We start from the raw sequence: 53,696 nt of genomic DNA, 5'->3' as shown, positions 1-53,696 counted from the left end.
GTCGATCGCCGGCGCGGCCAGCATGATGCCGGTCAGGCCGCCGAAGAGGAACGTGACGATGAAGCCCATCGAGAAGATCATCGGCGTCTCGAAGGACAGCTGGCCCTTCCACATCGTGCCGATCCAGTTGAAGAACTTCACGCCGGTCGGGACCGCGATCAGGAAGGTCATGAAGGAGAAGAACGGCAGCAGCACGGCGCCGGTGGCGTACATGTGGTGCGCCCACACCGCGACCGACAGCGCCGCGATGGCCAGCGTCGCCCAGACCAGGCTCTTGTAGCCGAACATGGGCTTGCGGCTGAACACCGGGAAGATCTCCGACACGATCCCGAAGAACGGGAGCGCGACGATGTAGACCTCGGGATGGCCGAAGAACCAGAACAGGTGCTGCCAGAGGATCACGCCGCCGTTTTCGGGGTCGAACACGTGCGCCCCGAGGTGCCGGTCCGCCAGCAGGCCCATCAGGGCCGCGGTCAGGATCGGGAAGGCGAGCAGGATCAGGATCGACGTCACCAGGATGTTCCAGGTGAAGATCGGCATCCGGTACATCGTCATGCCCGGCGCGCGCAGGCAGACCACGGTGGTGACCATGTTGACCGCGCCGAGGATGGTGCCGAGACCGGAGACCACCAGACCGGAGATCCACAGGTCCGCGCCGACGCCCGGCGAGTGGATCGCGTCCGACAGCGGGGTGTAGGCGAACCAGCCGAAGTCGGCGGCGCCACCCGGCGTCAGGAAGCCCGACAGCACGATCAGGCCGCCGAACAGGTACAGCCAGTACGAGAACGCGTTCAACCGCGGGAACGCGACGTCCGGCGAGCCGATCTGCAGCGGGAGCACGAAGTTCGCGAAACCGAAGAGGATCGGGGTCGCGTACAGCAGCAGCATCACCGTGCCGTGCATGGTGAAGAGCTGGTTGTACTGCTCCTGCGAAAGGAACTGCTGCCCGGGCCGCGCCAGCTCGGTGCGGATGAGCATGGCCATCGCGCCGCCCGCCATGAAGAAGGCGAACGACGTGACCAGGTACATGATCCCGATCTGCTTGTGGTCCGTCGTGCGGAACAACCGCAGCAGGTACGAACCCTTGACCGACTCGCGCGCGGGGTACGGGCGCGTCGCGATCGGCTTGGGGGCTACGGCCGTCACTCCTGCCTCCAACACTGAAACCTTGTGGTGGTCATCGTCCGGCCGCCGGGCGCGGGCGAGGCCCGGTTCCGGCGGTCATGGGGATCGTAGCCCTCGCTACCGACAGTCGCGCGCACCGGCTGGCAAGATCGGGCCGTGGCCGACGAATACACGCGCGCCGCGGTCCGCGCGGCACGGACCGTCACCTCCCGGCTGGGTCTGCGCGAGCACGAGCCCGAGGTGCTCCACGAACGCTCGAACGTGCTGGTGAAGCTGGGTCCGCTGGTCGCGCGGGTGCCGGGGACCACCCGCCTCTCCCGGCCCGGTCCGGCATGGCAGGAACGGGACGTGGCGCTGTCCCGGTTCCTCACCGAACGTGGTGTGCTCGTCGTCTCACCGGCCACCGATCCCCCGGCCGGACCGCATTTCGCCGAGGGCCTGCCGGTCACGCTCTGGCACCACACCCCGCACGATCCGGACCACCGGTACGCACCGGACGTCGTCGCGCGTTCGCTCGCCGGGGTGCACGCCGCGTTGCGGGAGTTCCCCGGCGAGCTCCCCCGGCGCGGCCCGCTCGACGACCTGGAGCTGATCTTCGACCGGCACGATCTGGACGGCGAAACGCCCCGGCTGCGCGCGGAGGCGGCCCGCCTCGCCGCGACGCTGCCGGACGTCGCCGTGCAGCCGCTGCACGGCGACGCGCACCCCGGCAACCTGATCGCCACTCCCGCGGGCCCCTGCTGGCTCGACTTCGAGGACACCTGGCTCGGGCCGCTGGCCTGGGACCTCGGGATCCTCGCCCGGCAGGGCGGCCCGGAGTTCGTGGCCGCCTACCCGGGCTCGATCGACGAGACCGCGCTCGAGCCGTGGATCCGAGTGCGGGAGCTTTACGCGGTCGCGTGGCAGTACGTGATCTCGATCCGGTTCCCGCACCGGCTCCGCGGCGCCCGCTCGGCGCTCGCCGCCTACTTCTCGTGAGTCGCCGGGTACCAGGAAAGGATCGCCTCGACCACGCCCGCCGGGTCCTCCAGCGGGGTCAGGTGGCCGGCTTCCGGGAGCACCACGAGCGTGGCGCCGGCCATGACCTCGGCCATCGCGCTCGCCGCCGAAACCGGGGTGATCGGGTCCTCTTCGCCGACGACGACCAGCGCGGGAACGCCGCAGTCCCGCAGCAGTTCGAGGGAATCCGGCCGGGTCCGCAGCGCCAGCGCCGTCCACGAGATACCGGCCGGCGGCTGGGATTCGATGATCTCCCGGACGGTCTCGACGACGTCCGGGCGCTGCTCGCGCGTCGACGAGGCCAGCAGGTTCGGCAGGTTGGCCTCGGCGAGCCAGCCCCCGGTGCCTTCGTCCTCGACGCGCTGGGCGACGTCCAGCCGGCTCTGCGCGGCGTCGGGCGTGTCCGGCGTGGCCTTCGTGTCGATGAGCACCAGCCCGCCGACCCGCTCCGGCGCCAGCCGCAGCACGGCCATCGCGAGGTAGCCGCCCATCGAGCAGCCGCCGAGCACGACGCGCTCCAGTTCCAGGCGGTCCAGCAGGGCGACGACGTCGCGCGCGGCGTCCTCGAGACTCGGTTCGCGGTCGGTCTCCGGCAGCGGCGAGCGGCCCAGCCCGCGCTGGTCCGGGGTGATCACCCGAAGGTGTGAAGCGAGGGGCTCGCGCACCGCGTTCCACATGCGGGAATCCAGGGGGAAGGCGTGGAGGAGGACCAGCGGCAGTTCGGTCATGCGGGATATTTTGTCGGACCTCCTCGCTAGCTTCGCCGATGTGTTCACCGACATCGAAACCGACCGGCTGCTGCTGCGTCCGCTCCACGAGGCGGACCGGCAGGCGATGGTCGACATCCACACGGACCCGCGCACCAACCGCTTCAACCCCGACCCGCCCGACGTCCCGCGCGCGTCGGCGATGTTCTCGGAGTGGCTGGTGCACTGGGCCGAGCACGGCTTCGGCTACCCGGCGGTGACCGAACGCGGCGGCACCGAGGTCATCGGCATGTGCGGGGTGCGCATGCGGGAGTTCCACGGCGAGAAGGTGCTCAACCTCGGCTACCGGTTCCGGCCGTCGGCGTGGGGCAAGGGGTACGCGGTGGAGGCCGGGCTGGCGGTCCTGGAGTGGTGTGCCCGGGAACTGCCGTCGGTGCCGGTGCTGGCGAGCGTCAGCACCGCGAACAAGCCGTCGCTGCGGGTGGCGGAGCGGCTCGGCTTCACCGAGTACACGGAGGAGATGTACGACGGCGCGTTCTCGCGGCACTACCGGCGCTGAGCCGGGCGGTGTTTGACAACTCCAGAAGGAAACGCCTCACCGGCGGCGGTTCGGCCGCCGGCGCGCCCGGGCGTCCCAGCAGGGCCGGTGCCAGTGCCGCCGGTCGGCGACCGAGCCGGTCTCGTCGGCGGGCCAGACGACGAGGTGCGGCGTGCCCGGCCGGATCTCGTGGTCGCAGCCGGGGCAGCGGTAGTCCTTGGTGGCCTGCGAGCCGGGCACGGTCCGCACGAGCCAGTCGCCGTCGGTCCCGGACTCGGCACGGGCCCAGCCGGTCGCGGCGCCGAGGTCGCGTTCGGGCGGCCCGCCGTCCGCGCGGCGGCCGGGACGGTTGCGTCGAGGCACGCCCAAACGGTATCCGCCGCCCTCCCGCCCCTCGCCCGGTCCCTCCACCCGCGAACCGACCCTCCAGGCACGCGAGCCGACCCTCCAGGCACGCGAGCCGACCCCAGGCACGCGAACCGTCCGTCCAGGTACGCGAGCCGACCCTCCAATCACACGTGATGCCCCCTCAATCACGCGAGATTCCCCTCCAGACACACGTGATGCCCGTCGGGGCCTCGGCCACGCGGACGCCGGTCCGCCACCGGCGCACGTTCCCCGAACGGAAACCGTCAGCCCTGGGCGAGCGCCAGCGGCACCAGCTGTTCGGCGGTGGTGAGCGACCCGTGCTGTCCGATCAGCGACGTCTCCACGGCTTCGGCGAGCCCCCGCACCATCCCGAACCGGCCCCGGGCCGCCGCGACGACGTCGCCGATCCGCGGCACCACGCGGTCGCTGACCGTGTGCCCGAACCACCCCTCGGCGATGGCCTCCTCCCGCGACCGCACCCAGGCCCGCTCGCCCAGCACCGCCCGCCAGGCCGCGAGGACGTCCGCGGCCGCGCCCGGCTCGGTGTAGACGTGCCGGGCGCGCACCTCGCCCCCGAAGGTCCGGACCCCGGAAAGCAGCTCCGGGACGTCTTCGAGGTCGAGCTTGTCGTCGACGGCGACCATCCCGTGGTCGGCCACCACCGCGAGCAGGGCACCGGCGGGCAGACCGTCCACAAGGGACTCGACGAGCCGGTCGACCTGCCGCAGCTGCATCCGCCACGCGGTGGACCCGGGGCCGTACACGTGCCCGAGCAGGTCGAGTTCGTTGTGGTAGGCGTAGCAGAACGCGCGCCCGCCGAGCACCGAAAGCGTCCGCGCGGCGAGGTCGCCCAGCGCGTGCACCCCGGCGTAGCGCGCCCCGGCCTGGGTAGCCATGGTCAAGGCCGTGTCGCGGTACTGGGCGGACGACACCACCGCGGCGTCGACGCCCGCCGCGGCCGCCCGTTCGAACGTCGTCGGCAGCGGCTGCACCTCGCGCGGCGGGAGGGCGCCGCGCAGGTCGCTGCCGTCCTCGTGGCTGCACCAGCGCAACGCGTTGAGCACACCGGTGCCCGGCATTTCGAACGTGTAGCCGACCATGCCGTGCTCGCCGGACGCGAGCCCGGTGCCGATCGCCGCGACCCCGGCGGCCGTCGTGGACGGGAAGCCCACGCGCAGCGACTCCCGGGCGAGCTCGGTCAGCACCGGCGCGTCCGAGGCGTGCTCGGCCAGCAGCTCCCAGCCGAGCCCGTCGACCAGCAGGACCCCGGCGCTGCGGGCCTCCGGCAGCGCCAGCGTGTTGCCGAAGCCGGGCACCCCGAGCGCGGCGAGCAGGGACGGGACGACCTGGCCGAGGTGCGGAACGTCGGCGAGCATGGGCGGCTGCACGCGCCCAGCTTCCCATCCCCGTGCTCCTCCGGCGATAATCGCGGCATGCCGACCTACGCCTACCGCTGCCGCGAGTGCACCGAGACCTTCGAGCTCCTGCGCCCGATGAGCGAATCGAGCGCGCCGGCGTCCTGCCCGGAGGGCCACGCCGACACCGTCAAGCTGCTCACCACGGTCGCCCTCACCGGAGCCGCGAGCGGACCCGCGGTCCCGGCGGGTGGCGGCGGTGGCTGCTGTGGCGGCGGCTGCTGCGGCTAAAGCACCTTCAGCGCCTGCTCCAAGTCGGCCCAGAGGTCCTCGACGTCCTCGAGCCCGGCCGACAGCCGGATCAGCTGGTCCGACACGCCCGCGTCGTGCCGGTCACCGGCGTCGACGATCCGGTGGCTGATCGAACCCGGGTGCTGGATCAGCGTGTCGACGCTGCCGAGGCTGACGGCGGGCGTGATCAGCCGGACCGCGCCGATCAGGGCGTGCGGGTCGCCGTCGACCTCGAACGCCACCAGCGGCCCGCCCAGCCGCGGGTAGTGGACGGCCGTCACCGCCGGGTGGTCGCCGAGCCGTGCAGCCAGCGTCGCCGCGGTGGCCGACGCGGCGTTGACGCGCAGCGGCAGCGTGGAAAGCCCGCGCAGCAACAGGTATCCGGCGAGCGGGTGCAGCACGCCGCCGGTGGCGAAGCGGATCTGCCGCAGCCGGGCGGCTTCCGCGGCGTCGCACGCGACGATCCCGCCCATCACGTCGCCGTGGCCGCCGAGGAACTTCGTCGCGCTGTGGAGCACGATCCGCGCCCCGTGGCGGCCGGGGCGCTGGAGCACCGGGGTCGCGAAGGTGTTGTCCACCAAGAGAGGCACGTCCCCGCAAGCACGGGCCAGCTCGGCGATGTCGGCCTCGGCGAGCGTCGGGTTCGCCGGCGTCTCGACGAACACGAGCCCGGTGTCGGGCCGCAGCGCGGCGGCGACGGCGGCGGGCGCGGCCCAAGTGACCTCGGTGCCGAGTAGCCCGGACTCGAGCAGGTGGTCACTGCAGCCGTACAGCGGGCGCACGGCGACCACGTGCCGTTTCCCTTGCGCCACCGCGGAAAGCAGGCAGGCCGAGACGGCGGCCATGCCACTGGCGAACGCGACGCCGTGCTCGAAGCCTTCGAGCTCGGCGAGCGCGCGCTCGAACCGTTCGACGGTCGGGTTGCCCACCCGGCCGTAGATCGGCGGGCCGTCGAGTTCGCCGCCGGCGGCGAACTCGTCGATCCGGGCGGCTTCGGCGGCACTGTCGCGGGAGGGGTAGGTCGTCGACAGGTCGAGCGGGACGGCGTGCACGCCGAGGTCCGTGAGGTCGTCACGGCCGGCGTGGACGGCACGCGTGCGCAGCGAAGAGGTCATGCCAGCATAGTCGAGCTTTCACCGGATCCGAAGCAACAGTCTCGGATATCATTCGCCGATGTCCGATTCCGTCGAGCTGAGTCCGGTCGACCTGCGGATTCTGCGCCTGCTCCAGAACGATGCCCGGATCACGAACAAGGACCTGGCGGCCGCGGTCGGCATCGCGCCGTCGACGTGCCTGGACCGCGTGGCCCGGCTGCGGGACACCGGCGTGATCACCGGGCAGCACGCGTCGGTCGACGCGGCGAAGCTGGGCCGCCCGCTGGAGGCGTTCCTGTTCGTCCAGGTCCGCCCGCACCGGCGGCCGCTGGTGGACGCGTTCGTCGAGCACCTGCTGTCCCTGCCCGAGGTGCGCGCGGTCTACCACCTGACCGGACCGGACGACTTCCTCGCGCACGTCGCGACCAGCTCCGCGGCCGAACTGCAGCGCCTGGTCCTCGACGAGCTGACCGCCCGGGACGAGGTCGCCCGCGTGCACACGAACCTCGTGTTCCAGCACTGGAGCGGCGGGCCGCTGCTGCCACCGGGGGCCTGACTTCAGAGCGTCTCCAGCCAGCGCCGGGTCTGGCGCGGGGAGGTCAGCCGGACGATCTCCGGCCCGGGCGATTCGGCGGCCCATGCCCGGATGCGCGCCCGCTTGTTCGCGAACGAGACGAAGTGCCAGCGGATGATCGAGTCGGCGGAGAACACCTGGCGGAACGACTCGACGTTGCCGTTGCAGATCCGGACGCGGGTCACCGACCGCACCAGCGTCCGCCGCACCAGGCGGCCGAGGGAGAGCCAGCGCGGGTAGTCGAGGCCGACGACCAGCTGCGCGCGCTCCAGCACGATCCCCCGCCACTTGCCGTAGGCGGCGTCGAGGACCCAGCGCTCGCCCGCGCACACCTCGGCGATCCGTCGGCGCTGCTCCTCGTCGGGCACCGGGACCCAGCCCGGCTGCCAGGAGAGGTCGTCGGCCGAGACGTACGGCAGGCCGGTGCGCTCGGCGATCCGGGCCGCGAGCGTCGACTTGCCCGAGCCGGTCACGCCGTAGACGACGATGCGCTCAGGCGCCGAGGTCACGGGCGGGCTCCCGCGGGCCGCGGTAGGGCAGCGTCTGGCTGTAGACGACGTTCGTGGTCGTGCTGCCGAACTGGGCCAGCTCGTCCATCGTGTGCTCGAGGTGGGCCATCGAGGCCGCGGCGATCTTGAGCGTGTAGCAGTCGTCGCCGGTGGTGCGCAGGCATTCGAGGATCTCGAGGCGCTCGCCGAGCAGCTTGTGCAGTGCCTCGTGCCGGCTGCCGGGGTACTTGAGCCGGACGACGGCGAGCACCGGGTAGCCGACCTTGCCGAGGTCGACGTCGGCCCGGTAGCCGGTGATCACGCCGGCCGCCTCGAGCCGCCGGAGCCGCTCGGTCGCGGCCGACGCGCTGAGGTTCACGCGGCGGCCGAGCTCGGTGAGCGGCAGCCGGGCGTCCTGCTGGAGCTCGACCAGGATGGCCCAGTCCGTCGCGTCGAGGCTCTCGGTCATGAGCCGAATCTACCGTGAGATCCACGGCCGAAGCCGCCGAACGCCGTGATCGCTCCCTTCCGATCACGGCTGGAGCGTCGATAGCCTTTCCCGGTGAAGATCGGCGTGAACGTCCCCAACTTCGGGCCCGGCACCGACCCCGGCGTGCTGCGCGCCTGGGCGCGGACCGTGGAAGGCCTCGGCTACGACCTGCTGATGGTGTCCGACCACGTCGCGATCACCCCGGACGTCGCGGGCCAGTACCCGGCGCCGTTCTACGAGCCGTTCACGACGCTGTCGTGGCTCGCGGGCGTCACCGAGCGGGTGCGGCTCGGCACCACCGTGCTGGTCGTGCCGTACCGGCATCCCCTGCTGGTGGCCCGGATGGCGGCGAACCTCGACGCGCTCAGCGGCGGCCGGCTCGTGCTCGGGGCCGGTATCGGCTGGGCGAAGCAGGAGTTCGCCGCGCTCGGCGTGCCGTTCGAGCAGCGCGGGAAGCTCACCAGCGAGTACCTGCGGGCGATCCGCGCGGCCTGGGCCGACCACGACGACTACCGCGCCGGCCCGATCCCGCTGTGGCTGGGCGGGCACAGCGACGCGGGGCTGCGCCGCGCGATCGAGCTCGGCGACGCGTGGCACCCGCTGCGGATGACGATGTCCGGGTTCCGGGAAGGCCTGGAGCGCCTGAAGACCCTGACCGGCGACCGGCCGGTGCCGGCGTTCGCACCGCGGATCGTCTTGCGGGTGACCGGCGCACCGGTGACCGGCCCGGACCGGCGCGCCGGGGAAGGCACCCTCGAGCAGGTCCTCGACGACCTGGCCCAGCTGCGGGCGCTCGGCGCGGACACCGTCGTGCTCGACCCGTTCGATGCGGACCCCGCCGAAACCCTCCACCCGGAGATCGCGTGGCGGGACCTCGCGGCAGTCGCCGCGTCTTGGAAGGAGAACCGGTGAAGGACACCGAAGAAGCCCTGTTGCGGCGCGCGATCGAGCTCGCTCGCGAGGCGCGCGAGGAACACGGCAACCCGCCGTTCGGCTCCCTGCTGGCCGACGCGGACGGCAACGTCCTCGCCGAGGATCGCAACACATCGTTGACGGACAACGACATCACGGCGCACCCGGAGCTGAAGCTCGCCCGCTGGGCGGCGCAGAACCTGGCCCCCGAGGTCGCGGCGGCGACCACGATGTTCACCAGCACCCAGCCGTGCGGCATGTGCACGGGCGCGATCGAGCGGTCCGGGCTCGGCCGCGTCGTCTACGCGCTGTCGACGGAACAGTTCCTGACGCTGCGCCCGCCGGTCACCTGGGGCAAGCACCAGCTGGACGGCCCGGCGCTGTTCGACGAAGCCCGCGTTCCGGTCGAGGGCTACTACAAGTGACGAGCTACGAGGTGCGCCCGGTGGCGCGCGTCGAGTCGCCTCTCCAGGACCGCGGGACGGCCCCGAAGCAGGGCGACGAGGGCGCGCCCCCGGCCCGGGTGGTGTTCGCACCGGAGTTCCGCCCGGCGGCGGCCGACCTCCGCCCGGGCGACCGCCTGGTGCTGCTGACGTGGCTGCACGAAGCCGACCGCGAGGTCCAGGCGGTCCACCCGCGCGGCGACCCGGACCGCCCCGCGAAGGGGTGTTCTCGACACGGTCCCCGGATCGCCCGAACCCGATCGGCCTCCACACGGTGACGGTGACGGCGGTCGAGGACGGGACGCTGACGGTGACGGGCCTGGAAGCGATCGACGGCACGCCGGTCCTGGACGTGAAGCCGGTCCTCGGCGAGGTGGCCGCCCGCTGAGCCGGCCGATCACGATCCGAGCACCGAGGTAACGACGGCCTCCGTCCGGCCGATCTCCTGCGTACGAACGGACCAAAGCCCGGACGTGCGACGGAGGACTCGCGATGACCAGTGCGTACGAACCCGCGCCGCCCGGCCCGTGGACGCCGCCGCAGGATCCGCCGCCGGTGCGGGCGAAGACGAATCCCTGGCACCTGGTGCTCGCGGCCGCGGCCGGCGCGGCCCTGGTGGGCGCCTTGTGGGTCGGTCTGGACCTGGCCGATTCCGGCACGCCCATCGGCCCGCCCGGCACGGCCGGCGAGGCGTTCGACCTCCGCGGCACGTTCACCCTGAACAGCGGTGGATACGGCTACAGCACCTGCGGCGGCTCCGGCGGCTATTCGGACATCACCACCGGGACGACGGTCACCGTCTACAACGCCGCCGGAACCGTGCTCTCCCAAGGCGCGCTCGGGACAGGGCGGCCGAACGGCGGCGGCAGCTGCGTGTTCACGCTGTCCGCGCCGAGCGTTCCGGCGGGCGAGAAGTTCTACCTCGTCGAAGTGTCCCACCGGGGCCGGATCATGGTGCAGCCCGACGACGCGCGCAACGGGAACGTCGCCCTCAGCCTGGGAAGCTGATCAGTAGTCCTTGAAGCCCTTCCCGGTCTTCCGACCCAGCCGGCCGGCCGTCACGAGGTGCTCCAGCAGCGGCGCCGGCGCGAACCCCTCCTCGCGGAACTCGTTGTACAGGGTCCGCTGGATGGCCAGCGAAACGTCCAGCCCGACCACGTCCAGCAGCTCGAACGGGCCCATCGGCAGGCCGCAGCCCACCTTCATGGCCGTGTCGATGTCGTCCGCCCCCGCGTAGTGGGCCTCCAGCATCTTCACGGCGTCGTTCAGGTACGGGAACAGCAGCGCGTTGACGATGAAGCCCGCGCGGTCTCCACAGTGGACCGCGTGCTTGCCCACCGCGGCGCAGACCGCGCTCGCCGTCGCCACCACGTCCGGGGCGGTCGCGATCGTCGAGACCACCTCCACCAGCTTCATCACCGGGGCCGGGTTGAAGAAGTGGAGACCGAGCACGTCGGACGGCCGGGAGGTCGCCGCCGCGCACTCGATCACCGGCAGGGAAGACGTCGTCGTCGCCAGGACCGCTCCCGGGCGGACGACCTCGTCCAGCGCCGCGAACACCGCCTGCTTCACCGAAAGCTCTTCGGCCACCGCCTCGACGACCAGGTCGACGTCGGCCAGTGCTTCGAAGTCGGTGACCGAGGTGATCCGGGACAAGGCGAGAGCCGCGTCCTCTTCGGACAGCTTCCCCTTGACCACGGCCTTGTCGAGCGACTTCTTCACCTTCGCCACGGACGCGTGCGCCTTCTCCAGGCTCCGAGCGCGCAGCACGACGTCGAGACCGCGTTTCGCGAACACCTCCGCGATGCCGGTCGCCATCGTCCCGGTGCCGATCACGCCGACGCGGGCCACCGGCCGAGGCTCAACACTGTCCACAGTGGACGACACCACTGCGTCCGAGACCACGTTGGGCGAATCCGGTGCGTCGTAGGCGTAGAAGCCGCGGCCTGTCTTGCGTCCCAGCTGGCCCGCCGTGATCATCTGCTTGAGCAGCGGCGCCGGCGCGTGCAGCCGGTTGCGGGACTGGTGGTACATCGTGTCGAGGATTTCGTACGCGGTGTCCAGCCCGATCAGGTCGAGCAGCGCGAGCGGGCCCATCGGGTAGCCGCAGCCGAAGCGCATCGCGGCGTCGAGGTCCTCGCGGGTGGCGTAACGCTGCTCGTACATCCGCACCGCGTGGTTGAGGTAGCCGAACAGCAGCGCGTTCGCGATGAAGCCGGCCCGGTCGCCGATCACCACCGGCACCTTGCCGAGCCGCTCGGCGAACGCGACCACCTCGGTGACCACCTCCGGCTCGGTGACCACGGTCTTCACGATCTCGACCAGCTTCTGCACCGGCGCCGGGTTGAAGAAGTGCATGCCGACGACCTTGCCGGGGCGCGCCGTGTGCACCCCGATCTCGGTGATCGACAGCGACGAGGTGTTGGACACGAACACGACGTCCGGCCGGGTGACCTTGTCCAGCTCGGTGAAGACGTCGGCCTTCAGCGCGAGGCTTTCCGGGATCGCCTCGATCACGATGTCCACTTCGGACAGATCCGACAGCGAAGTGCTGTACCGGATCCGTTCCAGCAGTGCCTCACGGCCGGCCTCGTCGAGCTTTCCGCCGGAGAGCGCCCGTTCGGTGGAGTGCCGCAGGTGACCGCGGCCCCGCTCGACCCCCGCCTGGTCGAGCTCGACCGTGACGACGTCGAGTCCGCTGCGCGCGAGCACTTCGGCGATACCGGCCCCCATCGTTCCGAGGCCGACCACTCCGACTGTCGAGATGTCCCGCGCCATCGAGGCCTCCAGAGATGTTACTCGCCGGTAATTGGCCCCTGACTCTGCCACACGGAACCGCCGGAAGCCCAGACGGAATCGAGTCAGTACCGGGCAAGTCACCCGGTCGGCCAACCGGGTTCACTCGCCGAAGTTGCCGTCCACCAGCTCTTTCGCCTTGTCCAGCGCGGCGGGCGCCTGCGGGCCGCGGGCCCGCACGCGGATCCGGTCACCCTGGCGGGCACCGAGCGACATCAGGGCCAGCACGCTGTGGCCGTCGGCCTCCTGGTCACCGAGCCGGACGGTGACTTCGGCGTCGAACGCGCTCAGCGCGCGCACCAGCACCGCGGCCGGGCGGGCGTGCAGCCCGACCTCGTTCCGCAGGACCAGCTCGACCTCGTCCGCACCGCCGGCGGCGGGTTCGGCCGGCGAAAGGTCTTCGGGCATCCCGGCGGCCGCGGCGGCCTCCGCCACCGCCTGGCGGTCCTTGCCCGACTGAGCCGCGACCGCCGCGGCGATCGCGCCTTCTACCAGCGGGCCGTCCGCGACGACGGCGGCCGAGGGGTCGGCCAGCGATTCGATGGCCAGTTCGGCGGTCATCTGGGCGCTGCCGAGGTCGTAGAGCAGCACGATCCCATCGCCGGAGTCGGCGCGCTGGGTGGCCGCGACGACCTCGTCGTAGTCGGTGCCGATCGAGCCGTCGGACAGACCTCCAGCGGCCATGATGGTGACGTCCGGCGCCATCTGGGCGGCCAGCTCCGCCAGGCCTTCCGCGAGCTTCGCGCTGTGCGAAACGAGCACGATGCCGACGCTCACCGGGCGGCCTCCGCGAACGCGCGCAGCAGCAGCGCCGACGACCGCGCACCCGGGTCCAGGTGCCCGACCGCGCGCTCGCCCAGGTAGGACGCGCGGCCCTTGCGCGGCACCAAGTCCACTGTGGACTCCGCGCCGCGGTCGGCCGCGTCGGCCGCCGCGGTCAGCACCGCGGCGACGTCCCCGCCGTCCTCGGCCGCCTTCTCCGCGGCCGAGACCGCCGGGATCAGGGCGTCGACCATGGTCGCGTCGCCGCCCACCGCCTTCCCGCGGGCCTGGACGCCTTCGAGCCCGGCGCGCAGCGCGTCCAGCAGCCCCGGGACGTCGAGGTCCCCGGCGGTGCCGAGCTTGGCCGAAGCACGCAGGAAAGCCGTGCCGTACAACGGACCCGCCGCGCCGCCGACCTTGGAGATCAGCGTCGTCGCGACGAGCTTCAGGACCGCACCCGGTGTCTCCGGCGCGCCCGCGTCGAGGGCCGCCACGACGGCGGCGAACCCGCGGTTCAGGTTCTCGCCGTGGTCGCCGTCGCCGATCGCGCGGTCGAGGTCGATCAGCTCGGCGCGGTGCTCGGCGACCACCGCCGCCGCGGCGCGCACGGCCGCCGCGACCCCGTGGGCCTTGCAGGTCATCAGACCCCCCACCGCAGCGCCGCGGTGTTCACCGGGGCGTCCCAGAGCTCGGTCAGCTCGTCGTCCAGTTTGAGCAACGTCAGACTCATCCCCTGCATCTCGAGGCTGGTGATGTACGGGCCGACCAGCCGGCGTTCGACCACGATCCCACGCTCGGTCAGCAGCCGCTCGGCGATGCCGTGCGCCAGGTAGAGCTCGACGAGCGGGGTCGCCCCCATCGAGTTGGTGAACAGCAGCACGCGGTCACCGGAGGAGAACGGCAGGTCCTCCCGAACGGCATCAACCATCCGCGCGACCAGCGCGTCGGCCGGTTCGAGCGGGATCCGTTCGCGGCCGGGCTCGCCGTGGATGCCGATGCCGAACTCGATCTCGCCGTCGCCGAGGTCGAAGCTGGGCGTGCCGGCGTGCGGCACGGTCGGCGCGGTCAGCGCGACGCCGATCGACCGCACCTGGCCGATCACCTTCTGCGCCAGCGCGGTCACGGCGTCGAGCGAGTCGCCGCGCTCGGCGGCCGCGCCGGTGATCTTCTCCAGCAGCACCGTGCCGCCGACCCCGCGGCGGCCCGCGGTGTAGGTCGAGTCCTTGACCGCGACGTCGTCGTCGATCACGACGCTGCGCACCTCGAGGCCCTCGGCGGCGGCCAGCTCGGCGGCCGTCTCGAAGTTCAGCACGTCGCCGGTGTAGTTCTTGACGATGAGCAGGGCGCCCGCCTCGCCGGTGGTCGCGGTGACGGCGGCCTGCACGGCGTCCGGCGTCGGCGACGTGAACACCGCGCCCGGCACGGCGGCCGCGAGCATGCCCCGGCCGACGAACCCGCCGTGCAGCGGCTCGTGCCCGGACCCGCCGCCGGAGATGACGGCGACCTTCCCGGCGACCGGCGCGTCGGCGCGGACCACCACGTCCGGATCCTCCTGGACGCGCAGGATGTCCGCGTGCGCGGCGGCGAGGCCCCGCAGCGACTCCACGACCACGTTCGCCGGATCGTTGATGATCTTCTTCACGGCAACCTCCGGCACATCGGCGGGTGGGGTGTCCCCTTCCTACCTCTCCGCGCGGCGCGCCGCCAGGTCAGGGTTTGGGGAGCTTCGTGACCACGTTCTTCGCGACGGTGACCGCCTTGCCGCACGGGTCGTCGGCGTCCGGCTTGGCGTTGTAGTTCTCGTAGTCCACCTGGGCCAGTTCGAAGTCGTCGCCCTGCCACGGCCGGTGCTGCCACTCCACCGTGCACCGCGACGCGCTCGTGCCGCCCTGCTTCTGGAACGCCGTGACGCCGTTGCCGAGGTCCACGGTGGAGTAACCGTCCCCGGCGATCGGCGGCAGTCCCGGCAGGAACTTGACGGTCACGGTCGGGTTGGCGCCGTTGCTCTGCCACTGGCAGGAGTGCAGGCCCGACGGCGCGGACTTCGCCGACGGCACGGTGGGGGCGACCGCCGCGGTGTCGGCCATGGCGCACGGGTCGGCGGTCAGCAGGGTGCCCGCCGACGTCGAGTACTTCTCCGGCGAGCTGTGCAGCTTCTGCACGATGGCGTCCATGAGCGTCCGGCCGGGACGGCACGGGTCGCCGGGGTAGGTGACCGACACCGTCAGCGCCATGTCCGGGTTCAGCGCCGTCATCGTCGCGACCGTGCAGCTCGTCTCGTCGGTCTTGTTCACGCGCAGTGGCAGCCCACCGGTCTGCCCGGTGGTCTTGTCCGCGTGCGGCAGCAGGGTGTTGCCGATCTCGAACCCGAGCCGGATCTCCTTGCCGCCGGGGTCCTTCACCCTGTTGGTGCACCGGTCGAAGGCGATCGACGACGGCGACGGGTCCTCCTCGACCGTGCCGAGGCCGAGCGCGCCGAGGGCCTCTTTGGTCAGGAACTGGCACGGCTTGACCGTGCGCAGCACGTTCGCGGCCACGGCGGCATCGGTGATCGGCCCGTCGGAGACCGGGCCGGTGCCGGCCGCCGCGGGCACCGTCGTCCGCACGAAGTTGGACTTGCCGAGGTCCTGCCCGCACGCGGTCAGCGGCAGCGCGAGGGCGGTGACCAGCAGGAACAGCTTCGGGAGACGGGGGCGCCGAACGTCGGGGAGCACGCGATGCACGGTAGCCGGAACCTCGCGTCCCTGTCCGGGCAACCCGGCTATTCGGCCTTGGCGGCGGGTGTGTCTTCGCTCTCGGGCTCGGCCGGCACGATCAGCGGCCGGACCTTGGCCCAGATGATGAACAACGCGGCGACCACCAGCATGCCGATGCCGGCCCACAGGTTGATGTTCACCCCGGCGGCCTTCGCGATGTCCTCTTCGGAGGTGAAGCCGAGGCCCATGATCGTCAGGATGACGCCGTAGACGCCGATCAGCAGGGCGATGATCAGCCGGATGTCGAAGGCGCCCGCCTTCCGCGGTCGCGCGCCGGACTCGGTAGCCATGACGGACCTCCTAGAAGATGGCGTTGAGGGCGATGGTCAGGATGAGCACGATGCCCGCGAGCAGGCCCGGCTTGCGGTACCAGCCCGCGTTCTCGCCGGTGTCGTCGTGCTTGCGGGTTTCCTTCGGGGTCAGCGAGTAGACCAGCCCCACCAGCTCTTCGTCCGGCTTCGGCTTGGTCGCCAGCGACACCACGACGCTCACCACGATGTCGACGACGAACGCCGTGCCGGCGGCGACGAAGCTGGTGCCCTGGCCCTCGAGCCCGATCACCCCGGCCTGCGACAGGCCCCAGACCGTGATCGCGGACGCGGTGCCGAGCACCAGGCCGCTCCAGCCGGCGTGCGGGGTCATCCGCTTCCAGAACATGCCCAGGATGAAGGTCGCGAACAGCGGCGCGTTGAAGAACGAGAACAGGTCCTGCAGGTAGTTCAGGATGTTGCCGGAGTTCGACGCGATGAACGCGGTGCCGATGGCGAGGATCGTGCCGACCGACGTCACCACGCGCCCGAGGCGCAGGTAGTAGCCGTCCGGCTTGTCCTTCTTGATGTAGGTCTGCCAGATGTCGTACGTGAAGACCGTGTTGAACGAGCTGAGGTTCGCGGCCATGCCGGCCATGAACGAGGCCAGCAAGCCGGCGATCGCGATGCCGAGCATGCCGTTCGGGAGCAGGTCGCGCATCAGCAGCAGGAGCGCGTTGTTGAACGTGACGCCGCTTTCCGCGGTGCCGCCGTCCAGCAGGACCTGCTTGTCCTTGACGTACTCGGACACGGTGACCGCGGCGATCATGCCCGGGATGATCACGATGAACGGGACGAACATCTTCGGGAACGCGCCGATGATCGGCGTGCGCCGCGCGGCGGACATGCTCTTCGACGCCATCGCGCGCTGGACCTCGACGAAGTTCGTCGTCCAGTAGCCGAACGACAGCACGAAGCCCAGACCGAACACGATGCCGAGGATCGACAGGATGTTGTTGCCGAAGCCGGTCAGGTTGTCACCGGGCCACGAGTGCAGCTGCGCGGTGCCGCCCGGGCTGGTGGTGACCTTGTCGACCAGGCCCTGCCAGCCGCCGACCTTGACCAGGCCGATGATCGTCAGCGGCACCAGCGCGATGACGATCACGAAGAACTGCAGGACCTCGTTGTAGATCGCGGCCGACAGGCCGCCGAGCGCGGTGTAGGAGAGCACGATCGCGGCGGCGACAATGATCGACACCCACAGCGGCCAGCCGAGCAGCAGGTTCACCACGCTGGCCAGCAGGAACAGGTTCGCGCCCGCGATCAGGATCTGGGCGGCGGCGAAGCTGATGCCGTTGACGAGGTGCGCCGGCTTGCCGAAGCGCCGTCGCATGAACTCGGGAACGCTGCGGACCTTGGAGCCGTAGTAGAACGGCATCATCACGATGCCGAGGAACAGCATCGCCGGGATCGCGCCGATCCAGAAGTAGTGGACGGTCGGCAAGCCGTACTGGGCGCCGTTGGCCGACATGCCCATGACCTCGACCGCGCCGAGGTTCGCCGAGATGAACGCCAGGCCGGTGACCCAGGCGGGCAGTGAGCGGCCCGACAGGAAGAAGTCGAGACTGCTCGACACTTGACGCCGTGCCAGGTACCCGATGCCGAGCACGAGCACGAAGTAGAACGCCAACTCGATGTAGTCGATCGCGCTCGCGTCGAGTCGCAGGTTCGCATCGGCTAGGACGAGCACCCGACCCACCTCTTTTCAAACTGGACAACAACCCACAGGAATCACCACTGCTCTGTCGGATCCGGACAGTACTGCATGGATTCAGGGTCGGCACGTTGACGCGTCCAAAGTGGCCAGAGGGCGCGTTCCCCCGGCCTTGACCTGGGGAAACGCGCCCTCTGTCACGCACCGCGGGAGCGGTTGTGGATCACCGGTCGGTCGGGACCGCGATCTCGCCGTCTTCTTCGATCAGCTTGGCGAGCACTTCGTCGGGCAGGTAGGTGCGGTGCGGGTAGCCCGGGCCCCACGAGTTGAGCAGCGGCACGGCGCCGAGTTCGTCGGCCCGCGGGTTGGCGAGCACCGAGTGCACGTCGTCGACCGACTTGGCCCAGCGGAACGCCTTGATGCCCTGCTTGGCCTCGGGCGCGTACTTCTCGCGCGCCGCCCAGTCGTCGGTGGCGTAGGAGTCATCCCACAGGACGTGCCCGGCTTCCTTGAGCACTTCGGCCGCGGCGCGGACCGACGTGCCGTTGTCGTCGCCGGGGTTGGTTTCGGGCCACTCGTCGCGCTTCTTGGCCGAGTCCCAGAGCCAGCGGGCGGCGTACTCGCTGCCGTTGAAGATCGACATGCAGCGCGACCAGCCGAAGCCGACGCAGGCGCCTTCCTTGCCCTGGTCGTAGAACGCGTACCAGGCATCGGTGTCCGGGGTGCCGCCCGGCTCGAGGCAGACGCAGTGGCCGCCGCGGATCCGGCCCAGCTTCTTGACGCCGGCCTTGGCGATGAAGAACTCGCCGGAGGCCTCGTCCTGTTCCGGGGTGTCGAAAGCGGAGTACCAGTTGACCCCGATCACGACGGGCGCCCGCGTGGGCCGGTCGTCGTCGGACAGCGCGGCGAGCGGATACCTTTCGACGTGCCGCCAGTCGTCCGGAATGAACCGGCCCAGCCGCGGGTCGGCCGGATCGGAACCGAGTGGGCGATAACGCATGACTTCCTCCTCCGTGCAGGCGAAAAGCGCGCACACCGGCCGGACAGGCACGCGCACACGAGCTCGAAGGCGGACTGAAAACGTAGGCACGACAAAGAAAGACGGCCGAGCGCACCACCCTCCGGCCACACCGGACGCACCGGCGGAACCCCTCGAAATCGAGTGTCGCACAACTGCCCGCAAGAGGATCCCGAACTCACCCGAACAGCGCATAAAGGCAGGTCAGAAAGGATCTGGTCACTGTTCTGACGCGTATCGGGTTAATGATTTCCTGGCGGAGGAATCATGCGTGAATCAGATACCGCAATTCGGCATCGGTTCGGTATCGGTGTTTCAGGCCGGCCGGACGATGGTCTCGACATGGCGCGCGTCTGAAACAACGGGCACGCTTCGCGCGATCTTCATCTGAAGATCACGGAGGTTACCCATGAAACGATCGATCATCGCGACGATGGCCGCAACCGGCCTGCTGACCGGCTGCTCCGGTGGGACAGTGCCGCCCGCGACCACCACGACCCGAACCGTCACGGTCACCCAGCAGCCCAGCGAGCCGTCCGCTGCCGGTGTCACGGCGCCCGCCACACCGGGCCGGATCACCAAGCAGGTCGGGCAGGAGATGGGGATCTACCCCGAGGCGCAGGGCTCGCCGTCCGGTCCCGCCACCGCGACGGGCACGGTCACCGAGATCAAGAAGTCGCGCAGCAAGTTCACCGGGGAGTTCGCGCTGCGCGTCTCCGCGACCGTGCGGACGGGCAGCGACGACGGGACCAACGCGGACGCCATGCGGCTTTGGTGGTGCGGCTCCGGGTCGTGGTCCACGCTCGACCCGGACACCGGGGAGCAGCTGTCCGGGCACGGCGGCATGATGATCAAGGGCGACAACCACATCGCGAGTTTCGCCCGCGGCAAGACCTACTCGTGCACCTTCGACGCCGACGGCCTGGCCGACCACGGCCTGCTCATCCTCGGCGACCTGTCGACGCCCGGCACTTACGCGATCCCCTTCGACGTGCGGTGAGCCTCAGTCCGGGACGTGCCGGAAGCGGGGCACCGGGCCGTCCGCCGTCTCCACCGTCTCGCCGAACATCGCCTCCGGCCGCACCCACAACCCGCGCGCGCCGTACAGCGCCCGGTACACCACCAGCCGCTCCTCGGTCTCGCTGTGGGACGCCACCCCGAGCACCTCGTACTCGCCGCCCTTGTAGTGGACGTACCGGCCCGGCTCCACGTCAGAACAGCCGGAACTCGTCGGACTCGATGCCGCGCAGCTCGTCGTAGTCCAACGTCAAGCACCTGATCCCGCGGTCCTCCGCCAGCGTCCGGGCCTGGGGCTTGATGATCTGCGCCGCGAACACGCCCTGGACCGGGGCCAGCAGCGGGTCGCGGTTCAGCAGCTCCAGGTACCTCGTCAGCTGCTCCACCCCGTCGATCTCGCCGCGGCGCTTGATCTCCACCGCCACCGACTTGCCGTCGGCGTCGCGGGCCATGATGTCGACCGGGCCGATCGCCGTCGGGAACTCGCGGCGGACCAGCGTGTAGCCGTCGCCGAGGGTCTTGATGTGCTCGGCCAGCAGCTCCTGCAGGTGCGCCTCGACGCCGTCCTTCTGCAGGCCCGGCTCGGGACCCAGGTCGCGGGCGTGGTTGTGGTAGATCTCGTCGATCGTGATCACCAGCTTCTCGCCCTGCTTGTTCTCGACGATCCAGAGCTTGCCGTCCTCGATCAGCCAGCAGGGTGGGCTCATCCAGTTCAACGGCTTGTACGCGCGGTCGTCGGAGTGGACGGACACCGACCCGTCGGACTTCACGAGCAACAGGCGGGTGGCCATCGGCAGGTGGGCGGTGAGCCGGCCGGCGTAGTCGACCTGGCACCGCGCGATCACGAGACGCACCCGAGGAGGGTAGGACAGGGTCGGTGATACTGGGCGCGTGGACCCCATTCAGCGTGTCGCGTCCCGCGAGGTGTACCGGAACAACTGGATGACCGTGCGCGAAGACGACATCCGCCGCCCGGACGGCTCGGCGGGCATCTACGGCGTGATCGACAAGCCGGACTACGCCCTCGTCATCGCCCAGGACGGCGACCGGTTCCGGCTGGTCGAGCAGTTCCGCTACCCGCTGGGCGAGCGACGCTGGGAGTTCCCGCAGGGCACCGCGCCCGGCCTCGCCGACGTGCCGCCCGCGGAGCTCGCCGCGCGCGAACTGCGCGAAGAGACGGGCCTGCGCGCCGGCTCGATGGTGCCGCTCGGCAAGCTCGACGTCGCCGCCGGCATGAGCAGCCAGCGCGGCTGGGTGTTCCTCGCCACCGACATCACCGAGGGCGAGCCCGAACGCGAGGTCGAGGAGCAGGACATGCGCAGCGCGTGGTTCTCGCGCGCGGACCTCGAGAAGATGATCCTGGCCGGGGAGATCACCGACGCGCAGTCGATCGCCGCGTGGGGTCAGCTCATGCTGGCCGAGCGGCACCGGCCTTGAGCATCCCGCGGATCACCAGGTGGTGGAACGGCTTGATGAGCGCGAAGTAAGCCGGGCCGACGCGGTTGTGGAAGTGCACGATCGTGCCGAGCCGGAAGCCACGGGCCACCGATTCGACCGTCAGGTAGCCACTCAGGTGACTGTCGTCCACGCCCGCGACCAGGTAGCGCTCCGGGTCGCCGGCCCGGACGGTGAAGAACGCGACCCGGTCGCCGGGCGCGAACCCGACGTCCTCGGGCCGCAGCCGACCACTACGCGGCACCGAGGCGGTGTCCAGCCGCAGCGCCTTGGCGAGGACGTACCGGGCGCCGAACAGCGCCTTCACCCAGACGGGCGACCAGCTGAACACCCCCGCGACGAACTCCCGCAGGCTGTTCTCGCTCTCGACCTCCTTGAACTCGACGTAGTCGGCGCCATCGGCGAACGGTTCGGTCATTTCCTTCTCCCCAGAACGAGTTCCAACGCACTCTTGAGCTCCCGGCCGGACAGCGGCGGCACGACCTGCCCGGCGCCGACGACGATCAGGTACAGCGCCCGCGCCAGGCCGGCGTCGCCGCTGACCTCGGTCAGGTAGGCCACGCGGGTCCGGTCGACGCGCTCCTGGACCGCCCGCGCTTCGGCGTCCTGCAGGGCCCACGCCCGGATGGCGATCTCGAGCCCGAGGCCGGGTCCGGGCGCGAGGACGAGCTTCAGCAACGTGCTCAGGCGGTCACCCTCGGCCGCTTCGGCCTGCTCCACGAATCGGATCGTGCGTTCGGTCTCGAAGTGCTCCAGCAGGGCGGTCCGGTAGCCGGTCATGCCCTTGAAGTGGTGGTAGAAGGAGCCCTTCGACAGGCCGAGCCGCTCGGACAGTCGCTCGATGGTCACCGACGGCGCGCCCTGCTCCGCCACCAGCACCAACCCCGCGTCCAGCCAGTCCCGCTTGCTCGCCATGTCCATACCATACCGTATGGTACGGCCGACGGCCACGACGAAACGCGGCCGGAGCCTCGGCCGCTCAGTCGGGCCAGGAGGGCTTGCGCTTCTCGAGGAACGCCGCCATGCCTTCGCGCGCACCGGGCAGCTGGGACGCCGAGGCCATGACCTCCAGCGCGATCGCGTAGGCGTCGGCCTCGGGCCGGTCGAGCTGGGCGTAGAGCGTGACCTTGCCCATCGTCTTGCTGGCCCGGCTGCCGCGGGTCGCCCGCGCCAGCAGCTCGGCGACGGCGTCGTCCAGCTCATCGTCGGGGACTACGCGGTTGACCAGTCCCCAGTCCAGCGCGGTGGGCGCGTCGATGACGTCGCCGGTCAGCGCCAGCTCCATCAGGCGCTTGCGGCCGATCGAGCGCGCCACCGGGACCGCCGGCGTGTGGCAGAACCAGCCGCCCTTGCCGCCCGGCAGCGCGAAGCCCGCCGATTCGGCCGCGATGGCGAGGTCGCACGACGCCACGAGCTGGCACCCCGCCGCCGTCGCCAGGCCGTGCACCCGCGCGATGACGATCTGCGGCACGGACTGCATCGTCTTCATCAGATCCGTGCACAGCGTCAGCAGCTCGCGCACGCCCATCAGGTCGCGCGCGGCGACGTCGCCGAAGTCGTGCCCGGCGGAGAACACCGGGCCCGCGCCGGCCAGCACGATGCCGGTCGCGTCGGACGTCCCCGCCTCGTGGAACGCGGCCAGCAGTTCGGCCAGGTGCTCCGCGGACAGCGAATTGCGCCGCGCCGCGCGATTCATGGTGATCGTGACAGTGTCGGCGTCGCGCTTGACCAGGATGTGTTCGTACTCGGTCATGCCCCGACGGTAGCCCGCCGGAAGGTGCGCCGATAGCTGTCCGGGCCGACACCGACTTCGGCGTGCATCCGCCTTCGCAGATTCGCCGCGGTACCCAGCCCGGACCGCTCGGCGACCCGCTCGACCGGCAGCGACGTTGTCTCCAGCAGCCGCTGCGCGAGCCGGACGCGCTGCACCCGCAGCCAGCGTCCCGGCGTCACGCCGGTGGCCGCGGCGAACTCGCGGTGGAACGTCCGCTCGCTCATCCGCGCGTGCCCGACGAGGTCCTCGACCCCGATGCCGGACCCGAGCCGCGCCAACGCCCAGTCCATTGTGGACGACAATCCCGGTCGGGAAGCGTTGGCCGGCAACGGGGTGTCGACGTACTGGCGCTGTCCGCCCTCGCGCACCGGGGGCATCACCAGGCGGCGGGCCAGCGACGCGGCGACCTCCGCGCCGTGGTCGCGGCGGACCAGGTGGAGACACAGGTCGAGGCCGCCCACGACGCCCGCGGACGTCAGGACACCGCCGTCATCGGTGTAGAGGACGTCGCGCTGGAGGTCGGCCCGCGGTGCGGCGAGGGTCAGGGCGTCGAAGTCGCGCCAGTGCGTGGTCGCCGGGCGGCCGTCGAGCAGGCCGGCGGCGGCCAGCGTGAACGCGCCCGAGCACAGCGCGGCGACGGTCGTCCCCGCCCGGTGCGCCCGGCGCAGCGCCGCGACGGCGGCCGGCGAAACCGGCGCGAGCGGATCGTCGCGGCCCGGCGCCAAAACGAGGTCGCAGCCGTCGAGGCCGGCCAGCCCGTGCGTCGCCGCGACGTCCCCGAACGGCGAGACGGCGGTGCGGACACGGCCCGGACTGCACAACCGCAGCGTGAACGGGCCGATCCCGCTGTCGGTCCGGTCCTGGCCCCAGACCTCGCCGATCACCGCGAGGTCGAACATCCGGGTGCCCGGCAGCAGCAGAACGCCGATCGTGCGCATGGCAGGAAAGTACCGCATCGCGCGTCTTCTGCCACTCCCCCGCGCGGCGGGAGCCCGCGAGACTCGACGTCATGACCGAAACGGCACTCATCCTGATCGACGTCCAGCGCGGGTTCGACGAGCCCGTCTGGGGACCGCGCAACAACCCCGGCGCGGAAGCGAACATGAAGGCACTGCTCGACGCGTGGCAGGAGCGGCGGCTGCCGGTCGTGCTGGTGCACCACGATTCGACGGGGCCGGAGTCGTCGCTGCGGCCCGGCCAGCCCGGCAACGACTTCAAGCCCGAGCTCGACGGCGCGCGCCCGGACCTGGTGTTCGGCAAGAAGGTCAACTCGGCCTTCATCGGCGACATCGACCTCGACGCGTGGCTGCGCAAGCGCGGCATCACGAGCTTCGTCCTGGCCGGGATCCAGACGAACTTCTGCTGCGAGACCACCGCGCGGATGGGCGGAAACCTCGGCTACGACGTGACTTTCGCGCTCGACGCGACATTCACGTTCGACCTCCCGGGCGTGACCGCCGACGAGCTGTACCGCGTCACGGCGGCGAACCTGGCGAACCAGTTCGCCACCGTGAAGTCCACCAAGGAGATCCTGGCCGGCCTCAGCTGAGGCCGTGGCGCTCACGGATGAGCGAGACGATCCCGTCCATGATCCCGGTCAGCTCGTAGTCCTTCGGCGTGAACACGCGGGCGATGCCGCGCTCGGTCAGCAGCGCGGCGTCGTCCGGCGGGATGATGCCGCCGACGATCACCGGCACGTCACCGGCGCCCGCGGCGCGCAGGCCGTCGACCACAGTCGGGACGACCTCCAGGTGCGAACCGGAGAGCACCGACAGCCCGACGACGTGCACGCCCTCCTGCACGGCGGCCGCGACGATCTGCTCGGGCGTCAGCCGGATGCCCTGGTAGACGACCTCGAAGCCGACGTCGCGGGCCCGGACGGCGACCTGCTCGGCGCCGTTGGAGTGCCCGTCGAGGCCCGGCTTGCCGACCAGGATCCGCAGCCGCTCGCCGAGTTCCGCTTCGGTTTCCCGCACCCGGGAGCGGACGCGCTCGATCTCCGGGTCGCCCCCGCCGCCCGCGGTCGCGGAAACCCCGGTGGGCGCCCGGTATTCGCCGAACACCTCGCGCAGCGCCCCGGACCACTCGCCGGTGGTCACGCCCGCGCGGGCACAGTCCACAGTGGCCTCGAAGAGGTTTTCCGCGGTCTGCGCGCGTTCCTTCAGCACAGCCAGGGACCGCTCGACGGCCGCGTTGTCGCGCTGGGTGCGCCATTCCTCGATCGCGGTGACGGCGGCCTTTTCGACGGCGGGATCGATCGTCTCGATCGCCTTGGCGCCCTCGGCCTGCAGCGGCGACGGCTCGGTCGTCTCGAACTTGTTGACGCCGACCAGGACGCGCTCGCCGTTTTCCATCCCGCGGCGGTACTCGGCGAGCGACCCGACCAGCTGCGACTTCATGTAGCCGCTCTCGACCGCGGCGACCGCGCCGCCGAGGTCCTGCACACGCGCGATCTCCTCGCGCGCGCCGGCCATGATCTCGTCCACTTTGGCCTGGATGACGTGCGAGCCGTCGAAGATGTCCTCGTACTCCAGCAGGTCCGTCTCGAACGCGAGCACCTGCTGCATCCGCAGGGCCCATTGCTGGTCCCACGGCCGGGGCAGGCCGAGCGCCTCGTTCCAGGCGGGCAGCTGGATGGCGCGGGCGCGGGCGCCGCGCGAAAGCGACACCGCGAGCATCTCCAGCACGATCCGCTGGACGTTGTTCTCCGGCTGGGCTTCGGTGAGCCCGAGCGAGTTGACCTGGACGCCGTAGCGAAGCCGGCGCGCCTTCGGATCCGTTACGCCGTAACGATCCCGCGTGAGCTCGTCCCAGAGCGCGGTGAACGCGCGCATCTTGGACATCTCCTCGACGAACCGGACGCCGGCGTTGACGAAGAACGAGATCCGCGCGACGACCTTGGCCATGTCGGCCGCGTCGACCTGCCCGGAGTCGCGGACGGCGTCGAGCACGGCGATGGCGGTGCACAGCGCGTAGGCGACCTCCTGCGTCGGCGTCGCGCCGGCTTCCTGCAGGTGGTAGCTGCAGATGTTGATCGGGTTCCACTTCGGCACGTGGTGCACGGTCCACGCGATCATGTCGGTGATCAGCCGCAGGCTCGGCCCCGGCGGGAAGATGTAGGTCCCGCGGGACAGGTACTCCTTGATGATGTCGTTCTGCGTGGTGCCGGTGAGCTTCGCGAGGACTTCGTCGACGTCCCGGCCCTCGGCCTCGGCCTGCTCGCGCGCCACGGAGACGTACAGCGCGAGCAGCCACATGGCGGGCGCGTTGATCGTCATCGACGTGTTGGCCTCGGCGAGCGGGATGCCGTCGAAGAGCCTCCGCATGTCGCCGATGTGCGACACGGGCACGCCGACCTTGCCGACCTCACCGCGGGAAAGCTGGTGGTCCGGGTCGTAGCCGGTCTGCGTCGGCAGGTCGAACGCCACCGAAAGGCCGGTCTGCCCCTTGGCGAGGTTGCGCCGGTAGAGCTCGTTCGACGCGGCCGCGGAGGAGTGCCCCGCGTAGGTCCGCATCACCCACGGTCGGTCTCGCTCGCGGTCCGTTGGGTACGGCACAGGACACCTCCGGCGGTGGACGTTTCGTCGAGTGTACCGACCGGTAACTTAAGGTGGCAGTGCAATCGGACACGTCCGGGTGGTTCAGCGCGGGTCCTGTGCTCGCACGACCAGGTCCCTGACCTGCCCGGCGTCCCCGATCCCGCGGAACCGCAGTGTCGTGAGGAAGTAGGAGGTCGAGCGCACCATCCGCTGCCGGAAGAAGATCAGCACGGCGGGCGGGAGGAGGCCGAACACCATCATCGGCAGGACGAAGTAGGCCATCGGGTTGTTCCGGATGAGCGACGCGGTGAAGATCAGGGACGTCAGCGCGGCCCAGGCCAGGGCCATGCCCAGCCTGAGCTACTCCTCGACGTGCGGAGGGTGCCGGCGGGGCCGTCCAGACCACAGCACCTGCTCCCCTGGGAAGAGCACCGGGTGGACGGCCGGGTTCGCGCCTGCCGGTTCAGGATCCGGATCCGGGGCGGTCCTCGGCGACGTCGTCACGCTGGTCGGGCATCGGGGCTCCCCTTTGTCTTGCCCGGCTCACGCACGGCGAGCCCGGAGGATTGCCCCGATCCGGGTCAGAAGAGCGAATCGTCCGGTTCGCCGGTGGCTCGCCGCCGGCGGGCGGCGCCGATCGCCTCGGCGAGCAGCGCCCGCACCCGCTCCGGCTCGGGGATGCCCGCCAGAACGACCGGGAGCGGGCCGGACTTGTTCTGGTGCGCCCCGTACCTCGCGGCCGCCACGAGGTGCGGTTCGACCGTGCCGAAGGTGACGGTCCCGGTGCCGCCGCGTTCCGGCACCACGACCGGCGCGGCCAGGCCACCGAGGCGCGCGGACGTCGTCCGCCGCCACACCAGGCCCGCGTCGACGAGCACCCGCCGGTCGGTCACGACGTAGGTCAGCCGGCGGAGTTGCAGCCACCGCACGCCGGCTTGGACGAGCAGCAGAGCGCCGCCCCCGGCCGTGGCCTGGAGCGCCGGCCGGCTGTCCACGGCGGACGCCATGCCGAGCAGACCGGCCACCACGGCCAAGACCAGCCCGGCCGCGAAGTAGTCGTAGCGGTGGAACAACCGCCGGATCGCCGGCTTGCCCGTCCACAGCACTGCTTCCCGCATGCACGGAGCACGTTCGAACGGACGGCGAGGTTGTCCTCAGGCGGCCGATGTGTCCGTTTCCGGCGGCGCCTGGCGGGCCTTGGCCTCGTCGATGGCCTTGGTGAGCAGGTCGCGGACGCGCTTGGGTTCGCCGACGCCGATCAGCGTCACTTCGCCCGCTCCGACGGTGATGGTGCCGGTGCGGGAGGGGCCCGGCTTGAGGACGGGCGCGGACAGCCCGGCCAGCTCGCTGGCGCGTTCCTTCTGCCGGAACAGGCCCGAACGCGCGATGATCCGGCTGTCGGTCACGGCGTAGGTCGTGCGCCCGAGCGCGAGGTACCGGACGGCGGATCGGCCGACGGCGCCGTACAGGCCGATCACGAGCACGACGACGGCTCCGGCCATGGCACCCCCGCTGGGCTGCTTCGCGAGCAGGAACCAGAGCGCGGCGACGGCGAGGATGAGTCCGGCAGGGGCGATCACCCCGTCCGCGGCGACGTACAACGGGCGCTGGACCGGCTCTCCCGCCCAGAGCACGCGCTCACCGGGTAGAAGCTCGATTTCCCCTGCTGACATGGCCGAACACTACTCTGCGGAGGTCCCTCCCGCCGATTTCCGTGCGCGCCGCGCACGCTCGTGCACCCTCCGTGCCCAACGCACCCCAGCTACGCGGCGGACGGTGTGACCGAAATCCGCGAGACCGGACCGGTCCGCGTCGTTTAGCGTGGGCAGCCGTGACGTGGAGTGCTTACGGGAGTTACCTGCTCATCGTGGTCCTCATCGTGCTCGCGCCGGGCCCGGACACGATGGTGATGCTGAAGAACGCGCTGTCCGGCGGGTTCCGCGGCGGGCTGCTCGCGTCGCTCGGCATCTTCACCGGCAACGCCGTCCAGGGCAGTGCCGCCGCGCTCGGGCTCGGCGTCCTCATCGCGCGGTCGCAGCCGGTGTTCCTCGCGCTCAAGTGGGTCGGCGCGGCCTACCTCGTCTTCCTCGGCTTCCAGGCGCTGCGCGGGGCGTTCCGCGGGAACTACGACGTCGTCGAGCAGGTCCAGCGCCGCCGTGGCGGTGGGTTCCGGCGGTTCCGCGAAGGGTTCCTCTCCAACATCACGAACCCGAAGGTGCTGGTGCTGTACCTCTCGGTGCTGCCGCAGTTCCTGACGGCCGAGTCGAGCATCGGCGACTCGCTGCTGCTGGCCTACACCGTCGCGGTGCTCGGCGCGCTGTGGCTGCTGGTGCTGCTGGTGTTCGTGCACCGCGTCCGCGCGTGGCTGGGCCGCCGCCGGGTGCGCCGTACGCTGGACGGCGTCACCGGCACCGCGCTGCTCGGGTTCGGCGCGGCGCTGGCCCTGGAGTCCTGATGACGTGGAGCACCTACCTCGGGTTCGCCGGGATGATGGCGTTCCTGGCGATGATGCCGGGCCCGGACACGATGGTCGTGCTGAAGAACGCGCTGACGGGCGGCGCCCGGGGCGGCGGCTGGGCGTGCACGGGCATCAGCGTCGCGAACTTCCTGCAGGGCACGGCGGCGGCGCTCGGGCTGGGCGCGGTGATCACGCGCTACCGGCCGGTGTTCGAGACGGTGAAGTGGCTGGGCGCGGCCTACCTGGTGTTCCTGGGCGTCCAGGCGCTGCGCGGCGCTTGGCGCGGGGACTACGAAGCCCTCGACGACGTCCGCCGCGCTCGCGCCTCCCGGAGCCGCCGGTTCCGCGAGGGCTTCCTGTCGAACATCACCAACCCCAAGGTGATCGTGCTGTACCTGTCGGTGCTGCCGCAGTTCCTGACGCCGGCGTCGACGCTGGGTGACTCGCTGCTGCTGGCGTACACCGTCGCGGCGCTCGGGGTGGTGTGGCAGGTGCTGCTTCTGCTGTTCGTGCACCGGGTGCGCGCGTGGCTGCGGCGGCGCCGGGTCCGCCGTTCCCTCGACGGCGTCACCGGCACCGCGCTCATCGGCTTCGGAGCCGCCCTCGCGTTGGAAGGCTGACTCAGGAGCCGCAGCGCCAGAGGACAGGACCGGTGTCGCCGTCGCCCCGGCCGAAGACCGTCCCGTCGTCGCCGATCAGGTCGGCCGACGCCGAGGTCGCCCCCTCGGGCAGCGGCAGCTTCGTCACCAGGCTGGTGCCCTGCCAGACCGCGGGCGGCCCGTCCCAGGCACCGACCCGGCCGGCGATCGTGCCGTGGCGGTTGACGCTTTCGGCGGCGCCACCGCCTTCGAGCAGGTGCGGCGTGTCCTGCGACCACAGCACGGCCTTCGGGCCGGCCGCGCCGAGCACCGTGCCCACGGCGTTGCCGCCGCTGATCTCGCGGGTCAGCACCGGCGTCCCGGGGGACGGCGGCTGCGGCGTGAGGGTGCCCGAGCGCCAGAGGTAGGCCGAATACCCGTCGCCGAGCAGGATCGTGCCGTCCTCGTCGATGTCCACCGCGTACGCGTAGGGCAGTTCGGGCGGGGCGATGACGCGCGGGCCCGACGCGAGCACGGACCACAGGATCACGACGCTGCCGCCGGGAACGCTCGCGGTGGCCACGACGTCGCCGCGGTCGTTGATCGCGTCCGCGCGCGCGTCCCGGTAGCCCGCGGGCAGCCGGAGCGGCTCGTACGTTCCGTCGCGGTACAAGAAGATCTGGGAGGTCGCCGGGGTGGTGTCGAACGACCAGGCGTTCACGAGCACCGTTCCGGAGCGGGTCTGGCCGGCGGGCACCGCCGAGTCGAAGCCGGCGGGCAGGTCGAGCTGCCGCGGTTCGCCGTGCTCCCACAGCACCACGCCGAACGCGCTCTGGCTGACGAACGTGCGGCCCGAGAAGTTCCCCTCGCCGTCCGTCGCGTCGACGTAGTAGGAGCTGGGTTCGGCGAAGGGCGGCACCGGGACCGGCTCGGCCCGCCAGGTGCACGCGGCCGGTGCCGGGTCCGCGCCCGCCGGCGCCGCCGTGACGACGGCCAGGGCCAGCACGGCCAGCCCCGCCGCCGTGATTCGCTTGACCAGGTTCATGGAGTTCCCCCTCGGTTGACTCGGTCGCCGTCACCACGCGCCGGCGCCGGTGACCGTTGAGCATCGGGGACCCGATTCACCTGTTCGGCCGCCTCGGTCAGAGCGTGCGATCAAGCCAGTCGTAGATCCGGCCGGCCGCGAGCCGCTGGGCGCCGACGTGGCAGTGCGCGTCCGCGCCCTCCTCCGCCGTGAACGTCATCAGCGTCTTCGGGGCGTTCAGGTGGTCGTACAGCCGGCGCGGCTCGGTTTCCGTTTCCCCGCCGAAGAACAGGTCGTCCGCCGCTTCGCACACCAGCGCCGGGCACGTGATCTTCTCCGCGATGCCGCCCTCCAGCGTGTATTCGAGGTACTTCGCGATGAACTCGCGGTCGGTCGCCGCGCCCAGGACGTACCGGCCGTGGTCGAACGCCCAGCGCATGGTCGAGCTCGTCTCGCGGCCGGCCGCCAGCAGCGCGTCGAACTCCGGGTCCTCCGCGGCCCGCGCCCGGCGGGCGATTTCCGCGCGGTCCCACGGCAGCAGGCCGGTCACCGCCGCGCCCGCGTCGTAGACGCCGTCGACCGCGACGACCGCCGCCAGGCGGGGCTCGAACGCCGCCGCGCGCGGGGCGAGCATGCCGCCGAGGCTGATGCCGAGCAGCGCCACGCGGGACGGGTCCACGCCGTCGAGCCCCAGTGCGAAGTCCACCACCGGCGTGACGACGTGCTCCCAGTCCGGCCGGAACACGAGCTTCTCGGGCCGGAGCGCGCTCGGCTGGCCCGGGCCGTCGAACGTCAGCACGTGGTAGCCGCGCTCGGCACCGGCCGCCGCGCCCAGGTAGTGGCATTCCTCGGCGCTGCCGTCGAAACCGTTGTGCATGATCAGCAGCGGCTTCGGCCCGGCACCCGCCGCTCGGTAGAAGTACCCCTGCAGAACCGTTCCCTCGTAAGGGATTTCGACCGGTTCCGCGACGCCCGCGCGCCGGAAGCACTCGACGCTGCGGTCGTACGCCGCCGCGATCCGCGGGTCCGCCGGGTCGCCGTGGAGGAAGAACTCGGACGAGAAGTAGTACGTCGACGCGCGCAGCAGCAGGTCCCGCGCGGTGATGGGCCCGGCGTCGGCCGCCTCGGCGTAGAGGCGGTCGGCCAGGGCGCGGTAGGCGTCGTGCCAGCTGTCGTAGTCGCCGGCCGTCACGGTCGACGCGGCCGCGAGCACCTCGCCGAAGTCCGAGCCGCCGTAGGACGCGTGGCCGAACAGGCGCAGCGTCTCGAACCAGAACTGCGGGTCTTCGGTGAACATGAGCTGCTTCATCGGATTTCCTCTTCCACGAAGGTTTCGAACGCGCGCGCGGGCCGGCCGGTGACCTCTTCGACGGCCGGGGTGACGCGGTCTTCGGTGCCGCGCCGGATGTCCTCGTCGAGCGCGGCGAGCACCCGCGCGAAGTCCGCCGGAATTCCCGAAGCCGTCAGCCGCGCCGCGAATTCAGCGGTGCTCACGGCGCGGTGCCGCACCGGCCGGCCGGTGCGCGCGGCGATGATCGATGCGGCCTCGGAATAGCTCACCGCGCCAGGGCCGGTGAGCACGTGTTCGGTGTTGTGCGGTTCGGGATCGGTGAGCGCGCGGACGGCGACTGCGGCGATGTCGCCGGCGTCGACGAACGCGACCCGCGCGTCCCCGGTGGCGGTTACGATCTCGCCGTCCCGGACGCCCTGGGCCACGAGGTGCTCGCCGGTGAAGTTCTGCATGAACCAGGACGGCCGCAGCACGGCCCATTCCGGCGCCGCGCGCACCAGCCGTTGCAGGTCGCCGAGCCCGGGCGCGTCCGCCGTGACGGCCGACGAGCTGAGCAGGACGACCCGGCGGACGCCCGCGGCCAGAGCGTCGTCGAGGAAGGGCTCGACCAGGCCCGCCGGTGCGGCTTCGCCGATCGGCGCGATGAGGTAGACGGCGGTGGCGCCGCGCAGGGCGTCGGCGTGGGTCGCCCGGTCGGTCCAGTCGAACCGGACCTGCCCGGGCTCACCCGGCTTGCGCGAGGCCGCCCGCGCCGTGACACCGCGGTCGCGCAGGCCCGCGACGACCCGGCGCCCGGTGGTGCCGGTGCCGCCGAGGACCAGGACGTCAGCCACGGGTGCCGCCGGTGAAGGCCGCGGTCAGCTCGTCGAGGCCGCCGAGGGCCTCGGCCGCGGCGAGCGGGCTCCAGTAGTCGCGGTAGCAGCGGATCTCGCCGTCCTCGACGGTGATCACGGCGATGTACGACAGCTCGTACGGCTTCTGCGAAGCGACGACGATCCCGCCGACCGTCAGTTCGACGACGACCACGCTGGGGTCCGCCGTTTCGTGCACGGTCTTCGCGACGATCTCGCGGATGTCGAGCAGGTTCGGGTAGTCGCGCAGGTACTCGCGGATCGCGTCGCGCCCTTCGACGCGCTTCGGGTAGCCGGGGCCGGCGAACGGGAACTCGAGGACGCCGTCCTCGGCCCACAGCCCGGCGAACCCGCTCATGTCGTGCTTGAGCAGCAGGTCGATCCCCTGGTCGACGAGGTCGAGTGACCGCATCGCGCCTCCTTTTTCGTTTGGACGGAACGGTACCGTCCCGACGTAACTGTAGACGGGACGGTACCGTCCCGTCCACCCGCTACACTGCGGCCCATGGCACGTACTCCGACCGGCGCCGCGGTCCTCCAGCCCGAGGTCACGCAGGCCATCACCGACGCCGTCCTGCACGAGCTCGCCGAGCAGGGCTACGGCCGGCTGTCGATGGAGGCGGTCGCGAAACGCGCCGGGGTCGGCAAGAGCGCGCTCTACCGGCGCTGGGGGTCGAAGGACGAGATGATCGCCGCGGTGATCACGGAGTTCAGCGTGACCCGCGCGGCCGACGTGGACACCGGGTCACTGCGCGGCGACCTGCGGGAGACGATGCAAGCCCTGATCGGCTGGCTGACGCACCCGCTGTTCTCGCGGATCCTGCCGGACCTGATCGCGGAGGACATGCGGAACCCGGAGCGCAGCCGCAGCACGCGCGAGAGCATCGGCAGATCGCGGCGCGAGGTCGGCGAAGTGATGCTGCGCCGGGCCATCGCCCGCGGCGAGCTGCCCGAAGACCTCGACCTGGAGATGGCGCTGGACGTGCTGGCCGCGCCGATCTACTGGCGTCTGGTGGTCCGGCAGGCCGAGGCGGAGCCGGACTACGTGGACCGGCTCGTGGACTACGCCCTGCGCGCACTGGGCGCGCAGGGCTGCTGAGTCAGTTCCGCTCGGGGTCGCCGCTGACGCGCTTGATGTTCGCGCCCAGGCGGTTCAGGTTCTCCACGAAGTGCGGGTAGCCGCGGTCGATGTGGAAGACGTCCCAGACCTCGGTGACGCCGTCCGCGCACAGGCCCGCGAGCACGAGACCCGCGCCCGCGCGGATGTCGGACGCCCAGACCGGCGCGCTCGACAGCCTTTCCACCCCGCGAACCACGGCGTGGTGACCGTCCGTGCGCGCGTCTCCGGAGAGGCGGACCATCTCCTCGATGAACCGGAAACGGGCCTCGTAGACGTTCTCCGTGATCATCGACGTGCCCTCGGACACGGCCGAGAGCGCCACCGCGAACGGCTGCAGGTCGGTCGCGAAGCCGGGGTACGGCAGCGTCACCCAGTCGACCGCCTTCGGGCGCTCCGGCTGGACCACGCGGAAACCCTTGTCGCCGAACGTCTCGACGTCCGCGCCGGCCAGCTGCAGCTTGTTCAGGATCAGGTCGAGGTGGTGCGGGTTCACGCCGCGGACCGTGATGTCGCCGCGGGTCATCGACGCCGCGAAAGCCCAGGTCGCGCCGACGATCCGGTCGCCGATCACGCTGTGCTGGGTCGGGTGCAGCTGCTCCACGCCGTGCACGGTCAGCGTCGACGTCCCGGCGCCCTCGATCTTCGCGCCCATCTCGGTGAGCATCGTGCAGATGTCGACGATCTCGGGCTCGCGCGCGCAGTTGTCGATGACCGTGGTGCCCTCGGCCAGGACGGCCGCCATCAGGATGTTCTCGGTCGCGCCGACGCTCGGGAAGTCGAGCCAGATCTGCGCGCCGACCAGCGTCTCGGCCTTCGCGACGACGCAGCCGTGCTCGATGGTGCTCGTCGCGCCCAGCTTGCGCAGGCCGTTCTGGTGCATGTCCAGCGGGCGCGAGCCGATCGCGTCGCCGCCCGGCAGCGCGACGACGGCCTGCTTCAGCCGCCCGACCAGCGGGCCCAGCACGCAGACGGACGCGCGCAGCTTGCCCATCGCGGCCGAGTCCGCGCGGTGCGACAGCTCGGCCGGCGTCGTGATGGTGGCGGTGTCGCCCTCGATCACGACCTCGCAGCCGACGCTCCGCAGCACGTCGCCCATCAGCGGGACGTCGAGGATCTGCGGGCAGTTCGTGATGGTCGTGGTGCCCTCGGCCAGCAGGGCCGCGGCCATCAGCTTCAGCACGCTGTTCTTGGCGCCGACCACGTCGACCTCGCCGACCAGCCGGGCTCCGCCATGCACGTCGAAGTGCTCGCTCATGGCCGCCAATCATGCCCTCTCGCCCGGATTCGGCCCGGGCGGGGGCCGCTATGGTGGGTTCATGGTCGTTCGCATCAACCGCGTCTACACGAAGGTCGGCGACAGCGGCACGACCGCGCTCGGCGACGGGTCCCGCGTGCCCAAGACGTCCCCGCGCCTGGGCGCGTACGCGGACACCGACGAGACGAACTCGGTGCTGGGCCTGGCGATCGCGGTCGGCGGCCTCCCGGCCGAAGTCACGGACGTGCTGCGTGCGGTGCAGAACGATCTCTTCGACGTCGGCGCGGACCTCTGCCTGCCGATTTCCGACGACCCGCCCTACCCGCCGTTGCGGATCACCGAGAAGTACGTCGAGCGGCTCGAGGGCTGGTGCGACGAGTTCAACGAGCGCCTGCCGAAGCTGACGTCGTTCATCCTGCCGGGCGGCACGCCGGGGGCGGCCTTCCTGCACCAGGCGCGGACGGTGTCCCGGCGCGCGGAGCGAAGCGCCTGGACCCTGTACGAAGCCGAGCCGGAGACGACGAACCCGATCGCCCTCAAGTACCTGAACCGGCTGTCGGACCTGCTGTTCATCCTCGCCCGGCTGGCGAACCCCGACGGTGACGTGCTGTGGCAGCCGGGCGGGCAGCCCTCCTAGATCCCCCAGCTCTCCCGCAGCGACCCGAGCGCCTGGTGGAAGCCGGGGAACGTCTTCTTCACGCACTCCGGGTCGTCCAGGGTGATGCCGGGCGTCCGCAGGCCCGTGATGCTGAACGCCATCGCGATCCGGTGGTCGCGGCGGCACTTGACCAAGGCGCCGGTGGGCATGCCCGGCCGGATCTCGATCCAGTCGCGGCCCGTCTCGACCTGGATGCCCAGCGCGCGCAGGTTCTCCTCGCACGCGTCCAGGCGGTCGCACTCCTTGATGCGCGTGTTGTAGACGTCCTCGATGCGCACCGGGCCGGACGCGAACGGCGCGATCGCCGCCAGCGTCGGGACCGTGTCGGAGATGTCGCGCATGTTGACCGTGACCCCGCGCAAGCCGTCCGAGGGCCCCGCGACCGTCACCGAATCCTCGGTCAGCTCGACGTGCGCGCCCATCTGCTCCAGCACGTCGGCAAAGCGGACGTCGCCCTGAAGCGCGGCCGAACCCAGCCCGGGGATGGTCACCGTGCGGCCCGTGACCGCTGCCGCGGCCAGGAAGTAGCTGGCCGTCGACGCGTCGGGCTCCACCGGGTACTCGCACGCCTGGTACGGCTGCGGCGGCACGACGAACGTCTTGCCCTCGCGCCGGACGTCGACGCCGAAGCGCCGCATCATCTCCAGCGTGATCTCGACGTACGGCACCGACACGAGGTCCGTCACCGTGATCCGCAGCCCCTCCGCGGTCAGCGGCCCGAGCAGCAGCAACGCCGTCAGGAACTGGGACGACAGCCCCGCGTCGAGGGTCAGCGAACCGCCTTTGACGCCGTTCGCGCGGACCGTCAGCGGGTGGTGCCCCGGCTCGCCCTCGAAGGTCAGGTCGACGCCGAGCTCCCGCAGCGCGTCGGTCAGGGGGCCGAGCGGACGCCGGCGCATCTGGTCGGACGCGTCGAAGCGGAACGTGCCGGTGCCGGCGGCGGCCAGCGCGGGCAGGAACCGGGCCGTCGTGGCGCCGTCGCGGCAGAAGACGTCCGCTTCGGCGACCCCGGGGCCGGAAGGACGGCCCTCGATGGTCCACGCGCCCGGCCGGCGGTCGACGCCGTAACCCAGCTTGACGAGCCCCTCGGCGAAGCCCTCGGTGTCGTCCGAGTGCAGCGGACGGCCGAGGGTCGTGGTGCCGTGCGCGGCGGCGGCCAGAAACAGGCCGCGGGCGGTGACGGACTTGGAGCCGGGGATCTCGACGAGAGTCACGAACCCAAGTCTACGGAGAGCGGCACTTTCACGTGAAAGTGCCGCCGGGGGTCACTTCGGGGAGATCTCGGCCATCGGGCCCCAGTCGGAGGCGTCCTGGACGTTGATGATCTGCGGGTGGTCGCTGAGGTAGGCGCCCAGGTTCGCGGTCGCCCACTTGAAGTGGTCGGAGCCGACGTGCGCGACGGCGGCGTCCTGGCCCTCGAAGCCCTCGACCAGCACGTACGTGTTCTTGTCTTCGAGGCTGCGGGACCACTCGAAGAACCGGTTGCCGGCCTCGCCCCGGGTGTTCTTGGTGTAGTCCGCGACGATGTCCGGCCAGGCTTCCGCGTGCTCCGGCTTGACCGGGAACTTGACCACGATGAAGATCATGCGCTCAACCCTAAGCCCTCGGAACGGACTCCGGCTGTCTCGATCTGAGACAGCGTCAGGAGGCGCGCGGGAGACGGCGCCCGGGCGGGGCAGATTCGAGCCAGGAGAGGAAGCCCGTGAGCGCGCCCGGCCCCATGGCGATCTCGATCGCTTCCTGCGTCTCCGACTCGCAGCGCAGCACGGTCGAGCCTTCGGGAACGGCGTAGGCCTCGCTCCCGGACGGGTCACGCCGGTCGGCGATCTGCATGCTTTCGCGCTGGAAGACGCGGTCCGGGCCGGTCCGCAGGCTCCACACGCGGTACCAGACGAACTCGTCGCCCTCGTAGCGGCCGAGCCCCAGGTGCCAGCTGGACCGGGCGGCGTCCGGACGCCACCGCAGCGCGACGCTCACGCCCCCGCCGCGGCGCATCCGGATCCACCGCTGGCCGTACCAGGCGACCAGCACGGCGAGCACGATCAGGAGCCCGACTACGACCACGGTGATCTTCACGGCCCGGCTCCTGCCCGCATCCCGCTCAGGCCGTCTGACCTGCCGCGCGGAGCTGGGCCGTGGCCCTCGTCCGCTCGGTCTCGTCGTCGGCGCTCAGTGCCGCCTTCGCCGCGTTGACGTCGATTTCGTCGGACAGCTCGGCGCTCTCGGCGAGAATGCTCACCCCGGTGCCGGTCACGGAGAGGAATCCGCCGTGCACGGCCGCGCAGACCGTCTCGCCGTCGGTGGTCGAAACCTTGACCACGCCGCCCTCCACGAGCTGCCCGAGCACGGGTTCGTGGCCGGCCATGATGCCGATCTCGCCCTCGGTGGTCTGGGCCACCACGAAAGTGGCAGTACCCGACCAGAGACGGCGCTCGACGGCCACCAGCTCCACGGACATCTCAGCCACGTAGCACTCCTTAACTCGGGGTGTTGCCACCGAGTGTAATAGGTCGGACTCGCTCTATGAGAACGGCGGGGGCCCGAGTCCACAATGGACACAGCCCCCGCCGTCGTCAGGACATCACTTCTTGGTGATTTCCTTGTACTTCTTCTCGAGGTCCTCGAGGCCACCGATACCCAGGAACGCCTGCTCCGGGTAGTGGTCGAAGTCACCCTTCGAGATGCGGTCGAACGACTCGATGGTCTCCGAGAGCGGCACCGTCGAGCCCGGGATCTGCGTGAACGCCTCGGCGACCAGCATGTTCTGCGACAGGAACCGCTCGATGCGGCGCGCGCGCTGAACGGTCAGCTTGTCCTCTTCCGAGAGCTCGTCCATCCCGAGGATCGCGATGATGTCCTGCAGCTCCTTGTACTTCTGCAGGATCCGGATGACCTCGGAAGCCACGCGGTAGTGGTCCTCACCGACGATGGCCGGGTCGAGGATCGTCGACGTCGACGCCAGCGGGTCCACCGCCGGGAAGATGCCCTTCTGGAAGACACCACGCGAGAGCTCGGTGGTGGCGTCCAAGTGGGCGAACGTCGCGGCCGGGGCCGGGTCGGTGTAGTCGTCCGCGGGGACGTAGATCGCCTGCATCGAGGTGATCGAGCGACCCCGGGTCGAGGTGATCCGCTCCTGCAGCTGCCCCATCTCGTCGGCCAGCGTCGGCTGGTAACCCACGGCCGAAGGCATGCGGCCCAGCAGGGTCGACACCTCGGAACCGGCCTGGGTGAACCGGAAGATGTTGTCGATGAACAGCAGCACGTCCTGGTTCTGCACATCGCGGAAGTACTCCGCCATGGTCAGCGCGGACAGGGCGACGCGCATGCGCGTGCCCGGCGGCTCGTCCATCTGGCCGAACACGAGAGCGGTGTCGTTGATGACGCCGTCTTCGCTCATCTCCAGGAAGAGGTCGTTGCCCTCACGGGTGCGCTCGCCGACCCCGGCGAACACCGACGTACCACCGAAGTTCCGGGCGACACGGGTGATCATCTCCTTGATGAGCACCGTCTTGCCGACGCCGGCACCGCCGAACAGGCCGATCTTGCCACCCTGGACGTACGGGGTGAGCAGGTCGACGACCTTCAGGCCGGTCTCCAGCATCTCCGTCTTGCCCTCGAGCTGGTCGAAGGACGGCGGGTTGCGGTGGATGCCCCAGCGCTCGAGGTCGTCGCCGTAGCCGGGCTCGTCGAGGCACTCGCCGAGCGCGTTGTAGACGTGGCCCTTGACCTTGTCGCCCACCGGCACGGTGATCGGCTTGCCGGTGTCGGTGACCTCGGCGCCCCGGACCAGGCCGTCCTGCGGCTGGAGCGAGATGGTGCGGACGAGGTTGTCACCCAGGTGGCTGGCGACCTCGAGGGTCACCGTCTTCCGGAGCTGCTCGAACTCGATCTCGACCTTGAGGGCGTTGAACTGGTCGGGCACGGAACCGCGCGGGAACTCGACGTCGACGACCGGACCGGTCACCGACACGATGCGCCCCTTGGCGCGCGGGGCTTCAGTACTGGTCATCAATCATCACTTCCTGCTGCGGTGAGCGCGTTCGCGCCACCGACGATTTCGGAGATCTCCTGGGTGATCTGCGCCTGGCGGGCCTGGTTCATCTCCCGCGTCAGGTTGCCGACCAGCTCGTTCGCGTTGTCCGACGCGGCCTTCATCGCCGTCCGGCGGGCGGCCAGCTCGGACGCCGCCGACTCGAGCAGCGCCGAGTAGAGACGCGTGTTGATGTACTTCGGCAGGAGCGCGTCCAGGAGCTTGTCGGCGCTCGGCTCGAACTCGTAGCTGGGGAGCAGCCCGGCGGGCTTCTCCTCTTCGCCTTCGGAGTACTCGACCTCGAGCGGCGCGACGCGCTTGGCGGTCGGGCGCTGCGTCAGCATCGACACGAACTCGGTGTAGACGATGTGGATCTCGTCGACACCCTCGATACCGTCGGCGTTGCCGTGCTCGTCGTCCACGCCGCGCATGAACGACTCCACCAGGGCGTCCCCGGCCGCGACCGCGTCGGCGTAGCCCGGCTGGTCGGAGAAGCCCGTCCAGCCGTCCACGACGTCGCGGTTGCGGAACCGGTAGTAGTTCAGCCCCTTGTTGCCGGTGACGTAGACCTTCGGCTCCTTGCCCTCGTCACGAAGCAGGGCGAGCAGCTCTTCGGTCGCGCGCAGCACGTTGGAGTTGTACCCACCGCACTGGCCCTTGTCGCTGGTCACGACCAGGACGGCGGCCCGCTTCGGGTTCGGGCGCTCCACCAGCATCGGGTGGTCGAGCGTGGTGGCCGCGCCGGCCAGCGCCGAGAGCACCTTGGTGATCTCGTCGGCGTACGGCCGGGAAGCGGCGACCCGCGCCCGCGCCTTCGTGATGCGCGCGGTGGCGATGAGCTCCATCGCCTTGGTGATCTTGCCGATCGACTTGGTCGCCTTGATGCGCGACCGGAGTTCCCGGAGTTGTGCGGCCATGAGCTACCAGCTCACTTCTTCGGGGCGGGCTTGTTGACCTTGACGGTCTCCTGCCCGACCTTGTCGGATTCCATGGCGTCCGCGTTCGCCTCGAGCGGCTTGCCCTCGGAGGTCGTGAACTCCTTCTTGAACTCGTTCACCGCGTCGACCGCCTTCTCGCGGGTCTCCTGGGGGAACTTGCCCGATTCGCGGATGCCGTCGAGCAGGTCGGCGTGCTTGCGGCGGGCCGAGTCGAGGAACTCGTGGTTGAAGCGCCGGACGTCCTCGGTCGGGACCGAGTCGTAGTGGCCGTTCGTGCCCAGGTACACCGTGAGGACCTGCTCCTCGACCGGGATCGGCGAGTACTGCGGCTGCTTGAGCACCTCGTACAGCCGGGCACCGCGCTCGAGCTGCGCCTTCGAGGCGTCGTCGAGGTCCGAGGCGAAGGCGGCGAACGCCTCCAGCTCGCGGTACTGCGAAAGGTCGATCCGGAGCGAGCCCGCGACGTCCTTCATCGCCTTGACCTGCGCGGCACCACCCACGCGGGACACCGAGATGCCCACGTCGATGGCCGGGCGCTGGCCGGCGTTGAACAGGTCCGACTGGAAGAAGCACTGGCCGTCGGTGATCGAGATGACGTTCGTCGGGATGTAGGCCGACACGTCGTTGGCCTTGGTCTCGATGATCGGCAGCCCGGTCAGCGAGCCGGCACCCAGCTCGTCCGACAGCTTCGCGCACCGCTCCAGCAGGCGGGAGTGCAAGTAGAAGACGTCGCCGGGGAACGCCTCGCGGCCCGGCGGGCGGCGCAGCAGCAGCGAGATCGCGCGGTACGCGTCGGCCTGCTTGGTCAGGTCGTCGAACACGATGAGGACGTGCTTGCCCTCGTACATCCAGTGCTGGCCGATGGCCGAGCCGGTGTACGGCGCGATCCACTTGAAGCCGGCGGAGTCCGACGCGGGGGCCGCGACGATGGTGGTGTACTCCATCGCGCCCGAGTCCTCGAGGGACTTCTTGACCGCCGCGATCGTCGAACCCTTCTGGCCGATGGCGACGTAGATGCAGCGAACCTGCTTCTTCGGGTCGCCGGTCTCCCAGTTGGCCTTCTGGTTGATGATCGTGTCCACCGCGACGGCCGTCTTACCCGTCTTGCGGTCACCGATGATCAGCTGGCGCTGGCCGCGGCCGATCGGGGTCATCGCGTCGATGGCGGTGATGCCGGTCTGCAGCGGCTCCGACACCGGCTGGCGCTCGACCACCGAAGCGGCCTTGACCTCCAGCGGACGGCGGTCGGTGGTCTCGATCTCGCCGAGGCCGTCGATGGGGGCGCCCAGCGGGTTGACGACGCGGCCGAGGTAGCCGTCGCCGACCGGCACCGACAGGACCTGCCCGGTGCGCTTGACCTGCTGGCCCTCTTCGATGCTTTCGAAGTCACCGAGGATCGCGGCACCGATGGAGCGCGCGTCCAGGTTCAGTGCGACGCCCAGGACGCCGCCGGGGAACTCGAGCAGCTCGTTGGCCATGGCCGAGGGCAGGCCCTCGATGTGGGCGATGCCGTCACCGGCGTCGATCACGGTGCCAACTTCTTCCCGGCTCACGTCCGGGGCGTAACTCGAGACGTAGTTCTCGATCGCGCTACGGATCTCATCCGAGGAGATCGTCAGCTCGGCCATGTCTTTCCCGCTCTCGCTTCGTTCTTGCCAGTATGCAAAGTCTTGTGTGACCTGGGGCTATGCCCGGGCCAGCCGCCTGCGCAGCGCCGCCAGCTGCCCCGACGCGCTCCCGTCGATGACCTCGTCGCCGACGCGGACGACGAGCCCGCCGCCGAGCCGGGGGTCGACCTCGACGTGCAGCGCGATCTGCCGCCCGTAGATGTCGTTCAGCTTCGCGCCCAGCTGGGCGGTCTGCTCGTCGGTCAGGGCGCTCGCGCTGGTCACGTACGCGACCGAGCGCCGGCGGCGTTCCGCGGCCAGCTTGACCAGCTCGTCGAGCCCGACGCCGACGCCGCGGCCCTTGGCCCGGCGGACGACCTGCTCGACGAGGGTCTCGGTGACCACGTCCACCTTGTCGGCGAACAACCCGCGCACCAGCGTCCGCTTGGCTTCCGCGGGGCCGGTCAGGTCCGAGAGCGCCGTCTCGAGCTCCGGGTGGTTGGCCACGACCCGCGAGACCTGGAACAGCTGGGTCTCGACGGCGTCGATGTTGCCGGTCTTCTCGGCCGCGGTGAGCAGCGCGGAGCGACCGAGCGACTCGAGTCCGTCGACCAGCTGACGCGGGCTGGACCAGCGGCTGCCCGCCACGGCGTCGAGTACCTTCAGGGCCGGTTCGGACAGCTTGCCGTCGAACAGCCGGCGCACCAGCGCGGTGCGCGCTTCCGGCGTCGCCGAGGCGTCGCTCACCGCCCGGCGCAGGCCGATCTCCCGGTCCAGCAGGTCGACGACCGAGAGCAGCTCGTCGCCGACCGTGGCCGCGTCGGCTCCCGCGTCGGCCAGAACCTCGCCGAGGCGTTCCTCGGCGAGGCCGAGCGCTTCACGGCTCGCAGCATGCAGCGTCATCTCTGGTCTACTTCCCCGCTCCACCCGCGGCACCGGCGGTGTCCAGCTCCGCGAGGAACCGGTCGACGGTGCCACGACGGCGCGCCTCGTCTTCGAGCGACTCGCCGACGATGCGGCTGGCCAGCTCCACGGCGTTGCGGCCCATGTCGGCCCGCAGCTCGGCGATGATCTGCGCCTTCTGGGCCTGCAGCTGAGCGTGCCCCTGGGCGACGATGCGCTGGGACTCGGACTCGGCCTCGGCCCTCAGCTCCGCCTTGATCTGCTCGGCTTCGAGCCGGGCGTCGTCGCGGATCTTCGCGGCCTCGCTCCGGGCCTCCTGCAGCTGCGCCTTGTACTTCGCCAGCGCGTCTTCGGCTTCGGCCTGGGCCTTCTCGGCCTTCTCGATGCCGCCCTCGATCATCTGGGCGCGCTCTTCGTACGCGGCCTCGAAGCGAGGGACGACGTACTTCTTAAGAACGAGCAGCAGGATCACGAAGGCGACGATCCCGAGAATGACCTCGGGAATGTGCGGGATGATCGGGTTGGGCGCCTCTTCGGCGGCCAACACCAAGTCAGTCTTCAGCACGTCGTCTCCTTAAGCGATGAGCTGGCGAACTCAGGCGGCGGAGGCGATGAAGTAGATGACGATACCGATCAGGGCCAGCACCTCGGTAAGCACGAAGGTCGAGAAGCCGATGCCCTGCAGCTTGCCCTGCGCCTCCGGCTGACGCGCGGTGCCGTTGATGACGGCGGCGAAGATCAGACCCACACCGATACCCGGGCCGATCGCGCCCAGGCCGTACCCGATGGCGGCGAGGCCGGGGTTGATGTTGACGGCCTGCTCGGCGGCCTGGGCCAGAACGATGTTGCTCACGTGCATTTCCCTTCACTTCGGTCCGCGCGCTCGCGCGGATCGGGGGCTTGTGTTCTCAGTGCTCCGACGCCAGCGCGGCGCCGATGTACCCGGCCGACAGCAGGGCGAAGATGTAGGCCTGCAGCACCTGGATGAAGGCTTCGAGGAAGGTCATCAGAATCGCGAAGACGAACGCCACCGGCGAGACGAGCTTGAGCCCGAAACCGTCGGTCTCGGTCAGCAGGAAGCTGCCGCCGAGGGTGAACACCATGATGATGAGGTGACCGGCGAACATCGCGGCGAACACTCGGATGGCGAGCGTGGCCGGCGCGATGAAGAACTTCTGCGCGAACTCGATCGTCGAGAACAGCGGCAGCACGAAGCCCGGGACTCCGGCCGGTGCAAGCTCCTTCTTCAGGTATCCCCTGAAGCCGTAGCGCTTGAAACCGACGTAGTGGTAGACCGGGTAGACGACCAGCACCGAAAGCGCGAGCGGGAAACCGATCCGCGCCATGGTCGGGAACTGGAAGAACGGGATGATCCCGAACAGGTTGTTCACCAGTACGAAGGTGAACAGGCCGAGGATCAGCGGGATGAACGGCTTGAAGTCCTTCGAGCCGATCTGTTCCCGCGCGATGTTGTTGCGGCCGAAGTTGTAGACCGACTCGGCGATGAACTGCGACTTGCCGGGGACGACCTTCAGCTTCCGGGACGCCAGCACGAAGTAGGCGATGATGATGACCAGCGAGATCACCACGAGCAGCATCGGCTTGGTGAAGCTGCCCCAGTACCCGGAGCCGAAGATAGGCGGCAGGTTGAAGTCCGCCACACCGGGGGGCGTGAATGTGCCACCCTCGGTCAGTACCAGCGCGCCCACTGGGCTCCTTCCGGTTCTCCCGGCCGGCGTTCACTCCGCCGGGGGAATCGTCACGATCTGGACTTAACGTACCCGATACGTATCGGGACGTCGGAGGCGGCTACCCCACGGTTCGCAGAACACACCTTCACGTTCTGCACACGGGGTTGTCTCGCGTGAACACTGCCCTGCGGTCTACTTCGGACCAGCGGCGAAGAGGCGGAACTACACGGTCGCCACACTGCTGATCGCGGTTCGTCTTAGGGAGCGTGCGGCCGAGGCCGCCACCCTTGACGCGGACCATACCAGCAGGTCAATCAGTGCCGTACAGGCGTACTCCATACCAACCGATCAGCGCAGGACCTAAGTCCCGGGTCGATCCGGGACCCAGGTCCGGGGCCGGGCGGGACCGGCTCCGGAACGTCGCAGGCGGCGGGTCCCGATGACTTTTCAAGGAGCGCACGAAAGCGCACTTTTGTGGTCCCGGTCACACTCGGGCGGCCGCAGTGCGGTGCACGGTGAGTAACGGAAGAACCGGGCGTTCCGGACCGGCGTCAGGAGGGGATGATCGTCGGGATCTTGGTCTTGCGGAAGGCCGCGAACTCGGCCGCGGCGGCCAGCAGGATGGCGACGATCATCGTGATGCCCAAGGACATCGGGTGCAGCGCGGTGACGCCCTTGAGCAAGGTGAGCGCGCCGAACAGCAGCACGACCTTCACGACGTACCCGCCGAGCGCGATGACCATGACGAACATCGGGTCCTGGCCGGCACTGAACTTCATCAAGCCCAGCGTGGACAGCGACGCCAGCATGGCGAGCACCCCGCCGACGAGCGAGCCCAGGAAACCGGGCAGGCCGTTGAGGATGCTGAAGAGCGCGATGCAGACGATCACCGCGGGCGGGGTGATCAGCAGCGAAGCCTTCGTCATCGCGCGGGCGGCCTGCAGCACCACCTTGGCGTGCGGGTTCTCCTGCGCTTCGGTTCCGGTCTCGCTCACGGCATGGCTCCCTGCTCGGTTCAGCCACCGAGTGTAGAGAACGCGCCTGGTCAGGTTCCGGCCTGGTTGCGCGAACGCAGGCGCGGGACGATCGAGACGACCACCGCGAACACCAGCCCGACCCCGATGATCCACAGCGCCGCCGCGTCGTCGAACAGGGTCACCGAGACCGCGCCGAACGCCAGGATCCCGGCCCACAAGTAGATGAGCAGCACCGCGCGGCGCTGGGAGTGCCCGATCTCCAGCAGCCGGTGGTGCAGGTGCATCTTGTCGGCCGCGAACGGGCTCTCGCCGCGGCGCGTGCGCCGGACGACCGCCATGATCAGGTCCAGCAGCGGCACGAACAGCACCGCCGCCACGACCACCAGCGGCGACAGCAGCGCGATCGCGTCCTTGCCGCTGAACTGCGGGTACGGCACGCGCCCGGACGCGGACGTCGTCGCACCCGCGAGCATCAGGCCGATCATCATCGACCCGGAGTCGCCCATGAAGATCTTGGCGGGCTGGAAGTTGTACGGCAGGAACCCCAGACACGCGCCGGCGAGCGTGGCCGCGATCAGCGCGGGCGGGTAGGTGCCGACGTCGCCGCCGGAGCTGTCGAGCAGGCCGAGGGAGAACGCGCACGTCGCCGCCGCCGCGATGAAGCCGAGGCCGCCGGCCAGCCCGTCCAGGCCGTCGACGAAGTTCATCGCGTTGACCATCACCACGACCATCACGACGGTGAGCAGCGCGCCCTGGTTCTTGTCGAGCACCAGCACCGAGCCGAACGAGTCGCCCTGCCCGCCCCACGGCACCCAGAACGACACCCACTGCACGCCGAAGATGACCAGGATCCCGGCGCACATGACCTGGCCGGCCAGCTTCGTCCAGGCGTCCAGCTCGAACCGGTCGTCGAGCGCGCCGATCAGCGAGATGACCCCCGCCGCGAGCAGCACCCCGACCGAGTCGAACGAAGCGTCGAAACCGTGCGACAGCGCGGGCAGCTGGTGGGCGAGGCCCATCGCGCCGGCGACGCCGAGGAAGATGCCGATCCCGCCCATCCGCGGGATCGGGGCGACGTGGACGTCGCGCGCCCGCGGGTTGGCGATCGCGCCGACGCGGATCGCGAGGCGCCGGACGACGCCGGTGAGCAGGTACGTCACCGCCGTCGCGGTCAGCGCGACGAGGATGTATTCCCGGATGGGGAGAAGACCGGATGTGGGCGGCACGGGTGCGTCACGCTCGCGGGGTCGGGGTCACCCGCGACACGCTATCGTGCCGCGGACAACGCCTTGATCCGGCTTCACGCCAAGGATTCCGCGGGCACACCGAGCACCTCCGCGATGGCGTCCTTGCTCACGGCGCCCTCGCGCAGCACCACCGGTTCGGTGCCGGTGAGGTCCACGATGCTCGACGCGACGGGCTCGCCGCTCGACCCGCCGTCGAGGTACACCGCGACCGAGTCGCCGAGCTGTTCCTGCGCCTCCTGCGCGGTGCTGGCCGGCGGCCGGCCCGAGACGTTCGCGCTCGACACGGCCATCGGGCCGACGTCGCGCAGCAGCTCCAGGGCCACCGGGTGCAGCGGCATCCGGAGCATCACGGTGCCGCGGGCGTCGCCGAGGTTCCACTGCAGACTCGGCGCGTGCGGGAGCACGATGGACAGATCGCCCGGCCAGAACGCTTCGACGAGCGCGCGCGCCTGCGGGGGCACGCCGAGCACCAGGCCGTCCACAGTGGACCACGATCCGACGAGCACGCCGACCGGCATGTCCGGGCCGCGGTTCTTCGCGCGCAGCAGCGCCTGGACGGCGCCCGCGTCGAACGCGTCGGCACCGATGCCGTAGACCGTGTCGGTCGGCAGGACGACCAGCCTGCTCGACCGCACCGCGCCCGCGGCCGCCGCCAGTCCGTCGGCCCGGGACTCCCGCTTGCTGCAGTCGTAGACCACGCTCATGAGCGCCAAGCGTAGTCCCGCCGCCGGAGCGGGCGTCCGCCGCGTCACACCGGCCGGGCCCGCGGCGGGCACGGCGACACCGGCGGGGATCGGCGCGCGGCCCGCGGGGGCGCCCCCGTCTTCCACGCTACCGGCGAGCACCGACGGTTTCCGGCGCTCGCGGCGCGCGCGGCCGGACTTGTCCACAGCACCGGACTGCAGTGAATGACCCATTCACCTCGTCCGGCGCCAGGAATGAGTCATTCACTGCGGTCCGGCGAGGTGCTCGTTGCCGGCCAGACTTTCGTCGTGGGGCAAGCGGGTGGACCTCGCCGCGAGGCGGAACCGGGACAGCGAGGCTCAATACGGTCGATCTTCGGGAACCACCACCCCCGTGGGTTCCCAGTGAAGGAGCCGCAGATGCGTTCCAGAACCCCGAAGGCGCTCGTCCTGCTCGCCGCGGTCACCGTCCTCACCGGGCTCGGCGCCGGCACCGCCGCCGCCGAGCCGCTGACCCGCGGCTGGCCGGCGCCGATCGACGCCGCGCACTGGGAGAACCAGGACCACATGACCTGGTCGGACTACAAGAAGGTGCCCGGCACGAACTGGGCCGACCCTTCCCTGAAGCCGACGCAGCGCACGTTCAAGGGCGCGGTCGTCCTCGCCGACTACCCGGACCAGGACTTCGTCGTCACGAAGCCGGCGAACTCGACGATCTTCGGCAACCCCGGCCCCGCCGCCGCGAACATCCCGCGGGCCGGCGTCGCGCAGTACTACCAGGACTTCCTCAACAAGCCCGAAGCGCTCAACAACGGGCACACGATCAACGAGTACTGGATGGAGGACTCCGGCGGCCGCTTCGGTGTGCAGCTGACCGCGTTCGGGCCGTACCGGATGCCGGGGAAGTCCTACGAGTACGGCATGGAGTTCCAGCCGAGCGCCTGCCCGCCCGGCGCGAACTGCGCTCGTGACATCCGCAAGGACGCCGGCGACGCCTGGCGCGCCGACGTCGGCGACACCGCGAACCAGTTCGACTTCGTCTTCTACCTGTCGGCCGGCCAGGACGAGAGCTCGACCTGGCAGGAGTTCGGCGAGATGAAGTTCGGCACCAAGGAGAGCGTGCCGGACGCGTTCGGCCCGCCGGACCACGACCTGCCCAACTACGCGGCGACGCGGTACGTGCCGTGGACGTCGTGGGCGTCGGCCGCCAGCATCTGGCCGAACGCCCAGAACGGCAGCTCGGTGCAGGCCGAGAGTTCGGGTCAGTCGACCTACGCGCACGAGTTCAGCCACATCCTGGGCATCGGCGACAACTACAACAACCCGTTCGGGAACCCGCCGTCCCGCGCCTACAGCGGACCGTGGGACATGCTGTCGCGCGGCACGTTCAACGGGCCCGGCGGCCCGCACACGCGCTGGCAGATCCCGGCGACGCAGGGCAGTTCGATGGGTGCCCAGCACCAGCTGCGCAACAAGCTGAAGCTCGGCATCGTCGACCCGGCGGACGTCCTGCAGCTGGACCGGAACGCGCTGGCGTCCTCGGGTCCGGTGTCGGCCCGCCTGACCGCGCGGGAGACGGAGGCGCAGCCCGGCGCGTTCACCGGGCTGAACATCAAGCTCACCGGCGGCGACAAGGCGCCGAAGTGCGACCGGGCGAAGGACCCGTTCTGCGACGGCGGCGGCTACGACAACTACACCGTCGAGGTCGTCGACCGGATGGGCGCGGACTCGTTCGCCCCGGACTCCGGCGTCATGATCACCAAGACGAAGAACAAGGACGACGCGCCCTTCGACTGGGTGATCGACGCGAACCCGCAGGACATCGGCATCACCGACTACACGAAGCCGGACGGCACGCCGGTGAAGATCACCGTCGGCGACTACCGGCAGCTCAACGACGCCCTGTTCAAGGCGGGCACCGAGGCGTCGGCCCCGTACGAGTACACCGACCAGGCGAACCGCCTGCGGTTCCTGATCACCGACCTGGCCCGCGACCGCCGCGGCGTCCTGTCGTACACGGTGACGGTGGCGTCCCTGGACGGGTCGGGCAGCCAGGCACGCGGAGCGGCGGTGACCCCGGCCCCGCCGGCGTTCGCCCGCGGCGGCCTCGCGACGTGCGACTTCGGCCTGCTCAACACGGGTTCGGCCCGGGGCGCGCAGGCACCGTACGACACGGACACGTACCGGCTGAGCGTGTCGACGGACGCCCGAGGCTGGCAGGTCCGGCTGCCGAACGAGCTGGCGACGGCGAAGTTCGGCGGGCACGTGAAGGTGCCGGCGTACGCGAAGCGAGGCTCGGGCGGTGACCTGGCGGCCCGGGTGAAGCTGACGGCGACCTCGGTGAGCGACCCGTCGAAGACCGCGACGGCGAGCTGCACGGCGTTCGGCTTCTAGCGCCCGGCCGAGGTCCGGCGCCCCGCGGCGGCCCTCCCCAAGCGCCCCAATGTGGCGTTGGTTGCGTCTCACGCACCCAATAGTGGCGTTCGGTGCGTCAGACGCACCGAACGCCACATTGGGTGCGTCCCACGCACCGAACGCCACATTGGGGCGCTGCGTGGCTCGCGGTTCAGCCGGGTGGGTCGTCGTCTGTGGGGTGGCGGGTCTGGACCCAGTGCAGGGTGTCGGCCTCGGGCCACCAGCCGGCCGGCTCCGGCCGGGGCCGCGCGCCCTCCTCGGCCCACCAGCGCGGGGGCGCCTCCTCACCCATGCCCTGACGGTATGAGCGCAGCGTCCCCGGCACACCGGTCGAGGGCGGCCAACGTCCGGTTCCGGCCGGATCCGAGCGGGCTCCGACCGCGCGGCCCGTGCCGGTCGGTGCGGACTCCGGGCCGCGCCCGGCCTCGGAACCGGGGCGCGGAACCCGGCCTCGGAATCCGAGCGCGGAATCCGGCCTCGAAACCCGGCTCGGAACTCGTGCCCGGCCGGGCACGGAACCCGCCTCGGAACCTGTGCCGGCCGTGCCCGGCCGGCCTCGGAACCTGTGCCCGGCCGAGCGCGGAACCCGCCTCGGAACCCGGCCTCCCACCCACCGCTGGCCGGAAGCGGACAGTGGCCGAACCCGCCCCTGCCGGTGCACCGGGCCCCGGCCTTACGTTGGCGGTGGAAGATCACCGCACGGGGAGGACCACCATGATCAAGCGAGCGCTGGCCGGGTTGGCCGTGGCGGCGGTCATCGGGACGCTGGGCGCGCCGGTGGCGGCCGCGGCGTCGGGCAGCGGTGATCCCGCGGTCCGGCCTCCGGGGCAGTGCGTCTGGATCTGGACCGAGGGCCCGCCTCAGTGCAAGAAGCTGGAGTAGCCCAGCCCGGGGCACAGGCCGAGCTGCGTCGGCCGGGGCAGGGGCCGACTCGCGTCGGCCTGAGCCCAGCACGCCCAGCCGGGCACGAGACGCGGGCGTCAGCCCAGCCAGCCCAGCCGGGTCGCGGCGAAGACCGCCGCCACCCGGTTGTCCGCCTGCAGGGCCTCCAGCAGCCCCTGCACGTGCCTGCGGACCGTCCGCTCGCTCACGTCGAGGTGCCGCGCGATCGCTCCGTCCGTCATGCCCGTCGCCAGCAGGTCGAGCACCTTCGCCTGGGTCGGGGTCAACCCGTGGCGCGGCTGGGAATCCGGCCCCTGCACCGCGACCGCCTGGCTCCAGACCAGCTCGAACAGCATCCGCAACGACGCCACGATCGTCGGGCTGCGGACGAACAGCGCGCCGTCCATGCCGCTCGGGTCGAGCGGGACCAGCGCCGAATGGCGGTCCGCGATCACCATCTTCATCGGCAGCTCCGGCGCCACCCGCATGGTCCAGCCGGCGGCCACGCTCGCGTCGACGACCTCCTTCGCGCCCTCGAACTCCAGCGCCGCGCGCTCGTACACGTTGCGCAGGACGACCCCGCGCTCGGTCACCGCCTCCGGCAGCCGCATCACCGTGCCCGCGTCCGGCTTGCGCTTGAAGTGGCGCGTCGTGAACGTCAGGAACTCCTCGCGCGCGGACAGGCACAGCTCCAGCGACAGCGAGCCGATGCGCCGCGGGTCGGTCAGCACTTCGACGGCCGCGGTGCCGCCCGCGCCGTTCGCCGCCCGGTACACCGCCTGCAGCACGTCGAGCTGCTGGCGCGCCGCGACGATCTGGCGCTGCTGCTCCAGCAGCTGCTGCTGCGCGCCCAGGATGGCGTGGTCGACCGCGCGCACCGGCTCCATCGGCGCGATCACCGGGTCGTCGCGGTAGTCGCGGCGCGCGAACCCGCGGTCGAGCAGCTCCCGCATCTCCGGGCTCTCGGCCCGCGGGTCGTCCAGCGGTAACGGCCCGGTGCGCACCATCGCGTCGTACAGCGCGCCCGCGCCGGGTGTCAGCAGCCCCTCGAGCATCCCGTGTCCCCTTCCGGCAGGGCGGGCGGGTCCGGCCGGATCCGGACATGACCGCTCTGCCGCCTACCCCACGCGCCGGACGGGGGAAAGGATTAGGCCGGTCGCGAAATCGGGGCCGGACCCGTCGAGGGGGCGGGTCCGGCTCGTCACCAGCGCCGGGACGGGTCGATCACGTGGACGGCCGCTTCCTCCGCCGACGCCGCGCCGCCGTCGATGCCCGCGTCGGACGCGTACAGCTCTTCGTCGGTGTCCGCGCCGAAGCCCTCGTCCGTCGCCACCAGGCGGCCCGCGCGGACGTCGCCGACCTCGTCGTCGATCAGCTCGCCGTCGGTGTCTTCGCTGTCACCGAGACCGTCACCCTCGTCGGACGCGAGGTCCGGGACCTCGCGGGCCAGCCGGCCTTCCCAGCTCTCGCCCTCGGCGGTCTCGCGCGCGGTCGTGCCCCAGTCCTCGGTTTCCCGCGGGCGTTCCGGCGGTGAGTACCCCTCCGCCAGCTCGTCGCGGTCGTCCAAGGTGTCCTCGGGGTCGAGGATGCCTTCGTCGGCGTGGTCTTCGATGTCGTCGTTCATGCGCCCATCCTCGCTCAGCTCCTTGGCCCCGCGTGGCTCGGGTGATATCACCGTGCAGGCACACCGCACGGGCGGTGTTCCGGTGAAAGGGGTCCCCATGCCGATGAGACGCAGGGTGCTGGCCGCCGGGCTGGCCGGGGTGTTCGGCGCCGCGCTGTCCGGGCGGACCGCCCAGGCCGCCCCCGCCGCGACAGCACCGCCGGTCCGGCTCGACCAGCTGAACCTGGTCAACCTCTCGCACGTCAACGATCCCGCCACGACGAACGTCTTCCCCGGCGACCCGGCCTTCGAGCTGGAAACCATCGCCACCATCCCGGACGACGGCTACTACCTGCAGTTCGTCCGCGAAGGCGAGCACACCGGCACGCACTGGGGTGCGCCCGGCCACTTCAACACCGGCGAGCCCTTGGCCGACGACATGGATCCCGCGGATCTATTCCGGCCCGCCGTGAAGATCGACATAAGAGCGAAGGCCGCGGGCAACCCCGACTACGGCGTCACGGTCGACGACCTCAAGGCGTGGGAGAAGCGCCACGGCCGGATCCCCGACGAGTCCGTCGTCGTGCTCTGGACCGGCTGGGACGCGAAGTGGGGGACCCCGGCCTACCCGAACACCGACGCCGACGGCGTGCTGCACCAGCCCGGGTTCTCGATCCCGGCGGTCGAGTGGCTGATCGACACCGGACGGCTCGGCCGCCGGGGTGGCACCGGCACCGACACGTTCAGCCCGGACGTCGGCACCGACGAGACGTACACGGTGTCGAAGCTGGTCTACCGGCGGCACCGGATCAGCCTGGAGATCCTGGCGAACCTGAAGGCCCTGCCGACGACGGGGGCGTGGGTGCTGGCGGGCGGCCCGATCAACCGCAACGGCGCGGGTTCGACGGCGACGATCTTCGGCGTCCTCCCACCCGGAGTCCGCGCAGACTGAGCGCCCCAATGTGGCCTTCGGTGCGTCAGACGCACCGAAGGCCACATTGGGTGCGTCAGACGCAACCAA

General features: G+C 70.8%; 66 protein-coding genes (1 of these 66 running past the window's edge). 19 read left to right on the top strand and 47 right to left on the bottom strand.

What is annotated here, in order from left to right; genetic code table 11:
• Positions 1-1,146: the 5' portion of a cytochrome c oxidase subunit I gene (gene ctaD, locus AB0M83_RS24215; protein WP_364520592.1), read on the bottom strand. It extends 645 nt beyond the left edge of the window; the window shows 1,146 of its 1,791 coding nt (coding positions 1-1,146); the start codon lies at positions 1,144-1,146; its stop codon lies off the left edge, out of view.
• A 135-nt stretch (positions 1,147-1,281) separates the two neighbouring features.
• Between ctaD and AB0M83_RS24210 the strand changes: the two genes are divergently transcribed.
• A complete protein-coding gene (locus AB0M83_RS24210; protein WP_364520590.1) occupies positions 1,282-2,103 on the top strand; it encodes a phosphotransferase in 822 nt (273 codons plus the stop codon).
• On the opposite strand, the gene AB0M83_RS24205 is transcribed toward AB0M83_RS24210, so the two are convergent.
• On the bottom strand, positions 2,091-2,852 hold the full coding sequence (locus AB0M83_RS24205) for an alpha/beta hydrolase (RefSeq protein ID WP_364520588.1): 762 nt from the start codon (positions 2,850-2,852) through the stop codon (positions 2,091-2,093). The genes AB0M83_RS24210 and AB0M83_RS24205 overlap by 13 nt on opposite strands.
• Between AB0M83_RS24205 and AB0M83_RS24200 the strand changes: the two genes are divergently transcribed.
• Positions 2,851-3,390, top strand: a complete 540-nt coding sequence (locus AB0M83_RS24200) for a GNAT family N-acetyltransferase (RefSeq protein WP_364520586.1) — start codon at positions 2,851-2,853, stop codon at positions 3,388-3,390. The genes AB0M83_RS24205 and AB0M83_RS24200 overlap by 2 nt on opposite strands.
• 36 nt (positions 3,391-3,426) lie before the next feature.
• Here AB0M83_RS24200 and AB0M83_RS24195 read toward each other — a convergent pair whose 3' ends face one another.
• On the bottom strand, positions 3,427-3,732 hold the full coding sequence (locus AB0M83_RS24195; protein WP_364520584.1) for a hypothetical protein: 306 nt from the start codon (positions 3,730-3,732) through the stop codon (positions 3,427-3,429).
• Positions 3,733-4,001: 269 nt separating this feature from the next.
• Positions 4,002-5,126 carry a nucleotide pyrophosphatase/phosphodiesterase family protein gene (locus tag AB0M83_RS24190; protein ID WP_364520582.1) on the bottom strand — a complete coding sequence of 375 codons (1,125 nt, stop codon included), beginning with the start codon at positions 5,124-5,126 and terminating at the stop codon, positions 4,002-4,004.
• A 45-nt stretch (positions 5,127-5,171) separates the two neighbouring features.
• Between AB0M83_RS24190 and AB0M83_RS24185 the strand changes: the two genes are divergently transcribed.
• On the top strand, positions 5,172-5,384 hold the full coding sequence (locus AB0M83_RS24185) for a zinc ribbon domain-containing protein (RefSeq protein ID WP_364520580.1): 213 nt from the start codon (positions 5,172-5,174) through the stop codon (positions 5,382-5,384).
• On the opposite strand, the gene AB0M83_RS24180 is transcribed toward AB0M83_RS24185, so the two are convergent.
• Positions 5,381-6,499, bottom strand: a complete 1,119-nt coding sequence (locus AB0M83_RS24180; protein WP_364520578.1) for a PLP-dependent transferase — start codon at positions 6,497-6,499, stop codon at positions 5,381-5,383. The two genes, AB0M83_RS24185 and AB0M83_RS24180, sit on opposite strands and share 4 nt — an antisense overlap.
• Before the next feature lie 58 nt (positions 6,500-6,557).
• On the opposite strand from AB0M83_RS24180, the gene AB0M83_RS24175 reads away from it, so the two are divergent.
• The gene (locus AB0M83_RS24175) at positions 6,558-7,034 is read left to right on the top strand and encodes an Lrp/AsnC family transcriptional regulator (protein WP_364520576.1); all 477 of its coding nucleotides are present in this window, start codon (positions 6,558-6,560) and stop codon (positions 7,032-7,034) included.
• A 2-nt stretch (positions 7,035-7,036) separates the two neighbouring features.
• Here the strand turns inward: AB0M83_RS24175 and AB0M83_RS24170 are convergent, their stop codons facing one another.
• Both AB0M83_RS24170 and AB0M83_RS24165 read right to left on the bottom strand, forming a co-directional pair.
• The gene (locus tag AB0M83_RS24170) at positions 7,037-7,561 is read right to left on the bottom strand and encodes an adenylate kinase (RefSeq protein ID WP_364520574.1); all 525 of its coding nucleotides are present in this window, start codon (positions 7,559-7,561) and stop codon (positions 7,037-7,039) included.
• Positions 7,545-8,009, bottom strand: coding sequence for an Lrp/AsnC family transcriptional regulator (locus tag AB0M83_RS24165; protein ID WP_364520572.1), 465 nt, complete (start codon positions 8,007-8,009; stop codon positions 7,545-7,547). The genes AB0M83_RS24170 and AB0M83_RS24165 overlap by 17 nt, the downstream gene beginning before the upstream one ends.
• Positions 8,010-8,102: 93 nt before the next feature.
• Here AB0M83_RS24165 and AB0M83_RS24160 point away from each other — a divergent pair, with 93 nt between their 5' ends.
• The 5 genes from AB0M83_RS24160 (at position 8,103) to AB0M83_RS24140 (ending at position 10,393) form a co-directional block, all read left to right on the top strand.
• Positions 8,103-8,942 carry an LLM class flavin-dependent oxidoreductase gene (locus tag AB0M83_RS24160; protein ID WP_364520570.1) on the top strand — a complete coding sequence of 280 codons (840 nt, stop codon included), beginning with the start codon at positions 8,103-8,105 and terminating at the stop codon, positions 8,940-8,942.
• Positions 8,939-9,367, top strand: coding sequence for a nucleoside deaminase (locus tag AB0M83_RS24155; RefSeq protein ID WP_364520568.1), 429 nt, complete (start codon positions 8,939-8,941; stop codon positions 9,365-9,367). Before AB0M83_RS24160 ends, AB0M83_RS24155 begins: the two co-directional genes overlap by 4 nt.
• Positions 9,364-9,663, top strand: a complete 300-nt coding sequence (locus tag AB0M83_RS24150; protein ID WP_364520646.1) for a hypothetical protein — start codon at positions 9,364-9,366, stop codon at positions 9,661-9,663. The genes AB0M83_RS24155 and AB0M83_RS24150 overlap by 4 nt, the downstream gene beginning before the upstream one ends.
• Positions 9,609-9,773 (top strand): TrmO family methyltransferase, encoded by a 165-nt coding sequence (locus tag AB0M83_RS24145; RefSeq protein WP_364520566.1) that lies wholly within the window; start codon positions 9,609-9,611, stop codon positions 9,771-9,773. The genes AB0M83_RS24150 and AB0M83_RS24145 overlap by 55 nt, the downstream gene beginning before the upstream one ends.
• 104 nt (positions 9,774-9,877) lie before the next feature.
• A complete protein-coding gene (locus AB0M83_RS24140; RefSeq protein ID WP_364520564.1) occupies positions 9,878-10,393 on the top strand; it encodes a hypothetical protein in 516 nt (171 codons plus the stop codon).
• Here AB0M83_RS24140 and AB0M83_RS24135 read toward each other — a convergent pair whose 3' ends face one another.
• The 8 genes from AB0M83_RS24135 to AB0M83_RS24100 all read right to left on the bottom strand — a co-directional run bounded on the left by AB0M83_RS24135 (position 10,394) and on the right by AB0M83_RS24100 (position 18,661).
• Positions 10,394-12,163 (bottom strand): 3-hydroxybutyryl-CoA dehydrogenase, encoded by a 1,770-nt coding sequence (locus tag AB0M83_RS24135; protein ID WP_364520562.1) that lies wholly within the window; start codon positions 12,161-12,163, stop codon positions 10,394-10,396. It abuts the gene before it with no gap.
• Between the two features lie 120 nt (positions 12,164-12,283).
• A complete protein-coding gene (dhaM, locus tag AB0M83_RS24130; protein ID WP_364520559.1) occupies positions 12,284-12,958 on the bottom strand; it encodes a dihydroxyacetone kinase phosphoryl donor subunit DhaM in 675 nt (224 codons plus the stop codon).
• Positions 12,955-13,584, bottom strand: a complete 630-nt coding sequence (gene dhaL, locus AB0M83_RS24125; protein WP_364520557.1) for a dihydroxyacetone kinase subunit DhaL — start codon at positions 13,582-13,584, stop codon at positions 12,955-12,957. The genes dhaM and dhaL overlap by 4 nt, the downstream gene beginning before the upstream one ends.
• Positions 13,584-14,585 carry a dihydroxyacetone kinase subunit DhaK gene (gene dhaK / locus AB0M83_RS24120; protein WP_364520555.1) on the bottom strand — a complete coding sequence of 334 codons (1,002 nt, stop codon included), beginning with the start codon at positions 14,583-14,585 and terminating at the stop codon, positions 13,584-13,586. The genes dhaL and dhaK overlap by 1 nt, the downstream gene beginning before the upstream one ends.
• Before the next feature lie 67 nt (positions 14,586-14,652).
• Positions 14,653-15,657, bottom strand: coding sequence for a DUF3558 domain-containing protein (locus tag AB0M83_RS24115; RefSeq protein WP_364520553.1), 1,005 nt, complete (start codon positions 15,655-15,657; stop codon positions 14,653-14,655).
• Positions 15,658-15,704: 47 nt separating this feature from the next.
• Complete coding sequence (locus AB0M83_RS24110; RefSeq protein WP_364520551.1) at positions 15,705-15,989, bottom strand: hypothetical protein; 285 nt, start codon at positions 15,987-15,989, stop codon at positions 15,705-15,707.
• A gap of 10 nt (positions 15,990-15,999) precedes the next feature.
• Positions 16,000-17,697, bottom strand: coding sequence for a sodium:solute symporter family protein (locus AB0M83_RS24105; RefSeq protein WP_364520549.1), 1,698 nt, complete (start codon positions 17,695-17,697; stop codon positions 16,000-16,002).
• A 187-nt stretch (positions 17,698-17,884) separates the two neighbouring features.
• Positions 17,885-18,661, bottom strand: coding sequence for a hypothetical protein (locus AB0M83_RS24100; protein ID WP_364520547.1), 777 nt, complete (start codon positions 18,659-18,661; stop codon positions 17,885-17,887).
• 427 nt (positions 18,662-19,088) lie between these two features.
• On the opposite strand from AB0M83_RS24100, the gene AB0M83_RS24095 reads away from it, so the two are divergent.
• On the top strand, positions 19,089-19,679 hold the full coding sequence (locus AB0M83_RS24095) for a hypothetical protein (protein ID WP_364520545.1): 591 nt from the start codon (positions 19,089-19,091) through the stop codon (positions 19,677-19,679).
• 3 nt (positions 19,680-19,682) lie between these two features.
• Here the strand turns inward: AB0M83_RS24095 and AB0M83_RS24090 are convergent, their stop codons facing one another.
• Complete coding sequence (locus AB0M83_RS24090; protein WP_364520543.1) at positions 19,683-19,889, bottom strand: DUF1653 domain-containing protein; 207 nt, start codon at positions 19,887-19,889, stop codon at positions 19,683-19,685.
• Between the two features lies 1 nt (position 19,890).
• Entirely contained in the window at positions 19,891-20,550 is a 660-nt protein-coding gene (nucS, locus tag AB0M83_RS24085; RefSeq protein WP_364520541.1) for an endonuclease NucS, read from the bottom strand.
• 37 nt (positions 20,551-20,587) lie between these two features.
• On the opposite strand from nucS, the gene AB0M83_RS24080 reads away from it, so the two are divergent.
• Entirely contained in the window at positions 20,588-21,133 is a 546-nt protein-coding gene (locus AB0M83_RS24080; RefSeq protein WP_364520539.1) for an NUDIX hydrolase, read from the top strand.
• Here the strand turns inward: AB0M83_RS24080 and AB0M83_RS24075 are convergent.
• The 4 genes from AB0M83_RS24075 to AB0M83_RS24060 form a co-directional block, all read right to left on the bottom strand.
• Entirely contained in the window at positions 21,105-21,569 is a 465-nt protein-coding gene (locus AB0M83_RS24075) for a DUF2867 domain-containing protein (RefSeq protein WP_364520537.1), read from the bottom strand. The two genes, AB0M83_RS24080 and AB0M83_RS24075, sit on opposite strands and share 29 nt — an antisense overlap.
• Complete coding sequence (locus AB0M83_RS24070; protein ID WP_364520535.1) at positions 21,566-22,066, bottom strand: helix-turn-helix domain-containing protein; 501 nt, start codon at positions 22,064-22,066, stop codon at positions 21,566-21,568. The genes AB0M83_RS24075 and AB0M83_RS24070 overlap by 4 nt, the downstream gene beginning before the upstream one ends.
• Positions 22,067-22,130: 64 nt before the next feature.
• Positions 22,131-22,904: an enoyl-CoA hydratase-related protein gene (locus tag AB0M83_RS24065; protein WP_364520533.1), complete on the bottom strand. Its 774-nt coding sequence runs from the start codon at positions 22,902-22,904 to the stop codon at positions 22,131-22,133.
• On the bottom strand, positions 22,901-23,863 hold the full coding sequence (locus tag AB0M83_RS24060; RefSeq protein ID WP_364520531.1) for a helix-turn-helix domain-containing protein: 963 nt from the start codon (positions 23,861-23,863) through the stop codon (positions 22,901-22,903). Before AB0M83_RS24060 ends, AB0M83_RS24065 begins: the two co-directional genes overlap by 4 nt.
• Positions 23,864-23,934: 71 nt before the next feature.
• Between AB0M83_RS24060 and AB0M83_RS24055 the strand changes: the two genes are divergently transcribed.
• Positions 23,935-24,474 carry a cysteine hydrolase family protein gene (locus AB0M83_RS24055; protein WP_364520529.1) on the top strand — a complete coding sequence of 180 codons (540 nt, stop codon included), beginning with the start codon at positions 23,935-23,937 and terminating at the stop codon, positions 24,472-24,474.
• Here AB0M83_RS24055 and AB0M83_RS24050 read toward each other — a convergent pair.
• The 4 genes from AB0M83_RS24050 to AB0M83_RS24035 form a co-directional block, all read right to left on the bottom strand.
• Positions 24,467-26,482, bottom strand: coding sequence for a protein meaA (locus AB0M83_RS24050; protein WP_364520527.1), 2,016 nt, complete (start codon positions 26,480-26,482; stop codon positions 24,467-24,469). The genes AB0M83_RS24055 and AB0M83_RS24050 overlap by 8 nt on opposite strands.
• A gap of 84 nt (positions 26,483-26,566) precedes the next feature.
• Entirely contained in the window at positions 26,567-26,812 is a 246-nt protein-coding gene (locus tag AB0M83_RS24045) for a hypothetical protein (protein ID WP_364520525.1), read from the bottom strand.
• Positions 26,813-27,045: 233 nt separating this feature from the next.
• Positions 27,046-27,582 (bottom strand): hypothetical protein, encoded by a 537-nt coding sequence (locus AB0M83_RS24040; protein WP_364520523.1) that lies wholly within the window; start codon positions 27,580-27,582, stop codon positions 27,046-27,048.
• Positions 27,583-27,618: 36 nt separating this feature from the next.
• Positions 27,619-28,137: a PH domain-containing protein gene (locus tag AB0M83_RS24035; RefSeq protein ID WP_364520521.1), complete on the bottom strand. Its 519-nt coding sequence runs from the start codon at positions 28,135-28,137 to the stop codon at positions 27,619-27,621.
• Between the two features lie 158 nt (positions 28,138-28,295).
• On the opposite strand from AB0M83_RS24035, the gene AB0M83_RS24030 reads away from it, so the two are divergent.
• Together AB0M83_RS24030 and AB0M83_RS24025 are read left to right on the top strand one after the other, a co-directional pair.
• Complete coding sequence (locus tag AB0M83_RS24030; protein ID WP_364520519.1) at positions 28,296-28,919, top strand: LysE family translocator; 624 nt, start codon at positions 28,296-28,298, stop codon at positions 28,917-28,919.
• The gene (locus tag AB0M83_RS24025; RefSeq protein WP_364520517.1) at positions 28,919-29,542 is read left to right on the top strand and encodes a LysE family translocator; all 624 of its coding nucleotides are present in this window, start codon (positions 28,919-28,921) and stop codon (positions 29,540-29,542) included. Before AB0M83_RS24030 ends, AB0M83_RS24025 begins: the two co-directional genes overlap by 1 nt.
• 1 nt (position 29,543) lies before the next feature.
• Here AB0M83_RS24025 and AB0M83_RS24020 read toward each other — a convergent pair whose 3' ends face one another.
• From AB0M83_RS24020 to AB0M83_RS24005, 4 genes are all read right to left on the bottom strand, one after another.
• Positions 29,544-30,545, bottom strand: a complete 1,002-nt coding sequence (locus AB0M83_RS24020; RefSeq protein WP_364520515.1) for a hypothetical protein — start codon at positions 30,543-30,545, stop codon at positions 29,544-29,546.
• 97 nt (positions 30,546-30,642) lie between these two features.
• Positions 30,643-31,833: an alpha/beta fold hydrolase gene (locus tag AB0M83_RS24015; protein WP_364520513.1), complete on the bottom strand. Its 1,191-nt coding sequence runs from the start codon at positions 31,831-31,833 to the stop codon at positions 30,643-30,645.
• Positions 31,830-32,648 carry an NAD(P)H-binding protein gene (locus AB0M83_RS24010; protein ID WP_364520511.1) on the bottom strand — a complete coding sequence of 273 codons (819 nt, stop codon included), beginning with the start codon at positions 32,646-32,648 and terminating at the stop codon, positions 31,830-31,832. Before AB0M83_RS24010 ends, AB0M83_RS24015 begins: the two co-directional genes overlap by 4 nt.
• Positions 32,641-33,078 (bottom strand): nuclear transport factor 2 family protein, encoded by a 438-nt coding sequence (locus AB0M83_RS24005; protein WP_364520509.1) that lies wholly within the window; start codon positions 33,076-33,078, stop codon positions 32,641-32,643. Before AB0M83_RS24005 ends, AB0M83_RS24010 begins: the two co-directional genes overlap by 8 nt.
• A gap of 93 nt (positions 33,079-33,171) precedes the next feature.
• On the opposite strand from AB0M83_RS24005, the gene AB0M83_RS24000 reads away from it, so the two are divergent.
• The gene (locus AB0M83_RS24000) at positions 33,172-33,765 is read left to right on the top strand and encodes a TetR/AcrR family transcriptional regulator (RefSeq protein WP_364520507.1); all 594 of its coding nucleotides are present in this window, start codon (positions 33,172-33,174) and stop codon (positions 33,763-33,765) included.
• Between the two features lies 1 nt (position 33,766).
• Here AB0M83_RS24000 and murA read toward each other — a convergent pair whose 3' ends face one another.
• Positions 33,767-35,041 (bottom strand): UDP-N-acetylglucosamine 1-carboxyvinyltransferase, encoded by a 1,275-nt coding sequence (gene murA, locus AB0M83_RS23995; protein ID WP_364520505.1) that lies wholly within the window; start codon positions 35,039-35,041, stop codon positions 33,767-33,769.
• Positions 35,042-35,102: 61 nt separating this feature from the next.
• On the opposite strand from murA, the gene AB0M83_RS23990 reads away from it, so the two are divergent.
• On the top strand, positions 35,103-35,678 hold the full coding sequence (locus AB0M83_RS23990) for a cob(I)yrinic acid a,c-diamide adenosyltransferase (protein ID WP_364520503.1): 576 nt from the start codon (positions 35,103-35,105) through the stop codon (positions 35,676-35,678).
• Here AB0M83_RS23990 and aroA read toward each other — a convergent pair.
• The 14 genes from aroA to AB0M83_RS23920 all read right to left on the bottom strand — a co-directional run bounded on the left by aroA (position 35,675) and on the right by AB0M83_RS23920 (position 47,796).
• The gene (aroA, locus tag AB0M83_RS23985) at positions 35,675-36,913 is read right to left on the bottom strand and encodes a 3-phosphoshikimate 1-carboxyvinyltransferase (RefSeq protein ID WP_364520501.1); all 1,239 of its coding nucleotides are present in this window, start codon (positions 36,911-36,913) and stop codon (positions 35,675-35,677) included. The genes AB0M83_RS23990 and aroA overlap by 4 nt on opposite strands.
• 51 nt (positions 36,914-36,964) lie before the next feature.
• A complete protein-coding gene (locus AB0M83_RS23980) occupies positions 36,965-37,285 on the bottom strand; it encodes a putative quinol monooxygenase (RefSeq protein ID WP_364520499.1) in 321 nt (106 codons plus the stop codon).
• Between the two features lie 55 nt (positions 37,286-37,340).
• A complete protein-coding gene (locus AB0M83_RS23975) occupies positions 37,341-37,775 on the bottom strand; it encodes a DUF2550 domain-containing protein (protein ID WP_257918441.1) in 435 nt (144 codons plus the stop codon).
• A gap of 25 nt (positions 37,776-37,800) precedes the next feature.
• Positions 37,801-38,166 (bottom strand): F0F1 ATP synthase subunit epsilon, encoded by a 366-nt coding sequence (locus AB0M83_RS23970; protein WP_364520497.1) that lies wholly within the window; start codon positions 38,164-38,166, stop codon positions 37,801-37,803.
• Between the two features lie 114 nt (positions 38,167-38,280).
• Positions 38,281-39,708, bottom strand: a complete 1,428-nt coding sequence (atpD, locus tag AB0M83_RS23965) for a F0F1 ATP synthase subunit beta (RefSeq protein ID WP_285476233.1) — start codon at positions 39,706-39,708, stop codon at positions 38,281-38,283.
• Positions 39,708-40,646: a F0F1 ATP synthase subunit gamma gene (locus AB0M83_RS23960; protein ID WP_364520496.1), complete on the bottom strand. Its 939-nt coding sequence runs from the start codon at positions 40,644-40,646 to the stop codon at positions 39,708-39,710. The genes atpD and AB0M83_RS23960 overlap by 1 nt, the downstream gene beginning before the upstream one ends.
• 11 nt (positions 40,647-40,657) lie before the next feature.
• A complete protein-coding gene (gene atpA / locus AB0M83_RS23955) occupies positions 40,658-42,295 on the bottom strand; it encodes a F0F1 ATP synthase subunit alpha (protein WP_364520494.1) in 1,638 nt (545 codons plus the stop codon).
• Positions 42,296-42,352: 57 nt separating this feature from the next.
• Positions 42,353-43,177: a F0F1 ATP synthase subunit delta gene (locus AB0M83_RS23950; protein ID WP_364520492.1), complete on the bottom strand. Its 825-nt coding sequence runs from the start codon at positions 43,175-43,177 to the stop codon at positions 42,353-42,355.
• Positions 43,178-43,184: 7 nt separating this feature from the next.
• Positions 43,185-43,742, bottom strand: coding sequence for a F0F1 ATP synthase subunit B (locus AB0M83_RS23945; RefSeq protein WP_364520490.1), 558 nt, complete (start codon positions 43,740-43,742; stop codon positions 43,185-43,187).
• Between the two features lie 30 nt (positions 43,743-43,772).
• Positions 43,773-44,030 carry an ATP F0F1 synthase subunit C gene (locus AB0M83_RS23940; protein WP_026468506.1) on the bottom strand — a complete coding sequence of 86 codons (258 nt, stop codon included), beginning with the start codon at positions 44,028-44,030 and terminating at the stop codon, positions 43,773-43,775.
• Positions 44,031-44,085: 55 nt separating this feature from the next.
• Positions 44,086-44,886: a F0F1 ATP synthase subunit A gene (gene atpB / locus AB0M83_RS23935; RefSeq protein ID WP_364520488.1), complete on the bottom strand. Its 801-nt coding sequence runs from the start codon at positions 44,884-44,886 to the stop codon at positions 44,086-44,088.
• Between the two features lie 533 nt (positions 44,887-45,419).
• Positions 45,420-45,863 (bottom strand): hypothetical protein, encoded by a 444-nt coding sequence (locus AB0M83_RS23930; protein ID WP_364520486.1) that lies wholly within the window; start codon positions 45,861-45,863, stop codon positions 45,420-45,422.
• A gap of 50 nt (positions 45,864-45,913) precedes the next feature.
• On the bottom strand, positions 45,914-47,071 hold the full coding sequence (locus AB0M83_RS23925) for an MraY family glycosyltransferase (RefSeq protein WP_364520484.1): 1,158 nt from the start codon (positions 47,069-47,071) through the stop codon (positions 45,914-45,916).
• 74 nt (positions 47,072-47,145) lie between these two features.
• The gene (locus tag AB0M83_RS23920) at positions 47,146-47,796 is read right to left on the bottom strand and encodes an L-threonylcarbamoyladenylate synthase (protein ID WP_364520643.1); all 651 of its coding nucleotides are present in this window, start codon (positions 47,794-47,796) and stop codon (positions 47,146-47,148) included.
• 399 nt (positions 47,797-48,195) lie between these two features.
• On the opposite strand from AB0M83_RS23920, the gene AB0M83_RS23915 reads away from it, so the two are divergent.
• A complete protein-coding gene (locus AB0M83_RS23915; protein WP_364520482.1) occupies positions 48,196-50,169 on the top strand; it encodes a M6 family metalloprotease domain-containing protein in 1,974 nt (657 codons plus the stop codon).
• Between the two features lie 172 nt (positions 50,170-50,341).
• On the opposite strand, the gene AB0M83_RS23910 is transcribed toward AB0M83_RS23915, so the two are convergent.
• Positions 50,342-50,482 (bottom strand): hypothetical protein, encoded by a 141-nt coding sequence (locus tag AB0M83_RS23910; RefSeq protein ID WP_364520480.1) that lies wholly within the window; start codon positions 50,480-50,482, stop codon positions 50,342-50,344.
• 422 nt (positions 50,483-50,904) lie between these two features.
• Between AB0M83_RS23910 and AB0M83_RS23905 the strand changes: the two genes are divergently transcribed.
• The gene (locus tag AB0M83_RS23905; protein WP_364520478.1) at positions 50,905-51,072 is read left to right on the top strand and encodes a hypothetical protein; all 168 of its coding nucleotides are present in this window, start codon (positions 50,905-50,907) and stop codon (positions 51,070-51,072) included.
• Positions 51,073-51,170: 98 nt separating this feature from the next.
• On the opposite strand, the gene AB0M83_RS23900 is transcribed toward AB0M83_RS23905, so the two are convergent.
• Both AB0M83_RS23900 and AB0M83_RS23895 read right to left on the bottom strand, forming a co-directional pair.
• A complete protein-coding gene (locus AB0M83_RS23900; protein ID WP_364520476.1) occupies positions 51,171-52,127 on the bottom strand; it encodes a LuxR C-terminal-related transcriptional regulator in 957 nt (318 codons plus the stop codon).
• Between the two features lie 146 nt (positions 52,128-52,273).
• Positions 52,274-52,696, bottom strand: a complete 423-nt coding sequence (locus tag AB0M83_RS23895; RefSeq protein WP_364520474.1) for a DUF5709 domain-containing protein — start codon at positions 52,694-52,696, stop codon at positions 52,274-52,276.
• A gap of 97 nt (positions 52,697-52,793) precedes the next feature.
• On the opposite strand from AB0M83_RS23895, the gene AB0M83_RS23890 reads away from it, so the two are divergent.
• Positions 52,794-53,627, top strand: a complete 834-nt coding sequence (locus AB0M83_RS23890; RefSeq protein WP_364520472.1) for a cyclase family protein — start codon at positions 52,794-52,796, stop codon at positions 53,625-53,627.
• Positions 53,628-53,696 lie beyond the last annotated feature (69 nt).

This window comes from Amycolatopsis sp. NPDC051106 (genome assembly GCF_040682775.1).
In the GTDB taxonomy this organism is placed as follows: Bacteria; Actinomycetota; Actinomycetes; order Mycobacteriales; family Pseudonocardiaceae; genus Amycolatopsis.
This window is presented reverse-complemented; position numbering and strand designations above follow the sequence as displayed.

Excerpts from the sequence above, each read along its gene's own strand:
- AB0M83_RS24200 (WP_364520586.1), top strand. The coding sequence starts at position 2,851 with ATGCGGGATATTTTGTCGGACCTCCTCGCTAGCTTCGCCGATGTGTTC.
- AB0M83_RS24205 (WP_364520588.1), bottom strand. The coding sequence starts at position 2,852 with ATGACCGAACTGCCGCTGGTCCTCCTCCACGCCTTCCCCCTGGATTCC.
- AB0M83_RS24185 (WP_364520580.1), top strand. The coding sequence starts at position 5,172 with ATGCCGACCTACGCCTACCGCTGCCGCGAGTGCACCGAGACCTTCGAG.
- AB0M83_RS24180 (WP_364520578.1), bottom strand. The coding sequence starts at position 6,499 with ATGACCTCTTCGCTGCGCACGCGTGCCGTCCACGCCGGCCGTGACGAC.
- AB0M83_RS24175 (WP_364520576.1), top strand. The coding sequence starts at position 6,558 with ATGTCCGATTCCGTCGAGCTGAGTCCGGTCGACCTGCGGATTCTGCGC.
- AB0M83_RS24165 (WP_364520572.1), bottom strand. The coding sequence starts at position 8,009 with ATGACCGAGAGCCTCGACGCGACGGACTGGGCCATCCTGGTCGAGCTC.
- AB0M83_RS24140 (WP_364520564.1), top strand. The coding sequence starts at position 9,878 with ATGACCAGTGCGTACGAACCCGCGCCGCCCGGCCCGTGGACGCCGCCG.
- AB0M83_RS24135 (WP_364520562.1), bottom strand. The coding sequence starts at position 12,163 with ATGGCGCGGGACATCTCGACAGTCGGAGTGGTCGGCCTCGGAACGATG.
- dhaL (WP_364520557.1), bottom strand. The coding sequence starts at position 13,584 with ATGACCTGCAAGGCCCACGGGGTCGCGGCGGCCGTGCGCGCCGCGGCG.
- AB0M83_RS24110 (WP_364520551.1), bottom strand. The coding sequence starts at position 15,989 with ATGGCTACCGAGTCCGGCGCGCGACCGCGGAAGGCGGGCGCCTTCGAC.
- AB0M83_RS24100 (WP_364520547.1), bottom strand. The coding sequence starts at position 18,661 with ATGCGTTATCGCCCACTCGGTTCCGATCCGGCCGACCCGCGGCTGGGC.
- AB0M83_RS24095 (WP_364520545.1), top strand. The coding sequence starts at position 19,089 with ATGAAACGATCGATCATCGCGACGATGGCCGCAACCGGCCTGCTGACC.
- AB0M83_RS24075 (WP_364520537.1), bottom strand. The coding sequence starts at position 21,569 with ATGACCGAACCGTTCGCCGATGGCGCCGACTACGTCGAGTTCAAGGAG.
- AB0M83_RS24070 (WP_364520535.1), bottom strand. The coding sequence starts at position 22,066 with ATGGCGAGCAAGCGGGACTGGCTGGACGCGGGGTTGGTGCTGGTGGCG.
- AB0M83_RS24065 (WP_364520533.1), bottom strand. The coding sequence starts at position 22,904 with ATGACCGAGTACGAACACATCCTGGTCAAGCGCGACGCCGACACTGTC.
- AB0M83_RS24060 (WP_364520531.1), bottom strand. The coding sequence starts at position 23,863 with ATGCGCACGATCGGCGTTCTGCTGCTGCCGGGCACCCGGATGTTCGAC.
- AB0M83_RS24055 (WP_364520529.1), top strand. The coding sequence starts at position 23,935 with ATGACCGAAACGGCACTCATCCTGATCGACGTCCAGCGCGGGTTCGAC.
- AB0M83_RS24045 (WP_364520525.1), bottom strand. The coding sequence starts at position 26,812 with ATGGCCCTGGCCTGGGCCGCGCTGACGTCCCTGATCTTCACCGCGTCG.
- AB0M83_RS24040 (WP_364520523.1), bottom strand. The coding sequence starts at position 27,582 with ATGCGGGAAGCAGTGCTGTGGACGGGCAAGCCGGCGATCCGGCGGTTG.
- AB0M83_RS24035 (WP_364520521.1), bottom strand. The coding sequence starts at position 28,137 with ATGTCAGCAGGGGAAATCGAGCTTCTACCCGGTGAGCGCGTGCTCTGG.
- AB0M83_RS24025 (WP_364520517.1), top strand. The coding sequence starts at position 28,919 with ATGACGTGGAGCACCTACCTCGGGTTCGCCGGGATGATGGCGTTCCTG.
- AB0M83_RS24020 (WP_364520515.1), bottom strand. The coding sequence starts at position 30,545 with ATGAACCTGGTCAAGCGAATCACGGCGGCGGGGCTGGCCGTGCTGGCC.
- AB0M83_RS24015 (WP_364520513.1), bottom strand. The coding sequence starts at position 31,833 with ATGAAGCAGCTCATGTTCACCGAAGACCCGCAGTTCTGGTTCGAGACG.
- AB0M83_RS24005 (WP_364520509.1), bottom strand. The coding sequence starts at position 33,078 with ATGCGGTCACTCGACCTCGTCGACCAGGGGATCGACCTGCTGCTCAAG.
- AB0M83_RS24000 (WP_364520507.1), top strand. The coding sequence starts at position 33,172 with ATGGCACGTACTCCGACCGGCGCCGCGGTCCTCCAGCCCGAGGTCACG.
- murA (WP_364520505.1), bottom strand. The coding sequence starts at position 35,041 with ATGAGCGAGCACTTCGACGTGCATGGCGGAGCCCGGCTGGTCGGCGAG.
- AB0M83_RS23990 (WP_364520503.1), top strand. The coding sequence starts at position 35,103 with ATGGTCGTTCGCATCAACCGCGTCTACACGAAGGTCGGCGACAGCGGC.
- AB0M83_RS23980 (WP_364520499.1), bottom strand. The coding sequence starts at position 37,285 with ATGATCTTCATCGTGGTCAAGTTCCCGGTCAAGCCGGAGCACGCGGAA.
- atpD (WP_285476233.1), bottom strand. The coding sequence starts at position 39,708 with ATGACCAGTACTGAAGCCCCGCGCGCCAAGGGGCGCATCGTGTCGGTG.
- AB0M83_RS23960 (WP_364520496.1), bottom strand. The coding sequence starts at position 40,646 with ATGGCCGCACAACTCCGGGAACTCCGGTCGCGCATCAAGGCGACCAAG.
- atpA (WP_364520494.1), bottom strand. The coding sequence starts at position 42,295 with ATGGCCGAGCTGACGATCTCCTCGGATGAGATCCGTAGCGCGATCGAG.
- AB0M83_RS23950 (WP_364520492.1), bottom strand. The coding sequence starts at position 43,177 with ATGACGCTGCATGCTGCGAGCCGTGAAGCGCTCGGCCTCGCCGAGGAA.
- AB0M83_RS23920 (WP_364520643.1), bottom strand. The coding sequence starts at position 47,796 with ATGAGCGTGGTCTACGACTGCAGCAAGCGGGAGTCCCGGGCCGACGGA.
- AB0M83_RS23915 (WP_364520482.1), top strand. The coding sequence starts at position 48,196 with ATGCGTTCCAGAACCCCGAAGGCGCTCGTCCTGCTCGCCGCGGTCACC.
- AB0M83_RS23910 (WP_364520480.1), bottom strand. The coding sequence starts at position 50,482 with ATGGGTGAGGAGGCGCCCCCGCGCTGGTGGGCCGAGGAGGGCGCGCGG.
- AB0M83_RS23905 (WP_364520478.1), top strand. The coding sequence starts at position 50,905 with ATGATCAAGCGAGCGCTGGCCGGGTTGGCCGTGGCGGCGGTCATCGGG.
- AB0M83_RS23900 (WP_364520476.1), bottom strand. The coding sequence starts at position 52,127 with ATGCTCGAGGGGCTGCTGACACCCGGCGCGGGCGCGCTGTACGACGCG.
- AB0M83_RS23895 (WP_364520474.1), bottom strand. The coding sequence starts at position 52,696 with ATGAACGACGACATCGAAGACCACGCCGACGAAGGCATCCTCGACCCC.
- AB0M83_RS23890 (WP_364520472.1), top strand. The coding sequence starts at position 52,794 with ATGCCGATGAGACGCAGGGTGCTGGCCGCCGGGCTGGCCGGGGTGTTC.